Origin of the sequence: Thioclava indica (assembly GCF_000714545.1) — a bacterium.
Classification (GTDB): domain Bacteria; phylum Pseudomonadota; class Alphaproteobacteria; order Rhodobacterales; family Rhodobacteraceae; genus Thioclava; species Thioclava indica.
This window is the reverse complement of record NZ_AUNB01000014.1, coordinates 1-57,671: the sequence shown is the minus strand read 5'-3', so window position 1 is coordinate 57,671 and position 57,671 is coordinate 1. Positions and strand designations below refer to the sequence as shown.

The following is a 57,671-nucleotide window of genomic DNA, read 5'->3' as shown; positions in this document are numbered from 1 at the left end:
CGATCAGGCGCGCGAATTGATGAAAGAGCGCCGGATCGAGAAGTTGCTGGTCACCGATGGGGCGGGCAAGCTGACCGGGCTTTTGACGCTCAAAGACACCGAGAAATCGGTGCTGCATCCGCTGGCGTGCAAGGATGACAAGGGGCGTTTGCGGGTGGCTGCGGCCTCGACTGTGGGCGATGCCGGTTATGAACGCTCTTGCGCGCTGATCGAGGCGGGCTGCGATCTGATCGTGATCGACACCGCGCATGGCCATTCCGAGGGTGTGGCGCGCGCGGTTGAGCGTGTGAAATCCTTCCGCGAGGGTGTGCAGGTGGTCGCTGGAAACGTCGCCACCGCCGAGGCCACAAAGGCGTTGATCGGGGCGGGGGCGGATGCGGTCAAGGTCGGCATCGGTCCCGGCTCGATCTGCACCACGCGTATTGTGGCGGGCGTAGGCGTGCCGCAACTGACGGCGATCATGGATGCCTCAAGCGCGGCGGGCGACATTCCAATCATCGCCGATGGTGGCATCAAATTCTCGGGCGATTTCGCCAAGGCCATCGCGGCGGGCGCGTCCTGCGCTATGGTCGGCTCGGCCATTGCGGGCACCGATGAATCGCCGGGCGAGGTGATTTTGTATCAGGGCCGCTCGTATAAATCCTATCGCGGGATGGGCAGCCTTGGCGCGATGGCGCGCGGCTCGGCGGATCGCTATTTCCAGAAAGACGCCGCAAGCGACAAGCTGGTGCCCGAGGGGATTGAGGGCCAAGTTCCCTACAAAGGCCCCGCCGGCGCGGTGATCCACCAGCTCGTCGGCGGCCTACGCGCCGCGATGGGCTATACCGGCTCGGCCACCGTGGCGGACATGCGCGGCGGGTGTAACTTCGTGCGCATCACCGGATCGGGGCTTAAGGAAAGCCACGTCCACGACGTGCAAATCACCCGCGAAAGCCCGAACTACCGGGTTGGGTAATTTCGCAATCTTCGGAGTAAAACGACGCGCAGCTCTATGGGTTGCGCGTTTTTTTTGATTTCTCAGGGCGCGTCTGTCGTGCCGATGCGCCGCTCCATCAGGCGTTGGAACAGGCGCGGCGACAGGCGGTGGATATACCACGACGCCCGCGCGATGCGCCCGACGGGGATCATCGGGGTCTTACGTTTCACCCCGCGCAAGATCACGCGCGCTGCGGCCTCGGGCGTCATGTAATCGACGCCGTCCGTGGCAGAGCCGGGGCGTGCGATGCCGTCGTCTTGGCGCTCGGCCTGCCCGATATTGGTGGCCACGAAAGAGGGTGCTGCGATCTGCACGCGCACGCCATGACGCGCCTCTTCTGAGCGCAGCGAGCTGAAAAACCCTCCGAGCGCGTGTTTTGAGGCGGCATAGGCGGTGCGATGATACAGCGGCGAAAACCCTGCCACTGATGAGATCGCCAGATGCGTGCCACCGCTTGCGCGCAGCGGCAGTAGAAATTCGCGCGCCATTGCAACGGCGGCAAAATAGTTGATTTCGAAGACGCGGCGATGGGCGGGCTCGCCAAGCGCCTCGAAGGGGCCGATTTGCGTCACCCCCGCATTGTAGATTACCAAATCAATGTGCGGATGCGTGGCGATAACCTGCGCACAGGCGCGCTTGAGCTGCGCTGGATCGGTCAGGTCGCAGGCAATCGCCTGCTGGCCGGGCATATCACCCAGCCCCGAGATGTCGCGATCCAGAAGAACCACCTGCCAGTCCTCCGAACGTAGCGCCGCCGACAGTGCGCGCCCCAAGCCTCCAGCGCCGCCCGAGATGACGGCGACGGGCGCGCTCATAGCCCCGCCTCACGACACCACAGGTCGAACACCTCGGCGCTGCTGAGTTCGGGCGTGTAGCCGAAATCGCGTTTCAGCGCATCATTAGCCAGCACCGGACGATATTGCAAAAACCGTACCTGCTCAGGCCCATAGCGGCTAAGCCGTAGCGGATGGGCCAGCGCCAAAGCCGTCTTAATTAGACCCGCGGGTAGGGTGCGCACGGGTTTGCCCAAGCGCCGTGCGAGGTCGCGCACCCCAAGCGCACCATCGCCCGCCACGTTGTAAATCCCCGCCGGCCCGTCAGTGGCCGCGCGCTGCAAAATGCGTGCCAGATCATGGGTCCAGATAAAGACGAACGGGCTATCCGCGCCCCGGATCGCGAGCAGGCGGGGCTTGCGAAATAGAGCGGTGATCTGGTTGTCGGTGCCAGCCCCCAGCACCGTGCCGACCCGCAACACGACCTGTTCCAGCGCCGGGTGCGCGGCACGGGCCTGTGCCAGCATTTCCTCAACCTGACGCTTGTGATCGGCATAGGCAAACGCGACATTGCCCCGCAGCGCATCATCTTCGCGCAGCGGCACGGGGTTGTCGGCGTGATAGCCATAGGCGGCGCCCGACGAGGTCACGACAAGGCGGCGCACACCATTTGCAAGCGCGGCCTCCAACACCTTGCGCGAGCCTTCAACATCGACCGCATGAGCCAGATCGCGCCCCATGCCCGGACCGGGTGTCACGATAGAGGCGAGATGCACGATCACCTCGGGACGCTCGGCGGCGATCACGCGGGCAGGGGCGTCGGTGGTCACATCAAGAGCCACGAAACGCACCGCTTCGGGCAGATCCGCGGGCGCCTTGAGATCGGTTGCGATCACCTCATGCGCGCCGCCCGCCAGTTGTGCCATCAGCGCGCGTCCGATCATGCCACCCGCGCCGGTTATCAGGATCTTCGTCATCGTGCGGCCTCCTTGCGCACCATGAGGGTGGACAGGGTAAATCCTGCGATGATGTGCCAGATGCCCCAGAAGGCGGCGACGATGGCCATGCCGCCAAGCCCTCCGAAGAACGCAAAGATCAGCACCAAACCAAGGCCGGAATTCTGAATCCCCGTCTCGATTGTGACGGAGCGGCGATCATAGGGCGACAGCCCCGCCAGCGTCGCCATGCCATAGCCCCCCGCAAAAGCCAGTGCGTTATGAAGCACAACCAACCCAGCAATCAGCCCGACAAATTGCAGGAAATAGGACCAGTTCGCGGCGAGCGAGAGCAGAACAAACGCCAAGAATATCCCCATCGACACCCATTTCAGCGGCCCACGCAACCGTGCGGTAATATCGGGGCGCGCTTGGTTCAGCGCGATCCCCGCCAGCAGCGGCAGCAACAGCATAACGACGACGGTGATCGCCACTTGCACAGGGTCGATTGAGGTTTCATGCAGCAGCGCGCGGGTCGGGCCATAGAGGCTGCCCCAAAAGGCGATGTTCAAGGGTGTCAGCACAATCGCGGCGGCCGTCGAAAACGCCGTGAGCGACACCGACAGCGCGGTATTGCCGCCCGCGCGATGGGTGAAAAAGTTCGACACATTGCCACCGGGACAGGCCGCCACAAGGATCAACCCCAACGCAATCGAGGGGCGCGGCTGCATCACGCTGACCAGTGCAAATGTCAGCGCCGGCAACACGAAGAACTGCGAGGCAAACCCCACGATCAGCGATTTCGGGCGCGCCAGCAGCGCACGAAAATCGCGCGGTGCCAGATCTATCGCGACGGAGAACATCACGATGCCAAGGATCGCATTGAGCAAGTGCAACGAAGCGGGGCTGAAATTCAGATGGATCGCATCAAGCCCGGTCATGCCGCGCCTCCCTTGCCAAGGGCCTTGATCCAGCCGGTGACGGCGCGCCGGTATGTCGCTTTGTCGACGTAGTAGGCCATGCGGGCGAGGTTGAGATAGGCCATGCCACCGGTGGCGCGCTCAAACCCGCGCGCTTTTTCGGCGTGCAGTTTCTTTGCCGCCTCTGCGCCCTCACGCAGACCGCGAATGTAGCGCGCGACCATCTCGGCTTGCTCATGACGGCCCTGCCAGCCAAGCCCGCTGGCCTCAAGCATGCCCAGCACAAAGATATCGTCGCGCTCGGGATGCATCGCGTTGAGATACAGATGGGGTGCATCGCCCTGCCAGTTCAGCAACTTTGGGTCGATGAACGGGTAGTGCAGTTTGTAGCCGGTTGCCGCGAGGATCATGTCGTAATCGGCCTGCGTGCCGTCTTTGAAATGCACCGTATGGCCCTCAAGGCGCGCAATATCGGGGCGCACGTTCAGATCACCGTGCCCGGCGTGAAACAGCACCAACGAATTCACCACAGGATGGCTTTGATAGAGTTTATAATCGGGCTTGGGGAAGCCGTATTTCGTGGGGTCGCCGACAAACCATTTCAGGATCGTGCCATCAATCCGCCGCTTGAGCCACATCGGCAAACGGATAGCCCCGCCCATCGTATCGGCGGGTTTGCCAAAGACGTATTTGGGCACGAAATAATAGCCGCGCCGCACCGACAGATCGCAGCTGGTCCCGTGATGGATCGCATCCACCGCGATGTCGCAACCCGAATTCCCCGCGCCCACCACCAACACGCGCTTGCCCTTGAATTGCTCGGGGTCGCGATAGGCCGAGGAATGGATCAACTCGCCCGCGAAGTTGCCGGGAAACTCGGGCATGTTCGGCTCGCTCAGCGTGCCATTGGCGATCAGCAGCCCGGCGAACACCTCCTCATGCTCGCCGCTCGCATCGCGCCAGTGAATGCGCCAACCCTCGCCATCGCCGCCCAGAGGCTCGGCCCGCGTGACCTGCGCGCCGAAATGGTAAAACCGGCGCAGATCGAAATGATCGGCGAAGTCGCGGAAATAGCGCGCCATCTCGCGGTGGCTGGGGTATTCCGCCACCTCCTCGCGCATCGGGAAATCGGTAAATTCCGTCATCCGCTTGGACGAAATCAGATGCGCGCTTTGATACATCGTCGAAAGCGGCCCCTCGATATCCCAAAGCCCGCCCACATCGCTGTGCACCTCAAAGCCTTGAAACGCGACTCCCTGTTCGCGCAATACCTTGGCTGCGGCCAGACCCATGGGGCCCGCGCCGATAAGGGCGAATTTGCCCCGCGTGTCTGTCATGCTATATCTCCTCCCAGAGATCTCTTAAATTGAACGAATGTTCAAAATAAGCAAGCCCCTGCGTGATGACAGTTAAAAAAGAGAAAAAGCAAAGACTTAGGGCGCCATCCAAGCGATCCCTCGCGAGTCGTTCACGAATTCTCGATGCCGCAGAAGTGGTTTTTGCGCGCGATGGATTCGAAGGGGCGAAGGTGCGCGACATTGCCGCTGCCGCCGAGGCGCCCTTAGGTCTGGTGCATCATCACGGGGGCGGTAAAGAGGCGCTGTTTCGTGAGGTGGTCGAGCGGCGCGCCGAGGCACTGTCGCGGCTGCGACTGGCCGCACTCGAGCAGGCGAAATCAGATGGGGCGTTGACGCTAAGTGCAATCCTGCGTTGCTTTTTTCAGCCCTATCTGGAAAAGGCCGAGGGCGGGGATGCGCAATGGCTGGCCTATGCGCGCCTTGTGGCAATGGTCTCTGCCGATCCCGCATGGGCCAAGATTTCGGCCGAGCTGTTTGACCCGACCGCGCAACGTTTCATCGACGAAATCGCGGGGCTGTACCCGCAGGCGGGGCGCGCGCAGGCGGCCGAGGCCTTTGTCTATTCGGTCGCGGCACTTTTGGCGTTCCTGACAGCGCAATGGCGCGTGTCGGCTTTGTCAGAGGCGGCAGGGGCGCAAGTTACGATTGACGGGCTGGTGGCGTTTTGCGCTGCTGGGTGTCAGGCGCGGTTGGAGCAAGGATAGGGCACTGGCGCATCATGATGAGTAAGCTGAAACGCCTTGAAATTTAGGGGTTTATCGTGAATAGCACGCGATAAGGGTGCGGCCGAAACGCTCTGCGAATTGCTTGAGGAATGGAATGCAAGATTATGGAAAATAGACATAAAGTGCTTTCCTGTCAGGTGCGCAGATGACCCCGGCCGCCCGCATCGCCGCAGCGATTTCACTGTTGGATCGCATCGCATCAGGTGACCCGGCAGAGCGCGCGTTAACCAATTGGGCGCGTACAAACCGCTATGCAGGTTCTAAGGATCGCGCCGCAATCCGTGATCACGTCTTCGATGCGCTGCGCTGCCGTGGCTCGTTCGCAGCGCTTGGCGGAGGGGAGCAGGGCCGCGCGCTGATGCTGGGCATGATGCGCGCACAACTGATTGATCCTGATGCGCTTTTTACAGGTGAGGGCTATGCGCCGCAGCCCCTCACTGACACCGAGCGCGCCGCCTTTGAGGCCGCCGCACCCGAGAATATCGCAGCGCTTGACTGGCCCGCATGGCTGCGGCCGATTTTGCAGGCCGATTTGGGCGCTGATTACCCTGCGATTTCGCAAGCGATGCGTGCGCGCGCGCCGGTTTTTCTGCGCGTGAACCTAGCGCATGGCACGCGCGATCAGGCACAAACCGCCCTTGCAGGCGAAGGCATTATCGCTCAACCCCATGTCTTGGCTGAAACGGCGCTTGAGGTAACCCAAGGCGCGCGTTTGATCCAGCGCTCGCAGGCCTATTTAAATGGTTTGGTCGAGCTGCAAGATGCCTCGTCGCAGGCTGCTGCAGCGTTGTTACCTTTGGCACCCGGTGACCGCGTGCTTGATTATTGCGCGGGCGGGGGCGGCAAGGCCTTGGCAATAGCCGCCGCCTGTCCGCAAGCCCGGATTTTTGCACATGACGCCGATCCGGGCCGAATGCGCGATTTGCCCGCTCGCGCGAAGCGCGCCGGTGCGCGCATAACACAACGTCCGCCCGGTGATCCGGGGGCAGGCTATGACGTCGTTTTGGTCGATGCGCCCTGTTCGGGTTCGGGCACATGGCGGCGCACGCCAGAGGCGAAATGGCGTCTTGATCCCGCGCGCTTGTCTGAGCTTTGCGCGCTACAGGCTCAGATCTTGATGGCGGCCGCGGATTTGGTCGCGCCGGAAGGGGCGTTGGCGTATATGACATGTTCCGTGTTACAGGCGGAAAATGAAGATCAGCTTAATAAAATCGCTGATTATGGCTGGTCCGTGGAGATCGCGCGTCGATTTTCGCCGCAGTCTGGCGGGGACGGATTTTTTGCGGCTGTGCTGCGTCGGAGTCAGGGCGCTCGATAAAATTTCTCTTAGATTGACTCAATCAAAGGTTGTGTTTTTATGGCCGTTAATGCGGCTTTAATCCTTTATGCCCGCATATAGTAAGGACGATTCTGAGAGGATTTCCTGCGTGGCGAATAGTAATGTGACATTGCAGCCGATGACCCGCACGATGGCGCTCCTTGCGCCGGGCGGAATTTATCTGGCTTTTGCGGCGGTCATCGCGGCGGGGATTGGGGTGTTGGTGCCAGATCGCCTGACGATGTGGGCGATGTTTTCCACCTCTGGCACATTGTTCGTTGTCGCGGGCGCAACACGGGTTGCGTGTCTCTATCAACGCAGCCGCCAAACCCGGATGCATCGTCTGATTTCAGAGTTTATCGCCCATGATGCGTCGCCTTCGTTCACAACGGATGCAGATGGCGAAATCGGGTTTCAAAACCGTGCCGCTCTAGAGCGGTTCGGCTCACGCGGGGGGCAGGTTTTGGCGCGCTCTCTGGGGGAATTGTTTGCTAATCCCGCGACAGTTTTGCGCCGCTTACAAAGCAAGGCATCAGCCTTGGGCGCGGCGCGCGAGGATCTGGTGACGCGGCGCGGCCATGTGCGTTTGTCGGTCCATCAAATCGGGGACGATGGCTTTTTGTGGCGTCTCGAGGATATGGCAGAGCGCCCTATCGGGGGGCGTGGTGCGGAAACGATTAGCCTGCCAATGCTGACAGCTTCCGAGAATGGCACGATTCTATTCATGAACGAGACGATGCGCCGTCTCGTCGGGGAACGGATGCGCACGCTTGAGCGGATATTCACGGATTTGCCGCTGCGCTCGGGCGAAACCCACGAAATTACGACGCCTGATGGAAAAGTTCGTGCGACTGTCGCGCAGATTGATGGCGGGGGTGGTCGTTCGGAAATCTATCTTTTGCCGATAGAGACAGGCCAGACACCGACAGATGCAGGCGGCTTTGAAAATCTGCCCGTGGCGCTGATGAAGCTTGGCGCGCATGGCGAAGTCACGGCCATCAACCGGGCGGCACGCGGGTTGCTGGGAAAAACGGCGCTGGATGTTCATTTATCAGAAATTCTTGAAGGACTAGGTCGCCCTGTCGGAGATTGGGTCGCCGACGCGCTTGAGGGGCGGGCAGACCGTCGCCCCGAAGTGCTGCGTGCGCGGCGTGGCGACAAAGAAGTGTTCTTGCAAGTAACGCTCGCGCGCATTGTCGAGGGCGGACGTGCTGGTTTGATGGCGGTGCTCTCAGATGCCACCCAACTTAAAACCCTTGAGGCGCAGTTTGTTCAAAGCCAAAAGATGCAAGCTATCGGTCAGCTCGCAGGTGGCGTGGCGCATGATTTCAACAATCTTCTGACCGCCATTTCGGGACATTGCGATCTGTTGATGTTGCGCCATGACAAAGGCGATTCCGATTTTGCCGATCTGGATCAGATTAGTCAGAATGCCAATCGGGCGGCCTCTCTTGTCGGCCAATTGCTGGCGTTTTCGCGCAAGCAAACGCTGAAGCCTCAGGTCATTGATTTGCGTGATACGCTGTCGGACATGACGCATTTGCTCAATCGTTTGGTTGGAGAAAAAGTGCTTCTGACGCTGGAACATGACTCTGAATTGTGTGCAATCCGGGCCGATAAACGCCAGCTAGAACAAGTGCTTATGAATCTCGTAGTTAATGCGCGCGATGCGATGCCGGGCGGCGGAGAAATTAAAATTGAAACTGGAAACCTGCACCTTATCCAAGACGTGCCGCGCGATCGCGTGACGGTTCCCAAGGGCGATTATGTTGCCGTCAAGGTGTCGGATGAGGGGACGGGGATTGCAGCGGACAAGTTAGGAAAAATCTTCGAACCTTTCTTCACAACGAAACGCATCGGTGAAGGTACGGGTCTGGGGCTTTCGACGGCGTACGGCATTATCAAGCAGACGGGCGGATATATCTTTTGCGACACCGTGGTAGGGTCTGGGACGTGCTTTACAATCTATCTTCCGGTCCATGACCGTGTGCCGCAAAGCGACGCAGAGGTTCCCAAATCGTCTGGGGCTCGCGCGCCCTCTGACATGGCCATTCAGGGCAACGCCACGGTGCTTTTGGTGGAGGATGAGGCGCCCGTTCGCGCATTTGCATCGCGCGCGCTAAAACTGCGTGGCTATTGCGTACTTGAAGCGGAAAATGCTGAAGAAGCGCTGGAAATGCTGGGTGCGCCTGATCTCGATGTCGATATTTTTGTAACTGACGTGATTATGCCAGGGATGGATGGGCCAACATGGGTCACCGAAGCACTCAAAACGCGCCCTGGCACAAAGACAGTCTTCATGTCGGGCTATGCTGAAGACGTGTTCCAAAACGGAGATTGTCCGGTGGAAAACTCTGTCTTCCTGCCCAAACCCTTCTCGCTGAGTGAATTAACAGCCACAGTACAAAACCAATTGGGATGATCACCCCAACGATTCGTACAGCTTGAAATCACTTTTCATAGCTTGGGTTAGCGCGGCCTGCGTTGTCTCTGACAGCGTCACATCCACTGCCGGAGGAACGTTCACACGCGGCAAAGTGATCGCAAAATCAAGCTGATCTTCAAGGAAATGTACGAATCTATCAATTTGATCGTATCGAAAAATCGTATCCACTGCGCATGTTCCCGGGGCATCACACAGGAACTCTGACTGGCTAGAGAAATTTGCGTGAGCAGGGCGAGAGGGTGAGATGTAATCTTGAGCAAACTGTTCGAATGTGCGTCCAATCATCGGATGATCCGGGTCTTCATCATCGTCTCGTAGTCGAAAGCGATACCAAGATCGCAACCAGTCAATCGGCTGGCGCATTAACGCGACGGTGGTGAACGCCTCGCCGCTTTTTTGCGCCAAATATGGCGCTAAGTAACCTTGGAAGTCCTGCGCTGAGGTATGTTTGAGTTCTGCGGGGCGCAGAATTGCAACATCTGCGAGCGGCTCAAGTGCGGCTTCAATTGCCGAAGATCCCGCCTTAGGCGTCGCAAGAAAAACGAGCTTTTGCTTCCAAAATATCAGCATTTTATGCCTCGCGAACGTAAAAATCATCCCTCCATACCGATTGCAGGTTAAACGGTAAACCTTTCATTAAGTATGTCGTGACAATCTGGTGTCGTTAGAAACTTCTTGCAATGTTCTTCATTTGTACACATAAGGTGGCAAGAACATAAAGTGAACGGATCGCGTCGGGCCGCATTGCCGCCGCATCCTGTCTGTGGGATAAGGACTGGGACAATGGCAGCAGCGAAAATTCTCGAGATGGAAAAACACAACAAGGCGGATAAGCAAAAGGCGTTGGATTCGGCGCTTGCGCAGATTGAGCGGCAATTCGGTAAAGGCTCGATCATGAAGCTCGGGGGCGACACGCCCGCGCGCGAGATCGAAGCGACATCGACGGGCTCCCTTGGTCTCGACATTGCGCTTGGTATCGGTGGCTTGCCGAAGGGGCGGATTGTTGAGATTTACGGGCCTGAAAGCTCGGGCAAAACGACCCTGACGCTGCATGCGATTGCAGAAGAACAAAAAAAAGGTGGCGTTTGTGCCTTTGTGGATGCGGAACATGCGCTTGATCCGCATTACGCGCGTAAACTTGGTGTCGAGCTGGAAGATCTGTTGATCTCGCAGCCAGATACTGGCGAGCAGGCGCTTGAGATTGTCGATACGCTGGTGCGCTCAGGCGCTGTCAGCATGGTCGTTGTCGATTCGGTTGCGGCGCTGACGCCAAAGTCTGAAATTGAGGGCGATATGGGCGACCATACGGTCGGCGCGCAGGCCCGTTTGATGAGTCAAGCGATGCGCAAGTTGACTGCGTCGATTGGGCGCTCAAATTGCATGGTGGTTTTTATTAACCAGATTCGCATGAAAATCGGGGTTATGTTCGGCTCGCCTGAAACGACGTCGGGCGGCAATGCGCTGAAATTCTACGCCTCGGTGCGTCTGGATATCCGCCGCATCGGCGCGATCAAGGATCGCGATGAGGTGGTAGGCAACCAGACCCGTGTGAAAGTTGTTAAGAATAAGGTGGCGCCGCCCTTCAAGCAGGTCGAATTTGACATCATGTATGGTGAGGGCATTTCCAAGATGGGCGAGCTCGTCGATCTGGGCGTAAAGGCCGGGATTGTTGAAAAATCGGGTGCTTGGTACTCCTACGGTGATGAGCGGATCGGGCAGGGGCGTGAAAATGCCAAAACTTTCCTACGCGAGCACCCTGATCTTGCCTATGAGATCGAAGATAAGATCCGCGCCAGCCATGGTCTTGAATTTGGCGACACGGGCGAAGATGATGCGCTGACCGAGGAATAAATTCGTCGCAAAACATGATTGAGACAGGCCGGGCCATGTGCTCGGCCTTTTCACTTGCTGGACAGCACGCAGGGGCGGCGTTACACGGGAGCGAACCAGCTCGATCAGGCGAGATAGACATGCCCAGCCTTAATGAAATTCGCTCCACGTTTCTGAACTTTTTTGAGCGCAACGGTCACCGTATCGTTGACAGCTCTCCGATCGTTCCACGCAACGACCCGACCTTGATGTTTACCAACTCCGGCATGGTGCAGTTCAAAAACTGTTTCACCGGCGTGGAAAAGCGCGATTATGTGCGCGCGACTTCGGCGCAGAAATGCGTGCGCGCCGGGGGCAAGCATAACGATCTCGACAATGTCGGATACACGGCGCGCCACCATACATTCTTTGAAATGCTGGGGAATTTCTCCTTTGGTGATTATTTCAAAGAGGGTGCGATCCCTTTCGCTTGGGAGTTGCTCACTAAGGATTTCGACATTCCGAAGGATCGCCTTTTGGTAACCGTCTATCACACCGATGATGAGGCGGCGCAGATGTGGAAAAAGGTTGCGGGCCTGCCAGACGAGCGTATCATCCGCATTCCCACGAATGACAATTTTTGGCAAATGGGTCCGACCGGCCCTTGCGGACCTTGCACCGAGATTTTCTTTGATCACGGCGACAAGATCTGGGGCGGCCCTCCGGGCAGTGCCGATGAAGACGGCGACCGGTTTATCGAGATCTGGAACCTCGTTTTTATGCAGAACGAGCAGTTCGAAGACGGCTCGATGCGCGCGCTCGATATGCAGTCGATCGATACTGGCATGGGGTTGGAGCGGATTGGCGCGTTGCTGCAGGGCAAGCACGACAATTACGACACCGATCTGATGCGCCATCTGATCGAAGCCTCGGCCAATGCGACGTCGAGCGACCCTGATGGTCCGGGCAACGTGCATCATCGCGTGATTGCCGATCACCTGCGTTCGACCTCGTTCCTGATTGCCGATGGGGTGATGCCAGCCTCGGACGGGCGCGGTTATGTGCTGCGCCGCATCATGCGCCGCGCGATGCGGCATGCGCATTTGCTGGGGGCGAAAGATCCGGTGATGTATCGCCTCGTGCCCGCTTTGGTGCGCGAGATGGGCGCGGCTTATCCTGAATTGGGCCGCGCGCAGGCGTTGATCGAAGAGACGCTGCTGTCGGAAGAAACGCGGTTCAAGACGACGCTGGATCGCGGCTTGAAGCTGCTTGATGAGGCGTTGGTGGACTTGCCCGAGGGCACGAAATTGCCCGGCGAAACCGCGTTCAAACTGTATGATACTTACGGTTTCCCGCTGGATCTGACGCAGGATGCGCTGCGCGAAAAGGCGCGTGAGGTTGATACCGAGGGCTTTGATAGCGCGATGGCCGAGCAAAAGGCCAAAGCGCGCGCAAGCTGGTCTGGTTCGGGCGAGGCCCCGGATGCGGCGATCTGGTTCGATATAGCCGAGAAATCCGGCACGACCGAATTTTTGGGCTATGACACCGAAAGCGCCGAGGGTCAGATCGTAGCGCTGGTCGTGGACGGCGCGCGCGCGGATGCCGCGCAGGGCAAGGTGCAGATCGTCACCAACCAGACGCCGTTTTATGCCGAAAGCGGCGGTCAGGTTGGCGATCAAGGTGAGATCGTGACCGAGACCGGCAAAGCGCGTGTGAGCGACACGAAAAAGGTCGCGGGCGTGTTTATCCATTTTGCCGATGTTATCGAGGGTGAAATCGCAGTGGGCCAGGGTGCGCGTCTCGAGGTTGACCATGCACGCCGCAGCGCTATTCGCGCCAATCACTCGGCCACGCACCTGCTGCACGAGGCTTTGCGCCGCGCCTTGGGCGATCATGTCGCGCAGCGCGGCTCGCTCAATGCGGCGGATCGTCTACGGTTCGATTTCTCGCATAACAAAGCGATGAGTGCGGATGAAATTACAAAGATCGAGCGCGAAGTGAATGAATTCATTCGCCAAAACACGCCGGTTGAAACGCGACTTATGACGCCCGACGATGCGCGCGAGCTGGGGGCTCAGGCGCTATTTGGTGAGAAATACGGCGACGAGGTGCGCGTTGTCTCGATGGGCACGCAGCCCGGTTCGGGCAAGGGCACACGCGGTGATGTTTATTCGCTGGAACTGTGCGGGGGCACGCATGTGACGCGCACAGGCGATATCGGCAGCTTTGTTTTGACGGGTGAGACGGCGTCGTCTGCTGGCGTGCGCCGGATTGAGGCGCTGACAGGTGATGCCGCTATGTCCGAGTTGCGGCGTCGCGATCTTTTGCTATCAGATATGGAATCGCTGCTGAAAGTGAGCGAGCAAGACGCCCTTGCGCGGCTGCAAGCGATCCTGGATGAGCGCAAGGCGCTGAGTAATGAGGTTGCGCAATTGCGCCGCGAACTCGCGATGGGCGGTGGTGCCTCGGGTGGTTCGGAAACGCTAGAAATCAATGGGTTGAAGTTCATTCCTCAAGTCGTTTCCGGCGTGACTGGCAAGGATTTGCCTGGCATTGTTGACGCGCTCAAAGAGCAGATCGGCAGCGGTGTGATCCTTGTGGTTGCTGACACCGGCGGCAAGGCGGCGGTTGCGGCGGGCGTGACATCGGATCTGACCGAACGCGCCAGCGCGGTGGATATGGTCAAGGCGGCGGCGGTTGCGCTTGGCGGCAAAGGCGGCGGTGGTCGCCCCGACATGGCGCAGGCGGGCGGGGCGGATCCGTCCAAATCCGATGACGCGGTCGCGGCGGTGAAATCTTATCTGGAGGGCTTGTGATGGCTGGAGCGTATTGGATTGCACATGTGAAGGTGACGGACCCGGAGGCCTACGGCAAATACGCCCAAGGCGCGGGGCCTGCGATCGCCAAGCATGGCGGCAAGTTTCTGGCGCGCGGTACGCGCTACGTTCAGCTTGAGGGCAATGATCGTTCTCGCAATGTGTTGGCATGGTTCCCCAGCCTTGAGGCTGCGGAAACCTGTTATCACTCGGATGAATACCAAGCCGCTTTGGCCCATGCCAAAGGTGCGTCCGAGCGCGATTTGATGATCCTTGAGGCCAGTGACGAGCTTTAAGATCGTCTTGCAACGTATTGATAGGAAATAGAGAATGTGCCGTTGGGCCGCCTATGTCGGAGAGCCGATCTTCATCGAAGACATTGTCAGCCGCCCCGGCCATTCGCTGATCCATCAAAGCCAATGTGCCACGATGTGTCACACCGCGATTAACGCCGATGGGTTTGGCGTGGCGTGGTATGGCGAGCGCCCTGAACCGGGGCTGTATCGCGATGTAATGCCCGCTTGGTCGGATCCGAACTTGCGCTCGCTCACCGAGACTGTGAAATCGGGGCTGTTTCTGGCCCATGTGCGCGCTTCGACAGGGTCTGCGACCTCGCGCAACAATTGCCACCCGTTTCGCCATGGCCGTTGGTCCTTCATGCATAACGGGCAGATCGGCGGCTATGACGGGTTTCGCCGCGCCGGTGAGATGATGATCCCCGAAAGCCTGTATCCCGAACGCCGTGGTGCCACCGATAGCGAGGCGCTGTTTTTGGTCGCGATGGCCGAGGGGATGGAGGCTGATCCGAAATGTGCGCTTGAACGGGCCACCGCGCGCTTTGAAACGCTGGCGCGCGAACGCGGTGCGGCTCCGTATATGCGGCTGACGGCGGCGTTTTCTGATGGCGTGCGCCTGTATGCGGTGCGCTATGCGAGCGATGATCACGCGCCCTCGCTGTATCACCGCTGGTCGGATACGCGCCGGGGACGCGCAGTGGTGTCTGAGCCGCTGGAGGTCGATGAAAGCGATTGGCACGAGGTGCCGCCGGGCACGTTTTGCACCTTTGAGGGCAAGCGCGTGAGCATCGAGCCGTTTGCGCCTGTGCGTATGCCTCTTGCGTCGTGAACACCATGCGCAGTCGCACTCTCAAAAGGGCTGGACGGCGCGGCACGTCGGGTCTAGGGTTTGCTTCATGAGAACCGAGAGCATCATCATTTGCTGCATTATCCGCTGACATCTGTCACGCGGGCCGGTCTTCTCTTTCCAAAATTGCCATGACCTTGTAAGCCCGCCGGCAGGTTCAGCTTTGCCTATTGCGAGGACATATGACCCAGATCCGTTTGCGCAACTCCATGACCCGCAAGGTCGAGGATTTCACGCCCATCGACGCGCAAAACGTGCGGATGTATCTGTGCGGCCCGACGGTCTATGACCGCGCTCACTTAGGCAATGCGCGCCCGGTCGTGGTGTTTGACGTGCTCTATCGGCTGTTGCGACATGTGGCCAAGGAAAATGGCTGGGGCAAGATCACCTATGTGCGCAATTTCACCGACGTTGATGACAAGATCAACGCGACCGCTTTGGCGCGCCAGAAGGCGGGGGCAGAGGGCTCGTTAGAGGATCTCATCCGCGCGCGCACCGAGGAAACCATCGGCTGGTATCACGCCGATATGGACGCGCTCGGCGCGCTGCGTCCGACCTATGAGCCGCGCGCGACCGATTATATCGGCGCGATGATCGCGATGATTGAAAAGCTGGTCGGCGAGGGTCACGCCTACGCCGCCGAAGGCCATGTGCTGTTCCGCGTGCGCAGCTATCAGAAGTACGGCGCGCTCTCGGGGCGCACCGTCGATGACATGATCGCAGGCGCGCGGGTTGAAGTCGCGCCCTTCAAAGAAGACCCGATGGATTTCGTGCTCTGGAAGCCCTCGGATGCCAACGAACCCGGCTGGGACAGCCCTTGGGGGCGCGGGCGTCCGGGCTGGCATATCGAATGCTCGGCGATGAGCTACGAGCTGCTGGGCGCGTCTTTCGACATCCACGGCGGCGGCATTGATCTGCAATTCCCCCACCACGAAAACGAGATCGCGCAAAGCTGCTGCGCCCATCCCGAAGGCAGCTTCGCGAACTATTGGGTGCATAACGAGATGTTGCAGGTCGAGGGCAAGAAAATGTCCAAGTCTTTGGGCAATTTCTTTACCGTGCGCGATTTGCTGGATCAGGGTGTGCCGGGTGAGGTGATCCGGTATATCTTCTTAAGGACGCACTACTCGAAAACGATGGATTGGACCGACGAGAAGAGACGCGACGCCTACAACCGCTTGTATCGTTGGAGAGAAGAACTCACCGGAGTTAAACCAAGTAAACCCGATGAAAAAATTATTGATGCTCTCGCCAATGATTTGAATACGAGCGAGGCCGCGAGGCTCCTGGACGTAATTTTTCTTCAGTGGATGCAGAGCAAATCTGATGTTTCTAGTCCCCGCGAGACGGAAGCAAACGAAGCAAAATTTGTCGCTTCTGCGCATCTTTTGGGTTTGCTGCTTCCGACGACTGGAGAATGGTTTTCTAAACAATTTGATTTTGGCGTTCTTGAGAATCAACTTTCAGAGCTTCGCGACACCGCGATGGAGACCAAGGACTTCTCCAAGCTCGATGCTATGAAGCAGGTGCTCGTTGCGGCAGGTGTCGAGGTCCGCATGTCAAAGGCCGGGGTGGAATTGCTGCCCGGTCCGGATTTCGACCCAGCCAAGCTGGAGGGGCTGTGATGGTGCTCGGAACAGAGGTTCGCCCCCGGCCCGAGGGTGGGGGCATCTTCGCCCCCGCCCTGGGGGGCGGGTCGGGGGCGAACCGGATCGCAAGCGATCCGGTTGCGAGCGTTGCCACGGGCGTCTCACTTGGCGCACGATATTTCTGTGATGAGGGCGCAAAATCATGACCAAGCAACGCCTCTACCTTTACGACACCACTCTGCGCGATGGTCAGCAGACGGCGGGGGTACAGTTCTCGGTGCCTGAAAAGATCGAGATTGCGCAGGCGCTTGACGGTATCGGGATTGATTATATTGAGGGCGGCTGGCCCGGCGCGAACCCGACCGATAGCGATTTCTTCGACGCGCGGCCCCAAACCCGCGCCACCTTTACCGCCTTTGGCATGACCAAACGGGCAGGGCGCTCGGCGGGGAATGACGATGTGCTGGCAGGGGTGATGAATGCCAATACGCCCGCCGTGTGCCTTGTGGGCAAGACGCATGATTTCCACGTCACGGCGGCGCTGGGGATCACGCTGGACGAGAACCTCGAAAACATCCGCGCAAGCGTTGCCCATATGGTGGCTCAAGGCCGCGAGGCACTGTTTGACGCCGAGCATTTCTTTGACGGCTATAAGGCGAATCCCGATTATACGCTGCAATGCTGTCAGGCGGCGCATAAGGCGGGCGCGCGCTGGATCGTTCTGTGTGATACCAATGGCGGCACGCTGCCTGCCGAGATCGCGCAGATCGTGGGCGCGGTGATCGCGGCGGGCATTCCGGGCGATCACTTGGGTATCCATTGCCATGACGATACCGGCAATGCCGTGGCCGGGAGCCTGGCCGCGATTGAGGCCGGGGTGCGTCAGGTGCAGGGCACGCTGAACGGGCTGGGCGAGCGCTGCGGCAATGCCAATCTGATCTCGCTGATCCCAACGTTGCTGCTGAAGGACCCCTACGCCTCCACGCTGGAAACCGGCATTTCGGCCGAGGCGCTGGCCGGTCTCACCAAACTCTCGCGCAAGCTCGACGATATTTTGAACCGCGTGCCGCTGCGTAGCGCGCCTTATGTCGGGGCCTCGGCGTTTACGCATAAGGCGGGGCTGCATGCCAGCGCGATCCTGAAAGACCCCTCGACCTATGAACATATCGACCCCGCTGTGGTCGGCAATACGCGCCTCATCCCGATGTCCAATCAGGCGGGCCAGTCCAACCTGCGTGCGCGGTTGAAATCCATGGGCATTGAGGTGGCGCGCGACAACCCTGCGCTGCCCCGCATCCTCAATCTGATCAAAGAGCGCGAGGATCAGGGCTACGCCTATGACGGCGCGCAGGCCAGTTTCGAGCTGCTCGCGCGGGCCGAACTGGGCCAGCTGCCGCAGTTCTTCGAGGTCAAGCGCTATAAGGTCACGGTTGAGCGGCGCAAGAACCGCTACGACAAGATGATCTCGATTTCCGAGGCGGTGGTGGTGGTGAAAGTGGCAGGCCAAAAGATGCTGTCGGTAAGCGAGAGCATGGACGATCAGGGCCATGATCGCGGCCCCGTCAACGCGCTGTCCAAAGCACTTAGCAAAGACCTTGGCCCCTATCAAAGCTATATCGACGACATGAAACTGGTCGATTTCCGCGTCCGTATCACCCAAGGCGGCACCGAGGCCGTGACCCGCGTGATTATCGATAGCGAAGACGGGGCCGGGCGGCGCTGGTCCACCGTGGGCGTGTCGCCCAACATAGTCGATGCCAGTTTCGAGGCGCTTCTGGATGCGATGATCTGGAAGCTGCTGCGCGACGGGGCGCAACCGGCATGAGCGATCTGGCCGCCAGTTTGCAAGCCTGTGCCGAAGCCGTGCGCAAGGGCGATCCCGACCGTTTCGCCGCGACCATGGCCACACCCGCGCCGCTGCGCGACCGGCTTTGGCCGCTATATGCTGCCAATCTGGAAATCGCGCGCGCGCCATGGGCGTCGTCCGAGCCGATGGTCTCTGAAATGCGTCTGCAATGGTGGATCGATGCGCTTGAAGGGGTGAGCGAGGGAAGCGAACCGCCCCATGAAATCGGTCCCGCTTTGGTGCAGGTCGCCACGCCCGCGCGCCATCTGATTGCCGTGGCCGAGGCGCGCCGCGCCGATTGCTGGCCCGAGCCGCATGCGGACGCGCCCGCGCTTTGGGCCTATCTCGATCAGACCGCAGGCAGCGTTTATTGGGCCGCTGCCGAGGCGCTTGGTGCAGAGGCACAGGCCGAGGTGACGGTGCGCGCCTTTGGCGCGGCTGCGGGCTTGGCGGCGTTTTTGCAGGCGGTGCCCGAACTGGTTTCGCGCGCCCGCGCTCCGCTGGCAGATCTGTCGGTTAACGCGCTGAAACCACTCGCCCGAGAGGGGCTTGAACGCCTTGATTTCGCACGTAAATCGCGTGCGCTCCAGGGGGATTCGCGCGCCGCACTTTTGCCCGGTTGGCAAGCGCGCGCATTGCTCAAACGGGTCACAGTCGCGCCGGAAACTGTGGCGAAAGGCGGGCTGGAACTGTCAGAATTTTCGCGCAGGGCGGGGCTGTTGCGCGCCGCGTTGCGCGGCGTCTGAGGCGCGATCTGGGTGTTCGTTAGAATTTTAATGATCACCCGTCGTTAAACCCGATCAGAATTTAGCAAATCTTTAGGTCTTGGCGCGATGGTCGCATCAAAGCTGTCCCGAAACGGGCCGGCCAAGATCGCTGACCCCCGTCCGGCCGGAGTATTTGCATGCGCTTTTTGAACAATCTGAAGCTGTCGATCAAGCTTCCTTTGATGCTCGTCGCGATTGCGATGGTGGCGCTGACGATCATGGGTGTTACCGCCTATCGAGAGGCGTATGGATTGCTGCAAAGCGAAGGGTCGGCGCGCTTGGAACGCACCTTGAACGCGCGCGTCGCCAGGATTGAGGGCTGGCAAGACCGGGTGCAAAGCGACCTGCGCTCTCTGGCGGGCAACGCAGTCACCGCGCGCGCGCTGTATGACTTTGATCGCGGTTGGAAACAACTTGGCGACAGCGCGGCCGAGACCGTGGCGCGCGCCTATCGCGACGAGAACCCCAATAGCCCCGAGGCGCGCGCAAAGCTTGATTACGCGAGCGATGCGACTGATTATTCGATCCAACACCGCCGCTATCATGCTGGGTTTCGCACCGAGGCTGCGCAGAAAGGCTACAGCGATCTGTATCTGATCGACCGTAAGGGGGACGTGGTTTATTCGATCAACAAGGATGACGTCTTTGCGTCCGATCTTTCGCAAGGCTTGGGTCCGTTGGCGGTGCTTGCGCAAAAGGGCGCTCAGGCGACGGGCGCGCAGATTTTCACCAGCGAAATTCAGATCGGCGATGGCAATGCCGAGATTCACGCAACGATGCCCGTTGTCAGCGCCAATGGGATGCGTCTTGGGATGGTTGCCGTTCGTATTCCCGCAGCCGATCTTGGGGAAATCATCGGGGGCGATCGCGGATTGGGGGACACTGGACAAGGCTTTATTGTCGATCAGTCCGGGGGCTTACTCAATGCGTTGCGACACCCGGTTGGGGGACTCGGGCTCGGTTCTGTTATAGACACGGATGCCGTCAAAGATGCGCTTGCGGGTGGCAGTGGTTTGATTGAACAGACCGGGCTTGCGGGCCAATCCGTGACGGCCGCCTATATGCCCTTTTCGCTTTTCGGGCGCGCTTACGGTGCGGTGGTTGAACAAGACCAAACCGAATTGTTTGCGCCAGCTACGACGCTCGCGCGCTCAATGCTGTTACATGCGAGTTGGCTGGTTCTGGCGCTCGGGGGCCTCTCGGCCATAATGGCGCGCTCGGTATCTACGCCGTTGCGCCAACTCGGCGCGACGATCCGCGCAATCGCAACGGGAGAGCGGGAACAGCAGGTGCACGGCACGGCACGACGCGATGAGGTGGGCATCATCGCCTATGCGCTTGACGATTTGCGTGCCGACTTGCTTAAAGCCGACGCTGTGCAGCAAGAGGCGCATATCCAAGGCACCGTGTTTCAAAACGCCTCGGCTGCATTGATGATGATCGACCCCGATTTTCGCATCATCCATGTCAATAAAGCGGTGATCAGACTTGTCGCCAGCCAGATTGATGAGTTTCGCAAGGTGACGCCAGATCTTGATGCGGATGCGTTGGTGGGTCGCTCGATGGATGATTTTCATGTGATGCCGGAAAAAGCGCGTGCCATGCTCAACGATCGCGCGCATATGCCGTTCCATGTCGACATCAAGGTTGGCGACGGGCGTTTTGGCGTGGATGTCAGCGAAATCACGGATGAAGCCGACACCATCATCGGGTTCGTGGTGGAATGGCGCGAGGTGACGCAACTGCGTGCGCAGCGGGCGCTGATTGACTCGATTGATGCCCATCAATTGGTTTGCGACATTAATCCAGACTTCTCGATTACACGCTTGAACGACAAAATCTGCGCCATGCTTGGCCCACAGAGTGCCACACTCCTTGGCAAGGATATGCGCAGCATTCTGTCCGCCCCTGATGGCCATGATATTTGGAGCGCGCCGTCCTCGCTAAAGGCTGTGCAGGGCCGGTTTCAGCTTAAAGGTCCAGATGGGCGAAGCCACCTGATCGAGGGGACGATCAACCCGGTTGCCGATCGCAGTGCGCGGATGATGAAAATCGTTCTCATTGCGGTGGATATTACCGCGTCCAATGCCGCGCTTGAGGAGGCGCAAGCGCATAACTCTGCCATGACGGCTGCGCAGAATACCGTCGTAGAGGCGCTGCGCCTTGGGCTGGGCGCGCTTTCGCGCGGAGATCTGAGCACTGAAATTTCTGACGCATTCGATGCGCAATACGAACCCCTTAGAGCCGATTTTAATGCTGCCATCGGCAATCTTTGCGCCGCTATGCAGATTGTAAATGAAAACGCCACAACGATTGATAGCGAGGCACGAGAGATTTCCAATGCGTCCGAAGATCTGTCCAAACGCACGGAACAGCAGGCCGCAACGCTAGAGCAAACCGCTGCCGCGTTGGGGGAGCTGAGCGCTTCGGTGAGTGCGTCGGCTCAGGGCGTTGCCGAAGCAGATCGCGTGGTCTCAGATGCGCGCAAAAGCGCCGAAGATTCCGGTGAAATCGTAAAGCAAGCCGTGTCCGCGATGAGTGAAATCGAGACCAGTTCGCAGCAGATTTCCAAGATCATTGGCGTGATTGACGAAATCGCATTCCAAACCAATCTGCTCGCTTTGAACGCAGGTGTCGAAGCCGCGCGCGCGGGAGAGGCGGGTCGCGGTTTCGCGGTGGTTGCATCTGAGGTGCGCGCTTTGGCGCAACGCTCCTCCGATGCGGCGCGTGAGATCGACACACTTATCACAGCCTCTTCCGATCACGTAACGCGCGGCGTGGATCTTGTCGGGGAAACCGGACATGCGCTTGAGGGAATTCTGGGCTCGGTGCTTGACGTGGCTGGACGGGTTTCGCAAATCGCGCAAAACGCGCGCGAGCAGGCGCTCAGCTTAACAGAAATCAATACAGCGATGGCTCAGCTTGACCAAGTGACCCAGCAGAATGCGGCGATGTTTGAGCAAACCACCGCTGCAAGCCATTCTCTCAATCGCGGCGCGCGCGAACTGAACGAAACGATGCAGCATTTTAAGGTGCCCGTGACATCGGTTGTGCCGACACAGAAACCAAAACCGCAGGCGCCAGTCGTGCATAGCACTTCGCCCATAGCCCCGCCACGCCCGGCGGACCCTTTGCCAGACGCACCGTCCAAACCGATCGTGTCGCACGCACCATCGGTTCAGCAGGGAAATGTCGCGCTCAAGTATGAGGCAAGTGAGGATGACTGGGAGGATTTCTGACATGTCCCGGCCCAAGCGCCTCGTAATTGATCGCTTTAAGGAGACAGCATGCCGGTCAAAAAAGTTCTAATTGTAGATGATTCCGCAACGATCCGTCATCTGATCCGGTCAAGCATTGCCAACGACTCTCGGTTGCAGGTGATTGGCGAGGCCGCCGATCCTTACGAGGCACGCGAAAAGATAAAGCTGCTCAATCCCGATGTTTTGACGCTGGATGTGGAAATGCCGCGTATGAACGGGCTGGAGTTTCTAGAGAAGCTGATGCGATTGCGGCCGATGCCTGTCATTATGGTGTCGACGGAAACACATAAAGGCTCGGCCGCAGCTTTAGAGGCGCTGTCTCTGGGAGCTGTGGAATGTATCGGGAAACCGCGCGTAGAGGCGACGGCAGACGCTTTCTGGAATTTGGCGGACCTGCTGGTCGCTGCTGCAAATGCGCGGTTGCACACCGCAGGCCCCCGCCCAAAACTCACACCCGCCACAGGGTTTGATTGGAATGGAAACGTCATTCTTGTGGGCTCCTCGACCGGTGGCGTTGATGCGCTGGAAACCCTTCTGTCGGAGTTTCCGGAAAACTGTCCGCCAACGGTGATCACGCAACATATGCCCGAGACGTTTTTGGCCAGCTTCGCGGCACGGTTGCAACGCCAAATCGTGCCACAATTTGCGCTCGCTAGCCCCCAAGCACCGCTTGAGCAGGGCCGCGTATACCTTGCGCCCGGTGGTGCGCACCATCTTGCGCTGACGCGCGGGGAGCCTGCTCTGTGTAAGCTTGTCGCGGGTGACAAACGCAGCGGACATCGACCGTCAGTGGATGTCTTGTTCGAGTCTGCCCAGTTTCTTGGTGAACGCGCCGTCAGTGTTCTTCTTACGGGGATGGGGCGCGATGGCGCGGACGGGATGATGACGCTTAGGCGCGCGGGCGCGCGTTGTTTGGCGCAAGATGAGGCCAGCTCGGTGGTCTTTGGGATGCCAAAGGTTGCGTTGCAAACGGGCGCAGCTGAGCGCGCAGTCCCCCTAGAGGCGATGGCGGGTGAGGTTTTGGCACTATGCTCGTCCCAACGGCGTGCGACACAGGGCTTTGTGACGCGCGGGAGGGCAGTATGAGCAATCCGATGCGCCCACAGCATATTTCACAAGGCGAATATGCCGCATCTGGTGAAGGGGGGCGCTCTATCACCACGATATTGGGGTCGTGCGTTGCGTCTTGCGTGTATGACGAGGGCGCGAAAGTGGGCGGCATGAACCACTTTTTGCTACCCGAAAGCAACAATGTCAGCGTGCAAGCGGCAAGCTTTGGCGTCAACGCCATGGAGCTTTTGATAAATGATTTAATAAAGTTAGGTGCGCGGCGCGGGCAACTGAAATGTAAGGTATTTGGCGGGGCGCGCATGATTGAGGGGCTTTCGGATGTTGGACAGAAAAACGCGCATTTCATCCTTGAGTTTCTGCGCCGCGAAGGGATCGAATGTGCCGGACAAAGCCTGGGCGGCACGCAGGCTCGTCGGGTCGAATTCTGGCCTGATAGTGGGCGTGCGCGTCAAAAACTACTCGGGGAGGCGCAGATATTTGAACCTGTCAAAGCACCGGAGGTTTATAGCGATGTTGAACTGTTCTGACACTCTGCGCAGAGTGAGCACCAGTTAGGACCCGAGTATCTGGGGTGTTAGACAGTTAAGGCATCCCATGCGGTTCACCTCATGGCTCGGCGTGACAATGCTGTTTTAAGGCCATGGCGCCCTGTAATGGCGTGCATCATTGGGCGCGGGAGGTGGCGGCCTTGGGGGCATGACGCCGGCGTGCTTCTACTGAGACGTATCAATTGCAAGGCAAATACCGAAAGTTTGACGCCGTTGACGCTGAGGCGATGTGCGAAGAGATGATGCGCCTAACGAAATATGGCCCGACGGGCAACGCTCCCCTTAGGTGTCCCGCAGTGGCTTTTCCGCAGCCTGCGCGCGCGAGCGAGAGGGCGGCTTGGTGCGGTAAAACGGTTGGGGGCTGTTGGGCAAGACCGATTGCAAGCCAGTCGCAGACCTCAAGCCGCCTCTTGCGCGCCGCGTGATTTGCGCCGGATCGTCTGCACAAGCGCCATCACGATCAAAAGCCCGGTCGCGATCACGAAGGCCGCCGCAATCGGGCGTTGCAAGAACACCATCGCATCGCCGCGCGAGATCAAAAGGGCGCGGCGCAGGTTGGTTTCGATCAGCGGCCCCAGCACGAATCCCAGCAGCAGAAGCGCGGGGTTAAAGCGCGCCAGTGACAGCGCGTAGCCAATCGCGCCGATCAGGGCGACCGCGAAGATATCAAAGCTCGACCCGCGCACGGAATAAACGCCTAGGCAGACGAAAATCAGGATCGCCGGATACAGCCAGCGAAACGGGATGCGCAGCATCGACACCCAGATACCGATCAAAGGCAGGTTCAGGATCAGCAACAACAGATTACCGATGCCGAAACTCGCGATCAGCCCCCAGAACATATCGGGGCGCGCCTCTAGCATCAGCGGTCCGGGCTGCACGCCGTGAATGACCAGCGCGCCCAGCATCAAGGCCATGATCGGATCGCCGGGGATCCCAAGCGCAAGCGTGGGCACAAAGGCGCTGATCGCGGCGGCATTATTGGCGGCCTCGGGGCCCGCGACGCCTTCGATTGCGCCATTGCCGAACCGCTCGGGGTGGCGCGAAATGCGGCGCTCGGCGGCGTAGGCGAGAAACGAGGAAATCGTCGAGCCGGTCCCCGGAAGCGCGCCAAAGAAGCTGCCCAAACTGGCGCCGCGCAGCGCAGGGAAGGGGATGCGGCGCAGCTCCGCGCGGCTTGGTAGCAGATCGCGCAAGGCCACGCGGGGCGGCACGCCGGTGCGCTCGGCGACGTGGATATTGGCGATCACCTCGGCCACGCCAAACAACCCCATCGCCAGCGCCACAAGGTTGACGCCGTCCATCAGCTCGGTCTGCCCAAAGGTGAAGCGCTGCACGCCGGAATTCACATCCGTGCCGACACAGCCAAGGATCAGCCCCAGCACCACCATCGCCAGCCCCTTGGCGGGGTGTTTCGCGCCGATGGTCGAGGCCGCGACAAGGCCCAAAATCATCATCGCGGCATAATCCGCGGCCCCGAATGCGGTTGCTGCACTGGCCAAGACACCCGACAGCAAGATCAACACAAAGATACCAATGAACGAGCCGAAAAAGCTGGAGATCATCGAGGTAAACAGCGCCACGCCCGCACGGCCTTGCTGCGCCAGCGGATAGCCGTCCAGCGTGGTGACAGCCGATTGCGGTGTGCCGGGCAGGCGCAATAAAATAGAGGCCACCGCGCCGCCATATTGCGAGCCGTAATAGACGCCTGCCAGCATCACGAGCGCCGCCTCGGGGGACAGGTAATAGGTGATGGGCAGCAAAAGCGAGATCGTCGCCATCGCGCCAATGCCGGGCAAAACGCCGACGAATGTGCCCAAAACCACGCCAAACACGCAATAAATCAGCACATCAGGTTGCACCGCAACGCTTAGCCCGTGCAGAAAGCCTTCCCAGCCGCTCATACCCAACCGCTCATCATTGTCCCGGCCATAGCGGGACGGTCATTTTCAGTCCGAAATGAAACACGACGACCGACAGCGCGGTGACGATCAACGCCAGCGCCAGCCGCCAGCCAATCCGGCGGTCGGGGGCTGCGATTGAGGCGATCAGAACGCTTGCCAATGTCACCGGCACCAGTCCCGCGCGTTCAAGCCCCATGGCAAAGACGAGGATCGCCGATAGCACCGCAAGTGCCTCTTTCCACGCGATGCGGATCGGCGCCCCTTTGCGCGCGATGGCGGGCAGGGCGATCATCAGCCCCAACACCGCCAGCACGCCGCCCAGCAGCGCGGGGAAAAACCCCGGTCCCATGCGGCGCAGCAAGCCGATATCGTATTGCGTGCTTGCGTAAACGAGCACAAACACGCCGATCACCGACAAAAGAAGCCCGCCCGCCAGATCAGGAATGTCGCGTTTCATGGCTTAGTTTTTCGCGTCGATCCGGTCGAGCACAGCGCCCCAAATCTTGGTGTCATCGGCAATGCGTTGTTGCAGTTCTTCAGGCGTGCCGCCCGCTGCCTGCCAGCCCATATCCAGCAACCGCTTTTGCACCGCTTCATCGGCAAGGATCGCGTTGATATCACTGTTAAGCGTGGCAATAACGCCCGCATCGGTGCCAGCGGGTGCGATAAATGCGTTCCACAACTCGGCGCGGAAATCGGCAGGCAACCCGGCCTGTCCGGCCATCACCGGCACACCGGGGGCCTGTGCAAACGGCTTTTGCGAGGTGATGCCAAGGATCTTTAGCTTACCCGCTTTGACATATTGCATCGCCGCTGAAGGGGCCATGAAACCGCTATCAATCTCATGCCCGATGATCGCGGTCGTGACCTCGGCATAAGAGGTGAAGGGGATATGCAGCATCTCGACGCCCGCGCGGTCGGAGAACAGTTCCGCCGTCAGATGCGCGCCAGAGCCTTTGCCAACCGAGCCATAGCTTAACGCCTCGGGCTCTTTGCCAGCGGCGGCGATAAAGCCCGCCAGATCGTCGGCGGGGAAGTCGGCGGCAACCACAAGCACCAGCGGCGAGGTCGCGATCAGCACGACGGGCGCGATATCCTTGGCAACGTCATAGCCAAGGTTCGGCGTCAGGCGCGGCGCGGTCGTCAGCGGCCCGTTGATCGTGGTGGCAAAGGTGTTGTCGCGGTCTTTTGCGTTCAGCATCTGCTGGATGCCAATCACACCACCCGCGCCGGGTTTGTTCTCGATCACGATGGGCTGGCCAAGTTTCGCAGCAAGCGGTTCGGTCACGATCCGCGCCAGAAGATCGGGCGAGGAGCCTGCGGGAAAGCCCACGAACACATGCTGCGGCTGGCTCGGCCAAGCGGCATCTTGTGCCAAAGCAGGCTTGCAAAGCGAAACAGCGGCAGCGCCCAAAAGGGCCGCGCGGCGCGAGATGATCATGGTGAAGTCCCCCGGTATTATCTGGCATCAAAGCAATGTAACCGGGCGCAAGATCGCGGAAATGACGCGCCTTTGCAAGGTGTTGATATGCCACGGCGCGGCGTGCATTTGTCCTTTGGGTCGCGGGGCTTTGCCGACTTTCGCGGCCCGCCTGACGGGCAGGGACGTCGCGCAGGGTTTTTCAGCCACGCTCTCGACATGGCGCAAAATCCTGCGCAAGAGTGCCGTAAATTCCAAGGCGGCGGTGGAAAACGTCCCAGCCGAGTTAAGCGAGAAACGGAGAAGACATATGAGCGTTTGGCCAGCACCGTTTTCGCTTGAGGGAAAATGCGTCTCGCTCGAACCGCTGTCGCAAAAGCACCATGATGATCTGGTCGAGGCGTGCACTGATGGCGACTTGCACAAGATTTGGTACACCACCATTCCCGACGCTGCCGGTATGGCGGCTGAGATTGAGCGCAGACTTGCGCTGCCCACGATGCTGCCCTTCGCGATCCTCGAAAACGCATCGGGCAAAGCGGTGGGCATGACGACTTACATGAACATTGATAGCACCAGTCGGCGCCTTGAGATCGGCTCGACCTGGTATCGCAAATCCGTGCAACGGACGCCGCTCAATACCGAGTGCAAGCTGCTGTTGTTGCAATATGCCTTTGAGGAGTTGGATTGCATCTGCGTGGAGTTGCGCACCCATGTTCTCAACGTGCAAAGTCGGCGCGCCATCGAACGCGTGGGTGCGAAACTCGACGGGATCTTGCGCTCAGCGGCGGTGATGCCCAACGGCACAATCCGTGACACTGCGGCCTATTCCATCATTGCCAGCGAGTGGGGCAGCGTAAAGGCCAACCTGCTTTGGCGGCTGGAAACCCATCCGCGTTAAGCAGGTCGACCCACAGCCATCGCGTGATTACACGAGATAGCGTTTGAACCAGTCGATCGTGCGCGACCAAGCGAGTTCCGCCGCTGCCTCATCGTAGCGTGGCGTGGAATCGTTGTGAAAACCGTGGTTTACGCCCTCATAAATGTAGGCCTCGTAGGTCTTGTCATTGGCATCCAGCGCCTCTTGGTACGCAGGCCAACCCGCATTCACCCGCTCATCCAGACCCGCATAATGCAAAAGTAACGGGGCTTGGATGCGTGGCACATCCTTGGCCTCGGGCTGGCGGCCGTAAAATGGCACCGCCGCGCCCAGTTCGGGATAGGCCACCGCTGCGGCATTGGCGACGCCGCCACCATAACAAAACCCGGTAATGCCAACTTTTCCCGTCACATCGGGATGCGCGATCATGAACTCGACCGCAGCGAAGAAATCATTCATCAGCTTGGTGGGATCGACCTGCTGCTGTAGCGCGCGGCCCTCTTCGTCATTGCCCGGATAACCGCCCATCGGCGTCAGCCCGTCCGGCGCGATGGCGATAAACCCAGCTTTGGCGACGCGGCGCGCGACATCGCGAATATAGGGGTTAAGGCCGCGGTTTTCGTGCACCACAACCACGCCGGGTGCCAGCGGCGAAGCCGTCGGGCGCACCATATAAGCGCGAATTTCGCCGTGACCATTGGGCGAGTTATAGGTGATCCACTCGGCCTTGATGTCGGGATCGGTAAAGCTGACCTGCTCGGCCATTGCGTAATTCGGCCCCATCATCGACAAGATCGTCGCAGCCGTCAGCCCGCCAATCGCGAACTTGCCCGCACGATCAAGGAACTGGCGTTTGGTGATGATGCCATGGGCGTAAAAATCATAAAGCTCCAGTAGTTCTGGGGCGAAATCCTTGGCGGTCAAGCGGTTTTGGGCGTCGTCTTTCATGAAAGCCTCCACTGATTACGGAATGCGATTTGAACGGATTGATTGCGAGTCACAGACGGAAGTGTGAGGCCAAGCGGTGTCTCTTGCATAGGTAAAATGTACGCGCTGGCTTTGTGCGCCGCGATTAATGCGCTGTGGTGCCGAGCGATGAAGGCCTTTGCCGCGCATCTAAAGCCGCGTTTTTAGGGCGTTTGATGGCGAGCCCGTCACTTGCACACGCACCTCAGCGCGACGGCAACATCCCGCCGTGACGTTTTTGACCTGACGGCCCGAAGCGAGCGGTTAGGGACTGAGACGTGGAATAGGGCTATTCAGACCTTGATGCTCAAAGGCCATCCGGACCGCGCGCGCGGACCCCCTCTGGCGCGGGCGCTAACCCCAGACCCGATCCAGCGCTGCAAACCAGTTGCGATGGGCGAGTTTTTCGATGAGCGGCGCGTCATAGCCATGCGCGCGCATCGCGTCGATCAGGCGAGGCAGGCCCGCGACATCGCCCAGATCAGGCGGAATTTGCGCGCCGTCGAAATCTGATCCCAGACCGACACGATCCTCGCCCAAAGCCTCGATCAGGTGATCGAGATGGCGCAGCATCGGATCAAACCCGTCGAAAGGCTCGGCCACCCCGTCTTCACGCAGGAATCCGACGGCATAATTCAGCCCGACCATGCCGTCGCTCTCGCGGATCATCGCAAGCTGACGGTCGGTCAAATTGCGCGAAGAAGGACAGATCGCATGGACGTTGGAATGGGTCGCGATCAGGGGGGCATCCGACAGCGCCGCGACATCATTAAAGCCTTTTTCATTGAGATGGCTTAGATCAATCATGACCTTCAAGGCATTGCATTCTTTGACCAATCTCTTGCCTGCCTCGGTCAATCCGTCCCCTGTGTCGGGAGAACTGGGGAAGGCAAACGGCACGCCATGACCGAACGCCGTGGGGCGCGACCAGACCGGGCCGAGGCTGCGCAATCCGGCGGCGTGCCAGACATGCAGAGCGTCGAGGTCGGGACCGATTGCCTCGGCCCCTTCCATATGCAGGATCGCGGCGATCTTGCCCGCCGCCATGGCCGCCTTGATGTCGGCGGTCGAGCGGCAGATCGCAAGATGCCCCTCGCGCTCCATCCAGTGCAGATGGCCCACCATCGCCATCGCCACCGGCAGCGCCTGTTCGAAAGGGATCTCGGGGGGCAGCGGCAGGTTATAGGGCGGATTGCGCATCAGGCGTTCGAAATCGGGATCGTTATGCGCCTTGGGCGAAGGAATATAGACGGCAAAGAACCCGCCTGCGAAACCGCCCGCCTTCATGCGCGGAAGATCAAGCTGCCCTTGCTCGGTATTGGTCAACCAAGTCGTCGCGCGCGCCTCAGGATCGCGCAAAAGGCGCAACAGAAAATCGTTATGGCCGTCAAAAACCGGGACCAGATCGCTCATGCGGGGACGTCCTCTTTTGTGTAGCCTGCGGAAGCCCGCAGAAGTTTCGCGGTATAATCGGTCTTGGCACGCCGCGCGCGCAGATCTTCGCGCGTCAGCTCTTCGACGGCCAGCCCGTGTTCCATCACCAACAGCCGCTCGCACATATGCGAAATCACGGCCAGATCATGCGAGACCATCACATAGGTCAGCCCGCGCTCGGCCCGTAGCCGCTCTAGCAGGTTAAGCACCTCGGCCTGAATCGAGGCGTCGAGCGCCGAGGTCGGCTCATCCAGCAACATCACTTGCGGCTCAAGGATCAGCGCGCGCGCAACGGCGACGCGCTGGCGCTGACCGCCCGATAGCTGATGGGGATAGCGAAAGCGAAACCCGACGCCAAGGCCCACATCTTCCAGCGCCTGCGCGATGCGTTCGTCGCGCCGATCAAAGCCTTGGATCGCAAGCGGCTCGGACAGAACGGAGTCAATCGTGTGGCGCGGATGCAGCGAGGCATAGGGATCTTGAAACACCATCTGCACCTGACGGTAGAAATCGGGGCGGCGCGGGGTGGCGATCTCGGTCCCGTTCAGGTGCAGCGCGCCGCCCGAGGTTGGGGCCAGCCCGCAAATCGCGCGCAGCACGGTGGATTTGCCCGAGCCGGACTCGCCCACGATGCCATAGCTTTCGCCCGGCTTGACGTCAAAACTGACGCCCCGCACGGCATGGATCTGATCCAGCCCACTGACGAAGGTGACCTCCAGGTTATTCACGCTCAGCATATGTTTGCTCATTCTGCCCAAGCTCCGTCTCGATCCAGCACCGGAAGCGGGTGGCGGTCCTCGTCGATGTCGGGAAGGCAATTGATCAGCCCTTGGGTGTAGGGGTGCTTGGCCTGCTCCAGTTCCGAGGCCTTGAGTTCCTCGACGACGCGTCCGGCATACATCACCAGCACGCGGTCGCAGAACGAACTGACAAGGCGCAGGTCATGCGAGATGAAGATCAGCCCCATGCCGCGCTCGGCCACGAGACGGTCGAGAATGCGCAGCACCTCAATCTGGATCGTGACATCCAGCGCCGAGGTCGGCTCATCCGCGATCAGCAGATCGGGTTGCGATACCAGCATCATCGCGATCATCACGCGCTGGCCCATGCCGCCCGACAGCTCGTGCGGATAGGCGCGAAAGACGCGCTCGGGGTCGCGGATCTGCACCGCTTCAAGCATTTCCAGCGCGGCTTGCTTGGCGGCAGCACGGCCCGCGCCATGGGTTCGCAAAACCTCCATCAGTTGCTTGCCCACCGCCATCACCGGATTCAGCGAAAACTTCGGGTCCTGCATCACCATCGACATCCGCTTGCCACGCAGTTTGCGCCATTGTTTCGGCGTGAGGTTGCGCAGATCGGTGCCCTCGAAGCTAAGTTGGTCGGCGCGCGCAGAGCCCGGTGGCGGCGTCAGCCCCAAGATCGCGCGCCCGGTCTGGGATTTTCCAGAGCCACTTTCTCCAACGATTCCAAGACGTTCGCGGCCAAGGTTAAAGCTGACTCCACGCACCACATCAACCGGACCATTGCGGGTCGGAAAGGTAACGTAAAGGTTTTGGACGTCTAGCAGGCTCATTTTTGCCCTTTCGGATCAAGAACATCGCGCAGCCCGTCGCCCAGCAGGTTAAAGCCCAGAGAGACGACGAAAATCGCGATCCCCGGCATCGTGGCGACCCACCAATAATCGATCAGGAAATTGCGCCCGCCTGCGATCATCGCGCCCCATTCGGGTTGCGGCGGTTGCGCGCCCAAGCCCAGAAAACCCAAGCCCGCCGCCGTCAGGATGATGCCCGCCATATCCAGCGTCACACGCACGATGATCGAAGACATGCACAGCGGCACGATATGTTTCCAGATGATGCGCGCCGAAGATGCGCCTTGCAGCTTGGTCGCGGCGATGAAATCGGAGTTGCGGATGGTCAGCGTCTCGGCACGAGCGAGGCGCGCATAGGGCGGCCAAGCGGTGATCGCAATGGCGATGATCGCGTTTTCGATCCCCGGTCCCAAGGCAGCCACGAAGGCCAGCGCAAGGATCAGCTTGGGGAAGGCCAGCACGATGTCGGTGAAGCGCATCAACACGGTATCGACCCAGCCGCCGAAATAGCCTGCCGTTGTGCCAATCAGCAGCCCCAGCGGCGTCGCCAATATCGCCACAAGCGCCACGACCGCCAAAGTAATGCGCGAGCCATAGATCAGCCGCGAGAGGATATCGCGCCCCTGATCGTCGGTGCCCAGCCAGTAGCCCTCGGTCAGGGGGGGCAGCAGGCGCGTGGTGTTGAGATCCCCCGTCAGCGGGTCATGCGGTGCCAGCCAAGGCGCAAACAGCGCCAGCAGCACCAGCACCACCACGATCAACAGGCCAAACATCGCTAGCCCGTTGGTGCGAAAGCCAAGCCATGTGCGATAGGCTTGCCCCAGCTTGGCTTGGCGGCGTGACAGCGGGGCGTCGCTTAGCAACCATTCGCGTGTCATGCTCATTTCCGGTTCCTCGTGCGCGCATCCAGCAGGGTGTAAAGCAGGTCCGACAGCATGTTCAGCCCGACAAAGATCGCCCCGATCACCAGCGTCCCCCCCAGCACCGCGTTCATATCGGCATTTTGCAGCGAATTGGTCAGATATTGCCCAAGGCCAGGCCAGGCAAAGACCGTCTCGGTCAGCACAGAGCCCTCAAGCAGGCTCGCATAGCTCAGCGCCACCACAGTCACCAGCGGCACCGCAGCATTGCGCAGCGCCTGTCCCCAGATGATGCGCCATTCCGGCACGCCTTTGACGCGCGCGGTGGTGATATATTCCTGCCCCAGCTCGTTGAGCATGAAAGAGCGCGTCATCCGGCTGATATAGGCCAGCGACAGATAGCCCAGCAGCGAGGCGGGCAGGATGATATGGGAGAACACATTGGCAAACGCGCCCCATGCGCCCTGCATTGCCGTGTCGATCAGAAACAGCCCTGTCACCGGCGTGAAATCATACTCGTAAGACAGATCGATCCGACCGGGCCCCGAGATCAGGCCCATTTTGAAATAGAACAGCAGTAGCCCCATCAGACCCAGCCAGAAGACCGGCGCGGAATAGCCCACCAGCCCCACAACGCGCACAATCTGATCGACCAGCTTGCCCTGACGCACCGCGGCCCAGACGCCCAGCGGAATACCGATTGCCGTGCCCAGAATGATCGAGACCGTCGCCAGTTCCAGCGTCGCAGGAAAGACCCGCGCGATATCTTCGGCAATCGGGCGGGTCGTCAGGTTCGAGGTGCCCAGATCGCCGTGAAACACATTCACCAGCCAGATCCAGAATTGTTCGATCAGCGGCTTATCAAGGCCAAGCGCGTGATAGGCCGCATCATATTGCGCCTGCGTTGCGCGGTCTCCTACGACCGACAGCACCGGATCGACCGGCACGACACGCCCGATCAGAAATGTCACGATCAGCAGCCCCAGAAAGGTGACCGCGACTGTGCCCAATGTCGAGAGGATCTTCATGATCCAGCGGGCGCTACGGCGCCCGCTGAGAAGGGTTGTCGTCATATTATTTGGTCACATGCGCGAAGTTGTTGTCGTTAAACGACGGGCCAATGACGATGCCTTTGACATCCTTGCGCGCGCCCAGCACCTCGATTTCCTGCGCGTAGATCACGAAGGGACCGTTATCGAGCACTTTCTTCTGTTCATCGACATACATGTCGGCGCGCTTCTTGGCGTCACGCTCTAGCATGGCGGCATCGGTTGCCTTGGTCAGCTCGGGGATGTCCCAAGCGTTGCGCCATGCTAGCGGTTTCGACGTGGCATCGTCGGAATTGTCGGGGTTGAACGCAAAGGTCGACGCGTTGGTATGGGGATCCTGGAAATCCGGCCCCCAGCGCCCGATATAGATGTCGTGTTTGCGCGCGCGATATTTCGTGAGCGTCTGCTTGCCATCGCCCGGGATCAGTTCCAGATCAATGCCCGCCTTGGCCATGCTCTGTTGCATCGCCTGCGCCATCGCGGTGATTTCGGGGGTGTTACGGGTGTCCATCGTCACCTTGAACCCGTCGGGAACGCCGGCTTCTTTCAGCAGTTCCTTGGCCTTGTCGATGTTCAGACTATAGGGGTTTTCGTTATAGGCGCCCAAGAACCCTTCGGGCAGGAAGGCCTGGTGCACCTTGACCTTGCCAGACATGATCGTGTTGGCGATCGTGTCGTAATCGAGGAGATATTTCATCGCCTCGCGCACTTTCGGCTTGGACAGATATTCGTTTTTCTGGTTCAGACCGAGATAGTAAAGCGTGCCTTTGATGCCGCTTTCCAGCTCGATATTGTCGTCGCCCTTCAGGGCCGCAATATCATCCGCCGTCAGGTTGCGCGCGATGTCGATGTCGCCCTTTTCCAGCAGCAGGCGCTGGGTCGAGGTCTCGGGGATGTGGCGGTAGATCACCCGTTTCATCGTCGGGGCCTCGCCGGAATAGTTCTCGTCCCGCTCAAGGATCACGGCCTCGTTCGGGCGCCAGTCCTTGATCGTGAAGGGGCCAGAGCCCGCGTAATGCGTCTTGAGCCAGTCATAGCCGTAATCGCCATCCTTGGCGTGCTCCATCACCAGTTTCTCATCCACGACCGAGGCCACGGTTGCGGTCAGACAATACAGCGCCAGCGTCGTCGCATAGGGCTTGTCCATGGTGAAATCGAACGTGTATTCGCCGGTTTGCTTGATATTCTGCTCGACATTATCGGGCGTGAAGCCAAGCTGGCCGATGATGAAAGCGGGCGATTTATCCAGTTTGACCGCGCGCACCAGCGAGAACACCGCATCCGCTGCCGTGATCGGGTTGCCCGAGGCAAATTTGCGCCCCTCTTTCATCTTGAAATGGATCGTCTTGCCATCCTCAGAGACGGTCCAGCTATCAGCGGCGCGCCCGTAGATGTCGGACACGTCTTTCGGATTGTAGCCGATCAGCGTCTCATAGGTGTTGCCCGCGATTTCAGAGGCGGTGAATTCGAAGATTTCCGCAGGGTCAAGCGTGATGATATCGTCAATCGACCACGCCTGAATCAGCGTATCGGGCGGGGTTTCGGCATAGGTGAGCGTGGGGGCAGCACCAAGCAGCAAACTACTTACCGCGACGCTGGCCAGAAAACGGCTATGGAACATTTCGATCTCTCTCTGTTGTCATCGGTTGGTTTTAATGAGGCTCTACGCGACTCTGCCGGTCGCAGTCCGCGTTGGCCCCGGCTCCGACGTAAATTAAACCAAACGGATAAAATTTTTCGTGTCAACAATGTTTGCAAAACGTGAACGGGGCGCACAGCGCGCGCATCGCGATGCCACGTTGTGCACGCAGGTCATGCCCCGCAAAATTGACGGGTGAGCCGTGCAAGAGAGCGCATCGATATTTAACGAATTGCCACAATCATGTGCGTCGCGCCTGTTTTTCGGGCGGTGCGTGGAAATCGCTAAGCGCCCCTAATGTCGTGGTATCGGTTTCATTTCTGCCAGATCGGAGGGGTATGCTTTTGCGACTGATAGCCACTACGATAGTCCGGAACTTCCAATCGGGACGCAAACCATGGACTATCATGTCACCGCTCGCCGTATCGACAGCCATGGCTCTGAGGCCATGACGAAGGCGTGACGGGCATCGGTGAAATTGACGTTGGTAAGCAGTACAGTTTTTGGAACGATGTAAGACAATTATTAGCTGGCCAGCATACCTCCAACCTTGCAAACCCGTCATTCATGCCGGTTGCAGCATCGCGCAATAGGGGCTGAGACCTCTCGCGCGTCGCGCTTGAACACACGATCAGTGCCAAGGAGTGTTGATTGCAACCAGAAGTGATACGGGTAGCGGTATAACTTTCATAAAGTATCGTAATCGCAAGAAAGCTGGTCACAATTGTCAAAGCGATCGTCAAATCTGGAACCCCTTGACAGAGTTAGCCCGGTGGTTGGACAAAGTTTCAAGCGTGCTCTGCAAGTATCGTCTTGGGTCTTCTCGTGAGCATCAAGGTCGGTCAAAGTCTTATCGGGATATTCATTTGCCCATTGGGGGCCTTATCACCACGCGGCGGCCAGAAGGGCTCGCCCAGAAAGATCTGGTTACAGGATGAAGTTAGCTCTTTTCGCGCCGATGCTGCTGGTTTGTTTTTCGACCGCGCAGGCACAAGATGTGAATGCCCAATCGCAAGCTTCCGGTGAAACGTATTACGACAACCGCTCAACTGCGCGCGATGTGATCACCTCTTACTACAATGCGATCAACCTGTCACAATATGCACGCGCCTTCAGTTACAAGCTGCGGGGCACGCCCGAGGGCTCGGCAGAGGCGCTCAATGCGCAATATGCACTGTTTAGAGACGGCTTTGCCCATACTGCGCATGTGCGATTGCGGCTGGGCCAGCCCGTTCTGGATGCTGGTATGAGCAAGATTTACAGCGCCGTCCCGGTGGTGATCGAGGCGCTGTCAGATGCGGGCAAGCATCAGGTCTATTCGGGCTGTTATACGCTCGTGCAAGTCTCGGCTTCGGTTCAGGATTACGTCCCATTTGATCCGATCCGGATTGTTGATGCCAAACTTGTTAAGATCAGCAATAACTTTAAGATGGCTCCGATGCCAGATTGTCGGCTTTGAACATCCCAACCGCCCGCGCCCCAGCACCCGATAGGAGACTTCTCTATGACTGCTCTGCTTAGTATTCTCGCTGTAATCGTTATCGCGGTGCTTTATGTCATCTTTCTCTACAATGCACTCGTGCGCGCTCGGCAGATGACGCGTGAAGGCTGGTCGGGGATTGATGTGCAACTCAAGCGGCGCGCCGATCTGATCCCCAACCTGATCGAGACGGTCAAGGGCTATGCCGCGCATGAGCGTCAGACCTTCGATGCGGTCGTAGCTGCGCGCAACGCCGCAGTGAGTGTCGCGCCCGAGGATGTCGAGGGGCGCGCCAAAGCCGAAGGAGTGCTGAACCAAGCGATTGGCCGCTTGTTTGCCCTGGCCGAGGCTTATCCCGATCTGAAGGCCAGCGAGAATTTCCGCGATTTGCAAGGCTCTCTCTCTACGCTCGAGCAGGAAATTCAGATGGCGCGACGCTATTACAATGGTGCTGCGCGCGACCTGAACGTCAAGGTCGAGAGCTTTCCCTCCAACCTCGTTGCGGGACGGTTCGGCTTTGCCCAGCAACCCTATTTCGAGATTGAGGACGCTGCAGATCGCGCGGTGCCTTCGGCCAAGTTCTGAGGCGGGGCATGCTGCGTCGCGCGCTTGGCCTTTCGCTTTTCCTTCTGTTCGCCCTTGCGCCGGCGGTGCAAGCCCAAGAGGTCATTCGGTCGTTCCAGTCTGATATCCGGATTGCGGCGGATGGCACGTTGGATGTGCGCGAAACGATCACCGTCACGGCCGAGGGCGATGCGATCAAGCACGGGATCTATCGCGATTTCCCGCGCTATTTCGTCAAAGCCGACGGCACGTTGGGCAAGGTGTCTTTCGATGTGCAGGCGGTCACGCGTGACGGCGCCCCCGAGCCATTCACGACCCAAGCGGTCGAGGGCGGCACACGCATTCAGATCGGCAACGCGGATGAGACCGTGCCGCCGGGGGTGCATACCTATCGCATCGATTACCAAACGGACCGCCAGATCAGTTTTCGCACGGATCATGATGCGCTGGTCTGGAATGTGACCGGAACGGGCTGGCGTTTTCCGATTGAAAGCGCCCGAGCCGTGGTGACCCTGCCTAACGGGGCTCGGGTGCTATCGGCCGATACCTATACGGGGGCGAAAGGCGAGACCGGGCAGGATGCCACGGCGAAGATCTCGGGCAACCATGTCGAGTTCCAGAGCACGCGCATGCTTTACGTCGGAGAGGGTTTGACCATTGAGGCAAGCTTTCCCAAAGGCGTGGTGGCGGCCCCGACGTCTGCCCAGATCCGCGCATGGTGGTGGCGCGACAATCTGGGGGCGGTGATCGCCTACAGCGGTTTGGCGGCGGTATTCGCCTTTTTCTTCGCGCAGTGGTTCGCACGGGGACGCGATCCGAAATCGGGGATCGTCGTAGCGCGCTGGGATCTGCCCAAGGGCGTTTCCCCGGCCTTGGCAGATTATATCGACGAAAGCGGGCTGACGGGAGGTGCGTGGAGCGCGCTTTCAGCCTCGGCCATTGATCTGGCGGTGAAAGGATATGTGACGCTTGATAACCTGGATCAAGCGGTCACGATTACGCGTACATCCAAACCGGTGCCTGACGATCTGCCCGCCGGGCAGGCCGTGCTGATTAAGACCGTCGAGCAGCACGGCGGAGCCTTCACGATCGAGCGCGCTACTGGAAAGGCTGTGCAGGCGATGTCCACGGCGTTCCGCGCCGCGATAAAAGCCGAGAACCGGGATGTGTTCTTTCACAATAACCGGGGCGTGTTCTTCATCGGCCTACTCGCTTCGGTGGGTATTGCTTTGATTTGGTGTTTCACCAGCGGGCTTTCCTCTGACAGCATCAGCGCGATTGCACTTACTGGCGCCGTTCCGCTGCTTCTTGGCATTCTCATCTGGAAAGCGCTCAGGGCGCGGCGGCGGCGTATAATGGTGGCGGCGCGGCTTTTGCTCACAGTCGCGGTCATTCTGCTTGGCATGATTGGCTTGCTTGCCTTCTTGGTAGTCATCGACAGCTTTGGCGATGTCATGGGGGCAGGGGCCGCGTTGACGATGGTCTGGGGCCTCGTGGTGATGAACCAGCTTTTCTTTATCCTTCTCTCGGCACCAACGAAACGAGGGCGTGACATCCGCGATCACATCGCTGGTTTGCGTCTTTACCTGACCTTGGCCGAAAAGGACCGCATGAACCTTAGGGGCGCGCCGAAGATGTCGCCCGCACATTTCGAAACGCTGCTGCCCTACGCTGTCGTTCTGGGCGTCGAAAAACGTTGGAGCAAAAGCTTCGAGATTTGGCTCAGCGCCTCTGTCGCGGGGGCGGCAGCGGCATATGCTCCTGTCTGGTATAGCGGCACGCGCATGGGCAACGTCGCAGGTGACATCGCCTCCTTCGCGTCTTCCATGGGCTCCTCTATGGCTGCAAGCGTTCCCAAGTCTAACGCGTCTGGATCGGGGTCTTCGGGCTCCGGTGGCGGAGGAGGGGGCGGCGGCGGCTGGTAAGAGCCGCGTTGAATGGCGCTGGTTCAAGAAGGCCGTTTGCAGGCTGCTCAGGTTTTAGGCAGGTGCTCGTGTTCGTTGGGCGGTTCAAAAATGCCGCTCTATAAGCGTTTTGCCGTCTCGCGCGGTGGTTCGTTAAATTACAGATAGTTAGGTGATTTTTTACGCAATATTAGCTTTTCCCGAAGCCAAGCCTCGGAAAAAGCTTCTGCGGGCTAAGCCGGTTGCCAGAGCATGGTGCGATCAATGCGAACTGGAGAACAGGCATGGGCGATTTCGACTATATCATCATTGGCGCGGGCAGCGCTGGCTGCGTTTTGGCAAATCGACTGTCCGCCGATCCCGCCAATCGGGTTTGTGTTATCGAGGGGGGCGGTTCCGAGCGCGCGCCCAATGTGCATGTGCCTGCCGGAATTCTCTCGCTTTATGGCAACGCGAAATACGATTACGCCTATATTGGCACGCCGCAACCAGAGCTGAACAATCGCCGCATTCCGGTCAATCGCGGCAAGGCGCTGGGCGGGTCGTCGACGATCAACTCGATGGTGTTCATTCGCGGGGCCAGTTCGGATTACGATGAATGGCGCGATCTGGGGTGCACGGGCTGGGCGTGGGATGACGTGCTGCCCGTCTTCAAGGATCTCGAATCCAATCAACTGAATCAATCGCCCGACTGGCACGGATTTAAGGGCGAGGTTTTCGTCGATACCCCGCGCGACCCTAACCCATTGGATGCGAGTTTCATTGCGGCGGGGCGCGCGGTTGGGCTGCACGAAAATCGCGATTTCAATGGCGGCACGCAAGAAGGGCTTGGCATCTACAATGTCACGCAAAAGAACGGTTTGCGCTGGTCCTCCTACCGAGCGTTCCTGCATCCGGTGCGGGATCGGGAAAACCTGACTATCCTTAGCGGAACGGAAACAACGCGGGTTATCCTAGAGGGCAAGCGCGCGGTCGGGGTCGAGGTGCGCGATGACCAAGGGCTGCGCGTTTTGCGTGCGCGGCGCGAAGTTATCTTGTCGGCGGGTGCGATTGGTTCGCCCAGTTTGCTGATGCGCTCGGGCATCGGCCCTGCGGCGATGCTGAAATCCGCAGGAGTTGAGGTGGCGCATGATCTTGCTGGCGTTGGGCAGAACCTGCGCGATCATATCGATGGCATGATCACCGTGCGCTCGAAATCGACAAAGACCTTGGGGCTGTCGCTGGCCAACCTGCCTGCGATGATCGCAGCACCCTTCAAATTCCTGTTTGCGCGCAAGGGGATGCTCAGCACCAATTATGTCGAGGCCGGGGGATTTGCGCGCACGAAATATGCCGGAACCGATCCTGACATCCAGTTTCATTTCGTGCCGGGCTATCGTTCGCATCGGGGGCGGCTGGTGGAATATGGCCATGGCTATGCGGTGCATACCTGTGTGCTGCGGCCTAAATCCGTGGGTGAGATCCGGTTGGGGCGTGATGGGCAGGCCGAGATTGACCATCGCTTTTTCACCGACCCGCAAGATGCCAAAACACTGGTTGAGGGGATCAAGGTCGCGCGTTCAATTTTTGCCGATCCGGCCTTTGACGATGTGCGCGGGCGCGAAATGCTGCCCGGGGCACAGGTGCAAAGCGACGAGGAGATACTCGCATATCTGCGCGCAGAGGCGCTGACAGTCTATCACCCCGTTGGCACCTGCAAAATGGGCACCGATCCGCTGGCGGTCGTGGACCCGTCCAGTTTGAAGGTCAACGGGATCGAAAATCTGCGCGTGGCTGATGCCTCAATCATGCCCACGCTGATTGGCGGCAACACCAATGTGCCGTCGATGATGATCGGCGAGCGTTGTGCGCGAATGGTGCTGACGGGTTAGGGGGGGGCTAATCAATGCTGATGAAGGTTATGCTTTTACCTACGCCATTCCTGCGCCAATCTCTTGTCAGCAAGGCTGCAACTTCACTGGAGATCATGGGATGATCCGCACAGGTGACGACTATCGGGACTCGATCCGTGACGGGCGTGATGTATTCGTCAATGGCGAGACTGTGCGCGATGTCACCACCCATCCGATGTTTCGCCCGCTTGTGGATATCCGTGCCAAGATCTACGACATGGCCCATGCGCCCGAGACCGCGCCGATCATGACGATCAAGCGTGACGATGATGTTCAGGCGATTGGCAATGCCTTGCCCTTCACGCAGGCGGATTGGTGGGCCAAGCGGCGCGCCACAGATCTGGTGCTTGATACAGTCGGTGGGATCGTGACGCGCGTCGGCGATGAGACGGCGGGCGAGATGTGGTCGCTTTACGACGCCAAAGACGCGCTGCACGCTCTCGATCCGCAATTCAGCGGCAATATCGAAACCCATATCGCGGCGCTGACGCAGACCGACCCGTTTCACGTCTCTGCCAATACCGACCCGAAACTGGGCCAAGATAGCGACATGCGCCTGCATGTCGTGCGCGAGACCGACGCTGGTATCATCGTTCGCGGGGCAAAGTACGAAACCGCCGCCGCCTATGCCAATCAGGCATTCACAAAGCCCACGATCTCGGATTGGGGTGACGGGGACGGGAGCGCCTATGCGCTGGGCTTTATTTGCGATCTCTCGGCGCGGGGGCTGAAATTCATCTGCCGCACTGGCTTTGCCGGGCGCGCTTCGGCTGAGGATTACCCGCTGTCGAACCGCTTTGACGAGATCGATACGCTCGTCATTTTTGATGATGTGCTGATCCCTTGGGAAAACGTGCTGTTTTATCGCAGCGTCAAGGCGGCAATGATCGTGCGCGCGACGCTGCATCGCTATTCCGCCTTTGCCTTTATGCAGCGCAGCCTGAAATTCGCGGACATGATGATTGGCGCGGCGCTGTTGAACCTGCGCCAGAGTGGCTTGGACAGATTGCAGCCTGTGCAGGAAAAACTTGCCCAGCTTGCCTGCTATCGCGAGGGCATCAACGCCCATCTAAGCGCCGCACTTGCGATGGCCGAGCGCTCGCCCGGTGGGCTGATGATGCCCAACCAATCGCTGCTTTATACGGGGCGCGTGCTGGCGGGCAGCCAGTTGGCGCAGATGATGCATCTCGCGCGCGAACTGTGCGGCGGGCAGGTTAGCCTGACACCCGATATTGCCAGTTTCAAGGCGTCGGAAACCGCGCCTTGGCTAGACAAGGTCTATACGCTTGACGACGAATGGATCGCCGAGGATCGCCGCAAATTGCTGGCTTTCGCGCGTGATTTGCTCAACTCGGATTATGCTGGCCACCGCCTCAGCTTCCAGCTGTTCGCGCAATCTCCCCCTTACGCGCATCTCGCCTCGGTCTATCGCAATTTCGATTGGGACGGGCCGATTGCCTTCGTCAAAGAGGCAGCCGGGCTGAGCGAGCGGGTGATGGGGGACAAGACGCTGACCTGCGCCGACAGCCCGACCAGCCGCTGGTTTTCCAGTGCGCCCCAAGCCGTCGAAACCACGCCATGACCTTCCCCCAAACGAATTCAAGAATTCCGAAAAAGGACCCCCAAAATGACAGTTGAGAAAGTCGAGACGCTCGTCGTTGGCGCAGGCCAAGCGGGCTTGGCCATGAGCGCGCATCTGCGCAAAGCGGGCGTATCCCACCTCGTGCTTGAGCGCGACCGGATCGCGGAACGCTGGCGTTCAGTGCGCTGGGACTCGCTGGCGGCGAACGGGCCAGCCTGGCATGACCGCTTTCCGGATTTGGAATTCGAGGGGGATCCGGATGCCTTCGTCGCCAAAGACGAAGTCGCCGATTATTTCGAGACCTTCGCCAAGCAAATCGATGCGCCTGTGCGCTGCGGTGTCGAGGTCAGTGAAGTGGTGCGCAACACAGGACGGCCGGGCTTTCACGTCACGACCTCGCAGGGCGAGATCGAAGCGGACTATGTCGTGGCCGCCACCGGAGCATTTCAACTGCCGGTGATCCCGCCGGTTGTGCCTGAAACGGAAGGGTTGACGCAGATCCATTCCAGCGCCTATCGCAATCCGGCGCAATTGCCCGAAGGGGCCGTGCTGGTTGTCGGGGCGGGTTCGTCGGGCGTGCAGATTGCCGATGAGCTATTGGCGTCGGGGCGCAAGGTCTATCTTTCGGTCGGCCCGCATGATCGCCCGCCGCGTCGCTATCGCGGGCGCGATTTCGTCTGGTGGCTGGGCGTTCTCAACAAATGGGATGCCGAGGCCACGCCCGGCGTCGAGCACACCACGATCGCGGTGAGCGGTGCAAATGGCGGTGAAACGGTCGATTTCCGCAAACTGGCCGCGCGCGGCATGGTGCTGCTGGGGCGCACCGAGAGCTGTCAGGACGGGGTGCTCAGCTTTGCCTCTGATCTGGTCGGCAATATCGCGAAGGGCGATGAGAACTACCTCTCCCTGCTGCGCGAAGCCGATCAATATGTCGAGCGTAACGGCATTGATCTGCCCGAGGAACCCGAGGCCCATGAAATCGGCCCCGATCCAGAGTGCATGCGTGAGCCGATTGCGTCGCTCGATCTCGCACAGGCGGGGATTACCACGATCATCTGGGCGACCGGTTTCGGGGTGGATTATAGCTGGCTCAAGGTCGATGCGTTGGACGCGGCAGGGCGTCCGGCCCATCAGCGCGGTGTGTCAACCGAACCCGGTGTTTATTTCCTCGGGTTGCCGTGGCAGACGCGGCGTGGCTCTTCCTTCATTTGGGGGGTGTGGCATGATGCAAAATATGTCGCCGACCACATCTGCAAACAACGCGCCTATCTGGAATATCGCGCCGCCGATGCGCCGGTCTCCGAAAACGCGTAATCTTTCTTTCAAACACTCCACGGAGCGCCCAATGGCCCATACCCGCATTCGCAAATTCAATACCAAGGACACCTATCCCGAGCAGAACCTCGACAATGACCTGTGCCAAGCTGTCGTTGCGCGGGGCGCGACGATCTTCTTGCGCGGCCAATGTCCGCAAGAGCTTGATACCGCTGCAGATATCGGCAGTTCTGATCCGGTCGAGCAGACCCATAAGGTGATGCAAAACATCCGCCAGTTAATCGAAGAGGCGGGCGGGGACATGTCGCATCTGTGCAAGGTGACGGTGTATCTGACCGATGTGCGCCATCGCGAGGCGGTCTATCGTACGATGGGTGAATATATCAAAGGCGTGCATCCTGTCTCGACAGGGGTCGTAGTGACCTGTCTGGCGCGCCCCTCGTGGCTGGTCGAGATCGACGCCACGGCCGTCATTCCCGATTGAGGTGGTTCAGCTGGGCGCTGCGCCCCGCCGGTAGTGAGACAAGCACAAAGGACAACAGAACATGACATTTTCCATCGTGGCGCGTTGCGCCCAAACCGGACAATTCGGGATGGCGATTTCGTCTTCGTCACCCGCTGTTGCTGCGCGCTGCGCGTTTGCGCGTGCCGGAGTTGGTGCGGCGGCGACGCAGAACGTGACCAATCCCGCGCTTGGGCCGCTGATGCTTGATGAAATGGCGGCAGGGGCAGATGCGCAGCAAGCGGTGGATGCTGCAATCGCGGCGGATGGGTTTGCCGATTACCGCCAATTGCTGGCCATTGACGGCGCAGGACATTGCGCGGTGCATTCGGGCACGCAGGCGCTGGGCCTTTGGACATCAGCGCTGGGGCGCGATTGCGCGGCGGGGGGCAATCTGCTGGCTGATGAGGGCGTGCCTGCGGCAATGGTTGCGGGGTTTGAACAGGCCGAAGGCGCACTTGGCGATCGTTTGATCGCCGCGATGCGGGCCGCAATCGAGGCGGGCGGCGAGGCTGGTCCCGTCCACTCCGCAGGGCTCTTGATTGTTGATCGCGAAAGCTGGCCCTATGCCGAGTTGCGCATCGATTGGATCGAAACAGACTGCCCCATTGCGGCAATGGCGCGCGCTTGGGAGGTCTATAAACCGCAGGCCGACGACTACGTGACACGTGCGCGCAACCCAAGTGCCGCCCCCTCTTATGGCGTACCCGGAGACGAATGAGGATTATGATGCAAAGCCACGATTACTATCTTCGCGCGGCCTCGGCCATGTCGTTTCGCAACCAATGCTGGATCGACGGCAAATTCATCCCGTCTTTATCGGGCGCAAGGTTTGACTGCGTAAACCCCGCGACGGCCAGCGTATTGACCGATGTCGCCAAGGGCGGCGCGGCGGATATCGACCGCGCCGTCAGTGTCGCGCGTGCGGCGTTCGAAGACGGGCGCTGGTCGAAACAGACGCCGGGAGCGCGCAAGGAAGTGCTGCTACGCCTTGCCGCGCTGTTGCGCGAAAACCTTGAGGAATTCGCGCTGCTCGACACGCTGGATATGGGAAAGCCGATTTCGGAAACGGTGAACGTGGATGTTCCCGGGTCTGCGCATTTTTTCCAATGGCACGCCGAGGCCATCGACAAGCTTTATGACGAGGTTGCCCCGACTGGCGGGCGCGATATTGCGATGATCCGGCGGGTGCCCTTGGGCGTTGTGGGCGCGGTCGTGCCGTGGAACTTCCCGCTTGATATGGCTACATGGAAACTTGCGCCTGCTTTGGCTGCGGGCAATTCCGTCGTGCTCAAACCCGCAGAACAATCGCCGCTTTCCGCGCTGCGGCTGGCCGAGCTGGCCGCCGAGGCCGGGCTGCCCGATGGCGTGCTGAACGTCGTGACCGGCTTTGGCGAAGATGCGGGGCAAGCGCTTGGCCGTCACCCGGATATCGATTGCCTCGTGTTCACCGGCTCAACGGCGGTGGGTAAGATGTTCCTGCGCTATTCGGGCGAAAGCAACATGAAGCAGGTCTGGCCGGAAACGGGGGGCAAAAGTCCTAACCTCGTTTTTGGGGATGCCGATCTTGAGGCGGCGGCTGAAAAGGCGGCCTTCGGCATATTCTTTAATCAGGGCGAGGTTTGTTCGGCCAATTCGCGACTTCTGCTGCATGAAAGCATCGCGCAAGAGATGATCGAACGCTTGAAGACCCATGCCGAGGCGATTGTGCCGGGCGATCCGCTCAATCCGGCGACCAAGATGGGCGCGATGGTGGATGTCGAGCACGCCGCGCGCGTTGAGGGGTTCCTGAAATCGGGGCGCCAGTCGTCGCGACTGGTGGCTGGGGGCGAGCGAATGACGATCAACGGATCGGACGCGTTCATTCAGCCCACGATTTTCGCCGATGTTCCCCGCGATGCACGCATCGTGCGCGAGGAGATCTTTGGTCCGGTGCTGAGCGTGCAGACCTTTGGCAGCGATGAGGAGGCGATCGCGCTGGCCAATGATTCCGTTTACGGCTTGGCCGCCTCGGTCTGGACCAAGGATCTGAGCCGCGCGATGAGTGTCTCGGATGCGCTGGTGGCTGGGACGGTGTCGATCAATACGGTTGATGCGCTCAGCGCGATGACCCCGTTTGGCGGCGTCAAGCAATCGGGCTTTGGCCGTGATCTGTCGATCCACAGTTTTGACAAGTACACGGCGCTCAAAACCGTCTGGATCAGCTATTGACGGGGCAGGGGATGCAGGGCAGCTTACAATAAGGGAGAGGCTAACCTCAGATCGAATTGGATGAGTTATGGCCTTGCGCATCACTCTTCGCCAACTTGAATATTTCGTTGCTGTCGGCGAGTGCGGCTCGATCGCGCTTGCCGCCGAAAAGGTAAATGTGTCTTCGCCGTCAATTTCTTCGGCGATCTCGCAGCTTGAAGCGGAATTCGGGTTACAGTTATTTATCCGCCGCCATGCCCACGGGCTGTCGCTGACGCAGGGCGGGGCGCGGTTCATGGATACCGCGCGCGAGGTGCTTGAACGTGCAGGCGCGCTGAATGATTTGGCGAATGACATTACCGGAAAGGTGCGTGGTCCGCTTAATGTCGGGTGTCTGATCACCTTCGCGCAGATCGTTTTGCCCCAGCTCCGACGCAGTTTCATCGATACCTATCCCGAGATTCAGTTCCACCAGTTCGAGCGTGATCAGCAGGAATTGTTTGACGCGCTGCGCTCGGCCCGGCTTGATATCGCGCTGACCTATGATCTGAACGTGCCCGCCGATCTGGAATTTGTGCCGCTGATCGATTTGCCGCCCTTTGCGCTTTTGCACGAAACCCATGAACTGGCCCATCTGGAAAGCGTTTCGCCTGCCGAACTGTCGGATTATCCGATGGTTCTGCTCGATTTGCCCATGAGCGCAGAGTATTTCCTGTCTTTCTTTACCAAACTCGGGATCTCTCCGATGATCGAAGAGCGCACGCGCGATATCGCGGTGATGCGTTCCTTGGTCGCCAACGGGTTTGGGTATGGTTTAGCCAATATCCGCCCCGTGACCGAGCTTGCGCCCGACGGGCGAAAGCTATGTCTGGTGCCGTTGACGGGGCCGGTGCGCAACTTGAAACTTGGACTTCTGATGAGCGAGGGGGCGCGCAACTCGCGATCCATCCGCGCCTTTATCGAACATGCGACTGCAAGGATCACGCCCGATAACGCGCCGGGGCTGCAGGTGCGCCCCAAGGGGCTGCGCCACGCCTTTTAGCGTTTCGCAAAACGCACATTACCTTAGCCCTTCGCCAAATAAATAAGCGATTAGGCGTTGGCTAACTCAAGCTTCCGCAAGGTGTAATTTACTTGATCCGCTTTGCGTTGGATCGTCGCTCCAGAACTGAGCCAATGACAGGGCTGGTAAGGAGACGACGGTGCGCAATCCCAATTACGACATTCTGTTCGAGCCGGCCAAGATCGGCCCGCTTACCGCAAAGAACCGCTTTTATCAGGTGCCCCATTGCAATGGCGGGGGCTATCGCGACCCGACTGCGGCGGCCACGATGCGCGGGATCAAGGCCGAGGGCGGCTGGGGGGTGATTTTCACCGAACAGACCGAGATGCACCACACGTCAGAGATCACGCCCTTCATCGAGCTGCGACTTTGGGATGATGCCGATATTCCCGCGCTGCGTCGGATGTCAGAGGCGATGAAGACGCGCGGTGCGCTGGCGGGGATTCAGCTTGCCTATTCGGGGATCAATGGCCCTAACCTCTATTCCAAGGAGGTGCCGCTCGCGCCCTCTGCCTTGCCAATCCGCACCTTCACCAACGATCCGGTGCAGGCGCGCGCGCTGGACAAGACTGATATCAAGGACCTGCGCCGTTGGTTCGTGAATGCGGCGAAACGCTCAAAGCTGGCGGGGTTCGATCTGATCTGCCTTTATGGCGCGCATGGCTTTGGGATCTTTCAACATTTCCTAAGCCGCGCGACCAATCAAAGAACCGATGAATACGGCGGCAGTCTGGAAAATCGCGCCCGCTTCGTGAATGAGGTGATCGCGGATATGCGCGATGCGGTCGGCGACACGATGGCGCTGACGCTACGGGTTAGTCTGGATGAGCATATCGGCAAGCTGGGGTTCTCAAATTCCGAGCTGCGCGAATTTATCGAGATGAACGCCGATCTGCCCGATCTCTGGGATCTTGCGCATGGCACCTGGGAAGATTGCTCGGGGCCGTCGCGCTTCAAGGATGAGGCCGCGCAGGAAACGCTGGTAACGGGGATCCGCGAGCTAAGCGCGAAACCCGTGGTCGGTGTGGGGCGGTTTACCTCGCCCGATGTGATGGCACGGCTGGTGCGCCAGGGGGTGCTTGATTTCATCGGTTGCGCACGCCCGTCCATCGCCGATCCCTTCCTGCCCAAGAAGATCGAGGAAGGCCGGATCGAGGACATTCGCGAATGTATCGGCTGCAATATCTGCATCACCGGCGACATGACGATGTCAATCTCGCGCTGCACGCAGAACCCGACCTTCATGGAGGAATGGCGCAAGGGCTGGCATCCCGAAACGATGAACGCCAAAGGCGATAGCTCGAATGTGCTGATCGTCGGGGCAGGGCCTGCGGGTCTGGAAGCGGCGCGCGCGTTATCGGTGCGCGGCTATGACGTGGCGCTGGCGGAGGCGGGAACCACATTGGGCGGGCGCGTTGCAAAAGAACGCCTGTTGCCAGGGCTGTCGGCTTGGGGGCGCGTTGCGGATTATCGCGAGTATCAGTTGTCGCAGCGCCCCAATGTCGAAACCTATTTTGACAGCAAGCTAAGCGCCGAAGAGATCTTGGAATTCGGCTTTGAGCATGTGGCGATCGCGACGGGGGCGCATTGGCGGGCCGATGGCGTGTCGCGCCAGCATGTCGTGCCGATGCCCGCCGATCCCGCGATGCCGGTCTATACGCCTGATGACATCATGGCTGGCAAGCTGCCCACGGGCGAGGTCGTGCTGTTTGACGATGATCATTATTACATGGGCGGGGTGATCGCCGAGCTTCTGGCCAAGGCGGGGTGCAAGGTGACCTTGATTACCCCCTCTGCCTATGTGTCGGACTGGACGCGCAACACGCTGGAACAGGGCGCGATCCATGCGCGTCTGATCGAGGCGGGCGTGAAGATCGTGCTCAATACCGGGATCGCGGCGCTTGCAGCGGACGGGGTCGAAACCGAATGCGTCTACACCGGTGCAAAAGGACATGTTCCTTGCGCGGCGGTCGCGATGGTGGCCTCGCGCATCGGCGATGACGCGCTGTATCAGGATCTGATGGCGCGTCAGGATAACTGGGCGGATGCGGGGATCAAATCGGTCAAGGTAATCGGCGATGCCTGCGCGCCGGGGCCGATTGCCTGGGCCACCTATGCCGGCCACCGCTATGCCCGCGAACTCGACATGCCCGATATCGGCGATGCGTTGCCCTTCCGCCGCGAGGTGACCGAACTTGCGTAACATCTTGAATCCGTCCGCGGCAGGGGCCTGCCGCCCGTGCCTTCTAATTAAGGAGAGCAAAGAATGAGACGCGGAGAAGCGGTCGAAGTTTTCAATGTCAGCAAGATGTTTGGCACCTATCAAGCCCTTGATCAGGTCAGCTTCACGATCAAGGAGAACGAGTTTTTCACCCTGCTCGGCCCCTCGGGATGTGGCAAGACCACGTTGCTGCGCATGATCGCGGGGTTCGAACGTCCCAGTGAAGGCTCGATCAGCCTGTTCGGTGCGGAAATCGCCTCGCTGCCCCCCCACAAGCGCCACGTGAACACGGTGTTTCAGTCCTACGCGCTGTTTCCACATATGTCGCTGGAGCAGAACATTGCGTTCGGCCTTGAAAACCTCGGCTGGGCCAAGGCGAAGCGGCAGGCGCGCGTCGCCGAGATGCTTGAGTTGGTGCATATGTCCGATTTCGCCAAGCGGCGCCCCGATCAGCTTTCGGGGGGGCAGCGTCAACGCATTGCACTGGCCCGTGCGCTCGCGCCCGAGCCGCAGGTGTTGTTGCTGGATGAACCGCTTTCGGCGCTTGATCTGAAGCTGCGTCAGGCGATGCGTGACGAGCTGCGCGCATTGCAGCGCAAGACCGGCATCACCTTTGTCTTTGTTACGCATGATCAGGACGAGGCGCTGGATATGTCGGACCGGATTTGCGTGCTCGGGCAGGGCCAGATTCAGCAGATCGGCACGCCCTCCGATATTTACGAAGAGCCGCAAAACCGCTTTGTCGCGGATTTCATCGGGGCCACGAATTTCCTTGAGGCCGAGGTGGTCTCGTTGAACGGTGATCAGGCGCAAATCCGTACAGCTTTGGGGCTGGAATTCACCGCCGCGCAAAAAGGCGTGCAAGGGCCCGGTGCGGCCACGATGTCGCTGCGCCCCGAGAAAATCGGGCTTGAGGAACAAGCGTCAGGTAATGTGTTCACCGGAACGATCCGGTCGCGCAATTATATGGGCGGGTTCACCCATTACGCGGTTGAGACCGCCGGGATTACGCTGCAGGTGTCGCGGCGCAACGCGCTTTCGCATGCAGAAAGCTATGACATCGGGCGTGAAGTCAAACTCGGGTTCCGCGATGAATCCGTTCGGGTGTTGGGCCAATGAGGCGCGGGTTCCGGTTCTGGGGGCTGGTGCCTGCCTGGGTCTTGATGCTGGGCACTCTGTTAATCCCGCTGATGATCGTGGCAATCGTTTCGGTTGCCCAGCGCGGGGCGTATGGCGGGTTCGAATGGGCTTTCACGCTTGAACCCTACCGGCAGATCCTGTTCTCGGTGGGTTGGACAGATGAGCTGGAGTTCGACCCGAAATATCTTTTCGTCATCGGCCGGACCCTTGTGTTGGCAGGCGCGACCACACTGATTTGCATGATGCTTGCGCTGCCGGTGGCCTATGTGATCGCGACCCGCACGCCGCGCATGAAAACGGTGTTGATCTATCTGGTGACGCTGCCGTTCTGGGTGTCGATGATTGTGCGCGTCTATGCGTGGCTGATCATTCTTGGCAATGACGGGTTTGTGGGGCGCATCTGGCACGCGCTGGGCGGGCAGGGGACATTGCTGTTCACGCCCGGTGCGATGCTGGTGGGCATGGTTTACAGCTATATCCCCTTGATGGTGCTGCCGGTGTTTGCCGCGATTGAAAAGCTGGATCCCGCACTGCTAGAGGCAGGCGGCGATCTGTATGCCAGCCGCTGGACCACCGCACGCCGCGTGATCTTGCCCCTGACATGGCCGGGGCTGGCGGCGGGTTCGATCCTTGTGTTCGTGCCAGCCCTCGGGACCGTTCTTGAACCGATGCTTTTGGGGGGCGGCAAGCAGATGATGATGGGCACGCTGATCCAGACCCAGTTTGGCAGTGCGCGCAACTGGCCGTTCGGGGCCGCGATTGCGCTGGTTTTGATGGTGATGGTGGTGATCGTGCTGGTTCTCAATGCCCGCCGCGCGATGCGCAAGGAGGCAAGATCATGAGTGCCAATCACGATGTGCGCCACTACCCCGGCGCGGGGCTGATGACGACGGTGTTCTTTCTTTGGCTTTATGCGCCTATCGTCGTGGTGATCTGGTTCTCGTTTAACGAAAACCGCCTTGTCTCGGTCTGGAGCGGATTTTCTACCAAGTGGTATACGGCTGCGCTGGCCAATGATGCGCTGATGGATGCGCTGCGCGTTTCACTGACGGTGGCGGGAATTGCGACGGTGATTTCGACCACTGTCGCCCTTTGCGCGGCAATGGTGCTTAGTCGCAATTCCGATCTGCGATTTGCCAAGCTGTCAGAGACGGTGGTGAACCTGCCCCTGCTGCTGCCCGAGATCGTCGTCGCGGTGGCCACGCTTATCTTGTTCTCGCAACTGGAGTTCACCAACGGGTTGTTGCGGCTGATCGTGGCGCATAGTGCCTTTTGCACGCCCTTCGCCTTTTTGCCCATTCGCGCGCGGCTGCAAGGCATGAGTGCCGATTATGAAGAGGCCGCGCAGGATTTATATGCAACGCCATTCACCGCCTTTCGTCGCGTCACGCTGCCGCTGATCATGCCCGGCGTCTTTGCCGGGGCGATGCTGGCCTTTGTGATCTCGATGGATGATTTCATCACGTCAAACATGCTCGCAACCGGCGGCACTACGACACTGCCGGTCTACATATTCAGCCTGATCAAACGGGGCACGACCCCCGAGCTGAACGCAATCTCGACATTGCTGATCGTGGCTTCCCTCGTCATCGCGACGCTCGCCTTGGCCTTGTCGGCCCGCGCGATGCGCCGTGCATGAACTGCATAACAACAAGAAACCTACAAAAAACCAACGAACCCAACAGGAGATCAAAAAGATGAAAACCAAACTTACGCTCGGGGTCGCAATCAGCACCTTGCTTGCCATGCCCGCTTTCGCCGAAGGCACGCTCAACCTTTACACTTGGTCGGATTCGATTGCGCCCGAACTGATCAAGAAATTCGAGGAAAGCACCGGCACGACGGTGAATATCGATGGCTTCAACTCCAATGAAGATGCGCTGACCAAGCTTCAGGCAGGCTCGTCTGGCTATGACGTGGTGACGCCCTCGCAGCATTTCGTGAAGATCATGATCGATCAGGGGCTGTTGGAAAATATCGACGCCAAGGATATGGCCGCTTTCGCGCAGGTTGATGATAAATGGAAAAACCAGTGGTGGGATCCCGATAGCAACTATTCGATCCCGCTGGCCTATGGCACGGCTGGCTATACCGTCAATCGCGACGAATACAGCGGTCCGGTCGATAGCTGGAAAGCCTATTTTGAGCCTGACGAAAGCATGAAAGGCAAGATCGCTTCGCTGGCTAGCCCCGATGAGGTCATAGGCGCTGCCGAGCTGTATCTTGGCGTGCCGTTCTGCACCGAGGACAAGGCCGAGATGAAAAAGGTCTATGACTTGCTCATGGCGCAAAAGCCCTATGTGGCCGCCTATAGCTCGGACAATATCGAAAACCGGGTCGGTTCGGGTGAGGTCGCGATGCATTTCTGGTGGGACGGCAATTCGCTCAAGACGCGTCTCGATGGGGCAAATATCGAATATGCGATGCCCAAAGAAGGGCTCGTCGGCTGGCTTGACAGTTTCGTGGTGCCTAAAGGTGCCAGCAATGTTGCCGCTGCCAAAGAGTTCATCAACTTCATGTCGCAAGAAGAGAACGCCACGATCCAGTATAACTATTACGCGCACTCCTCGCCGGTGAAAATCGACGTGAGCAAGGCGAAATACACCCCCGAGAACGCACCCGAACTGTTCCCGACCGTGCCGATGGAATTCTCGCGGGCCTGCTCACCTGCTGCACAGGATCTGATCACCAAGGTCTGGACGGACCTGCTGCAATAAGTTCTACGCCCCGCCCGCATTCTTGCCGGGCGGGGTTTTTCTCAAGGAAGGGGGCTGGCATGGCCGAGCGGATCGAGATCGTTAACGCGCGCATGGCGGATAGCGGTGCGCCACTGTCAGTCCGCCTTGACGGAGAGCAGATCGAATGGGTCGGGCCGCCCGAGGATATGCCCAACGACGCCAGTATCACGCGCCGGATCGACGCGCAGGGGCAAGTCCTACTGCCGGGGTTTTGCGACAGTCACCTGCATCTGTTTTGGGGCGGGGTGACGCTGGATCAGCTCGATATGCTTCAGATTACGGATCGCGAGGCCGCCACATCGGCGCTGCGCGCCTTTGCCAGCCAACATCCCGACGAGCAGCTCCTGTGCGCCTTTTCGGCGAATTATACGTTTTTGGGCGCGGGTACGCGGCCCGACCGCCATGCGCTTGACGCGATAGTGCCCGATCGCGCGCTTCTGATCATGGCGGTGGATGGGCATACCGCGTGGGCCAATAGCGCGGCGCTTGAATTGGCGGGGCTGACGGACGCGGTGCCGCACCTGCGCGGGGCCGAGGTCGTTTGCGACACAAGTGGCGCCCCGACCGGAGAGCTGCGCGAGGGCGGCGCGATGGATCTGGTCCAGCGTTTTGCTGCCAATGGTGGGCGCGAGGGGATTTGCATGGCCGGTGACGAACCCGCCGCCAGCGCGTCTGATCGCGCGCGCGACAAAGCCACTTTGCGCCGCGCCCTTGCGACCTGCGCAAGCTACGGGATCACGACTGCCGTGAATATGGACGGCAACCTCTATCAGGCATCGCTGCTGGGCGAGATGGCGCAAGCCGGAGAGTTGCCGATCCGCGTCAGCCTGCCCATGCGCATCGCCCCCCATCACGACGCCGCGCGGATCGCTGCGCTGATTGAGGCCGCGCAACAACCGCCAATCGGTAAGCTCAGCTTCGGGCGCATCAAGATGTTTATGGATGGCGTCTTTGACAGCTGGACCGCTTATCGTACCGATGATTACCCCGGCCGTGAGGGGGATCGCGGAGAGCCCTTGTTTACGCCTGCGCAGTTCAACGCGATCTGCTGTCAGGCCGATGCGGCGGGTCTACAAATTCAGGTTCATTGCGTGGGGGACGCGGCGGTGCGCGCCACGCTGGACGGCTATCAAGCGGCGCAACAGGCCAATGGCGCGCGCGATGCCCGCCACCGGATCGAGCATATCGACCTGCTGCATCCCGATGATCTGAAACGGTTTTCCCAGCTTGGCGTCGTGGCCTCTATGCAGCCGGTGCATCCGCCCGGATCCAGCGGCTTGCCGCTTGAACCCACAGTGTCGATTATCGGGCGCAACCGCTGGGGCGATACCTTCCCGTGGGCGGCTTTACATCATGCGGGCGTGCCGCTGGCTTTCGGCACAGATTGGCCGACGGCGCCACTTTCACCGTTCAACGCCATCCATGCTGCGCTTTCGCGCCAGCCTTGGGCGCCCGATTGTCCCGATCAACGCCTTCCGCTGAGCGAGGTGTTGCACGCTTATACAGCGGGCGGTGCCTATGCTGTTTTTGCTGAAGGCGCGCGCGGCCATCTTGCGCCCGCGCAACAAGCCGATCTTGTGCTACTTTCGCACGACCCGCATGATCTGGCGCTTGACGCGACCACCTGTCACGCCACGCTGACAATCTGCGCGGGCGACATTATCCACGAGGTATCCCGGTGAAACTGAATCGTATCGAGGATTTGCTGGCCCAGCTTGTAGCCTTCGCGACGGTTTCGTCGCAGTCCAACCTTGCGATGATAGATTGGGTGGAGGATTTTCTCATCCAGGCGGGGTTCGACGTGCACCGCGTGTCCGCCAAGGGGGAGCCAAAGGCGGGCTTGCTGGCGAAATTCGGGGCAGGCGAGGGGGGCACGTTGCTGTCCGCCCATAGCGATGTGGTGCCGGTCGCGGGACAGGCTTGGAGCAGCGACCCCTTCACCCTGACCCGACGCGACGATCGGCTGGTGGGACGTGGCGCAACGGATATGAAAGGGTTTCTCGCCTGCGTCCTTGCCTTGGCCGAGACCCTGCCGGCCCGCCCGCCTACGGCCCCCGTCATGATCGCACTCAGTTGGGACGAGGAACTGGGCTGTCGTGGCATCGCACAGATGATCGACCAGGTCCTTCCCACCCTTGGCCGCCCCGATCTGTGCATCGTGGGCGAGCCGACCCTGATGCGCCTTGGCACCGGGCATAAGGGCAAGACGAGCTACCGCGCGATTTGCCATGGCGAGCCCGGCCATTCCGCGATGGCGCCACGGTTTCGCAATGCACTGCATCTTGGCGCGGATCTGATCAATGCGCTGCGCGAGGAACAGGACTGGCTGCAAGCTGAAGGCGCGCGCGAGCCGGGCCATGAAATCGCGTATTCCACGGTCCACGCTGGAAAAATGACGGGCGGGGTTGCGCTTAATATCGTGCCCGAACGCGCCGAGATTGATTTCGAGATCCGCGCCATTGCCGCCGATGATCCAGAGGAAATCTTGTCCCGGATCATAAGACGTCTCCCCGACGGGATCGAGATCACGACGACGGGCAGCTATCCGGGACTGAGTGCAGAGGCCGACCACCCCGCTTTCGCAAACCTGCGTGGATTGCTGCCTGACCCCGAGCCGGTCAAAGTCTCGTATGGGACCGAGGCGGGGTTTTTTGCAGCCCTTGGCATTCCCACAGTCGTTTGTGGCCCCGGAACGATGCGCGATGGGCACCAGCCCGATGAGAGCATCGCGTGCAGCGAACTGGCGCTTTGCGCGCAAGTTCTGCAACAGTTACTTCGGCCCTCTGGTGAAAAAGGGTAAAAAGCGGCATCTGCTTTCGCATGCTCTAGACCTTCATCCGCGATGGGGCGATCATCATGCGAGGAGCCGGCGCCCCTATACCGATCCGCAGCAACGGGCGGGCTTGGAACGAAGACTGCGCTGCGGCAATAGTACGAAACGAGATCCTGCGCGCGACGCCACGCCTTGAAAGACGCTCTGGAAACGATGGGCGGACTATCACGGTTAAGTCGGGTCGAGGCGAATCCTCTCATGGTTTGCCTGCAAACCACGAGTATCCGTATTGATCAAGCGGGAT

The 57,671-nt window shown here is 59.7% G+C and carries 48 protein-coding genes and 1 tRNA gene (1 of these 49 running past the window's edge); 32 read left to right on the top strand and 17 right to left on the bottom strand.

Annotated elements, in window-relative coordinates; genetic code table 11:
- Positions 1–955, top strand: partial view of an IMP dehydrogenase gene (gene guaB, locus DT23_RS05120; protein ID WP_038128940.1) — the 3' portion only. Its footprint begins 494 nt before the window's first position; only the last 955 of its 1,449 coding nucleotides appear in the window; its start codon lies beyond the left edge, outside the window; the stop codon is at positions 953–955.
- A gap of 62 nt (positions 956–1,017) precedes the next feature.
- On the opposite strand, the gene DT23_RS05115 is transcribed toward guaB, so the two are convergent.
- The 4 genes from DT23_RS05115 to DT23_RS05100 are packed head-to-tail and all read right to left on the bottom strand — an operon-like array spanning position 1,018 to position 4,941.
- Positions 1,018–1,791: an SDR family NAD(P)-dependent oxidoreductase gene (locus DT23_RS05115; protein WP_038128939.1), complete on the bottom strand. Its 774-nt coding sequence runs from the start codon at positions 1,789–1,791 to the stop codon at positions 1,018–1,020.
- Positions 1,788–2,726 carry an SDR family oxidoreductase gene (locus DT23_RS05110; RefSeq protein ID WP_038128937.1) on the bottom strand — a complete coding sequence of 313 codons (939 nt, stop codon included), beginning with the start codon at positions 2,724–2,726 and terminating at the stop codon, positions 1,788–1,790. Before DT23_RS05110 ends, DT23_RS05115 begins: the two co-directional genes overlap by 4 nt.
- Complete coding sequence (locus DT23_RS05105; RefSeq protein ID WP_038128936.1) at positions 2,723–3,625, bottom strand: bile acid:sodium symporter family protein; 903 nt, start codon at positions 3,623–3,625, stop codon at positions 2,723–2,725. The genes DT23_RS05110 and DT23_RS05105 overlap by 4 nt, the downstream gene beginning before the upstream one ends.
- Positions 3,622–4,941 carry a flavin-containing monooxygenase gene (locus DT23_RS05100; RefSeq protein WP_038128933.1) on the bottom strand — a complete coding sequence of 440 codons (1,320 nt, stop codon included), beginning with the start codon at positions 4,939–4,941 and terminating at the stop codon, positions 3,622–3,624. The genes DT23_RS05105 and DT23_RS05100 overlap by 4 nt, the downstream gene beginning before the upstream one ends.
- Positions 4,942–5,006: 65 nt before the next feature.
- Here DT23_RS05100 and DT23_RS05095 point away from each other — a divergent pair, with 65 nt between their 5' ends.
- The 3 genes from DT23_RS05095 to DT23_RS05085 all read left to right on the top strand — a co-directional run bounded on the left by DT23_RS05095 (position 5,007) and on the right by DT23_RS05085 (position 9,427).
- Entirely contained in the window at positions 5,007–5,666 is a 660-nt protein-coding gene (locus DT23_RS05095; protein ID WP_038128932.1) for a TetR/AcrR family transcriptional regulator, read from the top strand.
- A gap of 166 nt (positions 5,667–5,832) precedes the next feature.
- A complete protein-coding gene (locus DT23_RS05090; protein ID WP_038128930.1) occupies positions 5,833–7,005 on the top strand; it encodes an RsmB/NOP family class I SAM-dependent RNA methyltransferase in 1,173 nt (390 codons plus the stop codon).
- A gap of 241 nt (positions 7,006–7,246) precedes the next feature.
- A complete protein-coding gene (locus DT23_RS05085; protein ID WP_476718434.1) occupies positions 7,247–9,427 on the top strand; it encodes an ATP-binding protein in 2,181 nt (726 codons plus the stop codon).
- Here the strand turns inward: DT23_RS05085 and DT23_RS05080 are convergent, their stop codons facing one another.
- Positions 9,428–10,048, bottom strand: a complete 621-nt coding sequence (locus DT23_RS05080) for a sulfotransferase family 2 domain-containing protein (RefSeq protein ID WP_240473546.1) — start codon at positions 10,046–10,048, stop codon at positions 9,428–9,430.
- 186 nt (positions 10,049–10,234) lie between these two features.
- On the opposite strand from DT23_RS05080, the gene recA reads away from it, so the two are divergent.
- The 10 genes from recA to DT23_RS05030 all read left to right on the top strand — a co-directional run bounded on the left by recA (position 10,235) and on the right by DT23_RS05030 (position 24,279).
- Positions 10,235–11,302: a recombinase RecA gene (recA, locus tag DT23_RS05075; RefSeq protein WP_038128928.1), complete on the top strand. Its 1,068-nt coding sequence runs from the start codon at positions 10,235–10,237 to the stop codon at positions 11,300–11,302.
- Positions 11,303–11,316: 14 nt separating this feature from the next.
- Positions 11,317–14,076 (top strand): alanine--tRNA ligase, encoded by a 2,760-nt coding sequence (gene alaS / locus DT23_RS05070; RefSeq protein WP_420804678.1) that lies wholly within the window; start codon positions 11,317–11,319, stop codon positions 14,074–14,076.
- The gene (locus DT23_RS05065; RefSeq protein ID WP_038128926.1) at positions 14,076–14,372 is read left to right on the top strand and encodes a DUF1330 domain-containing protein; all 297 of its coding nucleotides are present in this window, start codon (positions 14,076–14,078) and stop codon (positions 14,370–14,372) included. Before alaS ends, DT23_RS05065 begins: the two co-directional genes overlap by 1 nt.
- Positions 14,373–14,406: 34 nt before the next feature.
- Positions 14,407–15,201 (top strand): class II glutamine amidotransferase, encoded by a 795-nt coding sequence (locus tag DT23_RS05060; protein ID WP_038128924.1) that lies wholly within the window; start codon positions 14,407–14,409, stop codon positions 15,199–15,201.
- 200 nt (positions 15,202–15,401) lie between these two features.
- Complete coding sequence (gene cysS / locus DT23_RS05055) at positions 15,402–16,844, top strand: cysteine--tRNA ligase (RefSeq protein WP_038128923.1); 1,443 nt, start codon at positions 15,402–15,404, stop codon at positions 16,842–16,844.
- Positions 16,845–17,010: 166 nt separating this feature from the next.
- Positions 17,011–18,633, top strand: coding sequence for a citramalate synthase (gene cimA / locus DT23_RS05050; protein ID WP_038128921.1), 1,623 nt, complete (start codon positions 17,011–17,013; stop codon positions 18,631–18,633).
- On the top strand, positions 18,630–19,400 hold the full coding sequence (locus DT23_RS05045) for a squalene/phytoene synthase family protein (RefSeq protein WP_038128919.1): 771 nt from the start codon (positions 18,630–18,632) through the stop codon (positions 19,398–19,400). Before cimA ends, DT23_RS05045 begins: the two co-directional genes overlap by 4 nt.
- Before the next feature lie 158 nt (positions 19,401–19,558).
- Positions 19,559–22,660 (top strand): methyl-accepting chemotaxis protein, encoded by a 3,102-nt coding sequence (locus DT23_RS18430; RefSeq protein ID WP_051697054.1) that lies wholly within the window; start codon positions 19,559–19,561, stop codon positions 22,658–22,660.
- A 48-nt stretch (positions 22,661–22,708) separates the two neighbouring features.
- Positions 22,709–23,767: a protein-glutamate methylesterase/protein-glutamine glutaminase gene (locus DT23_RS05035; RefSeq protein ID WP_051697053.1), complete on the top strand. Its 1,059-nt coding sequence runs from the start codon at positions 22,709–22,711 to the stop codon at positions 23,765–23,767.
- A 134-nt stretch (positions 23,768–23,901) separates the two neighbouring features.
- A complete protein-coding gene (locus DT23_RS05030) occupies positions 23,902–24,279 on the top strand; it encodes a chemotaxis protein CheD (protein ID WP_240473549.1) in 378 nt (125 codons plus the stop codon).
- Between the two features lie 419 nt (positions 24,280–24,698).
- Here DT23_RS05030 and DT23_RS05025 read toward each other — a convergent pair whose 3' ends face one another.
- From DT23_RS05025 to DT23_RS05015, 3 genes are read right to left on the bottom strand one after another with little or no spacing between them, the layout of a single operon-like run.
- The gene (locus tag DT23_RS05025; protein ID WP_038128918.1) at positions 24,699–26,204 is read right to left on the bottom strand and encodes a tripartite tricarboxylate transporter permease; all 1,506 of its coding nucleotides are present in this window, start codon (positions 26,202–26,204) and stop codon (positions 24,699–24,701) included.
- A 13-nt stretch (positions 26,205–26,217) separates the two neighbouring features.
- Complete coding sequence (locus DT23_RS05020) at positions 26,218–26,661, bottom strand: tripartite tricarboxylate transporter TctB family protein (RefSeq protein WP_038128917.1); 444 nt, start codon at positions 26,659–26,661, stop codon at positions 26,218–26,220.
- A 3-nt stretch (positions 26,662–26,664) separates the two neighbouring features.
- Entirely contained in the window at positions 26,665–27,645 is a 981-nt protein-coding gene (locus tag DT23_RS05015) for a Bug family tripartite tricarboxylate transporter substrate binding protein (protein WP_038128916.1), read from the bottom strand.
- On the opposite strand from DT23_RS05015, the gene DT23_RS05010 reads away from it, so the two are divergent.
- The gene (locus DT23_RS05010) at positions 27,644–28,525 is read left to right on the top strand and encodes a GNAT family N-acetyltransferase (RefSeq protein WP_338064215.1); all 882 of its coding nucleotides are present in this window, start codon (positions 27,644–27,646) and stop codon (positions 28,523–28,525) included. The two genes, DT23_RS05015 and DT23_RS05010, sit on opposite strands and share 2 nt — an antisense overlap.
- A 27-nt stretch (positions 28,526–28,552) precedes the next feature.
- Here DT23_RS05010 and yghX read toward each other — a convergent pair whose 3' ends face one another.
- The 7 genes from yghX to DT23_RS04975 all read right to left on the bottom strand — a co-directional run bounded on the left by yghX (position 28,553) and on the right by DT23_RS04975 (position 36,025).
- Entirely contained in the window at positions 28,553–29,452 is a 900-nt protein-coding gene (gene yghX, locus DT23_RS05005) for a YghX family hydrolase (protein ID WP_038128915.1), read from the bottom strand.
- Between the two features lie 372 nt (positions 29,453–29,824).
- Positions 29,825–30,883, bottom strand: coding sequence for a dipeptidase (locus DT23_RS05000; protein ID WP_081846923.1), 1,059 nt, complete (start codon positions 30,881–30,883; stop codon positions 29,825–29,827).
- Positions 30,880–31,641: an ABC transporter ATP-binding protein gene (locus DT23_RS04995; RefSeq protein WP_038128975.1), complete on the bottom strand. Its 762-nt coding sequence runs from the start codon at positions 31,639–31,641 to the stop codon at positions 30,880–30,882. The genes DT23_RS05000 and DT23_RS04995 overlap by 4 nt, the downstream gene beginning before the upstream one ends.
- An 8-nt stretch (positions 31,642–31,649) precedes the next feature.
- Positions 31,650–32,477, bottom strand: coding sequence for an ABC transporter ATP-binding protein (locus tag DT23_RS04990; RefSeq protein ID WP_038128913.1), 828 nt, complete (start codon positions 32,475–32,477; stop codon positions 31,650–31,652).
- Positions 32,474–33,373: an ABC transporter permease gene (locus DT23_RS04985; RefSeq protein ID WP_038128911.1), complete on the bottom strand. Its 900-nt coding sequence runs from the start codon at positions 33,371–33,373 to the stop codon at positions 32,474–32,476. The genes DT23_RS04990 and DT23_RS04985 overlap by 4 nt, the downstream gene beginning before the upstream one ends.
- 2 nt (positions 33,374–33,375) lie before the next feature.
- The gene (locus DT23_RS04980) at positions 33,376–34,383 is read right to left on the bottom strand and encodes an ABC transporter permease (protein ID WP_240473548.1); all 1,008 of its coding nucleotides are present in this window, start codon (positions 34,381–34,383) and stop codon (positions 33,376–33,378) included.
- Between the two features lie 46 nt (positions 34,384–34,429).
- Entirely contained in the window at positions 34,430–36,025 is a 1,596-nt protein-coding gene (locus DT23_RS04975; RefSeq protein WP_051697052.1) for an ABC transporter substrate-binding protein, read from the bottom strand.
- Positions 36,026–36,977: 952 nt separating this feature from the next.
- Here DT23_RS04975 and DT23_RS18425 point away from each other — a divergent pair.
- From DT23_RS18425 to DT23_RS04900, 15 genes are all read left to right on the top strand, one after another.
- A complete protein-coding gene (locus DT23_RS18425; protein ID WP_051697051.1) occupies positions 36,978–37,502 on the top strand; it encodes a hypothetical protein in 525 nt (174 codons plus the stop codon).
- Between the two features lie 45 nt (positions 37,503–37,547).
- On the top strand, positions 37,548–38,108 hold the full coding sequence (locus tag DT23_RS04965) for a LemA family protein (RefSeq protein ID WP_038128908.1): 561 nt from the start codon (positions 37,548–37,550) through the stop codon (positions 38,106–38,108).
- Positions 38,109–38,116: 8 nt separating this feature from the next.
- The gene (locus tag DT23_RS04960) at positions 38,117–40,012 is read left to right on the top strand and encodes a DUF2207 domain-containing protein (RefSeq protein ID WP_038128906.1); all 1,896 of its coding nucleotides are present in this window, start codon (positions 38,117–38,119) and stop codon (positions 40,010–40,012) included.
- Positions 40,013–40,275: 263 nt separating this feature from the next.
- The gene (locus tag DT23_RS04955; protein WP_038128904.1) at positions 40,276–41,862 is read left to right on the top strand and encodes a GMC family oxidoreductase; all 1,587 of its coding nucleotides are present in this window, start codon (positions 40,276–40,278) and stop codon (positions 41,860–41,862) included.
- Positions 41,863–41,962: 100 nt separating this feature from the next.
- Positions 41,963–43,465, top strand: coding sequence for a 4-hydroxyphenylacetate 3-hydroxylase family protein (locus DT23_RS04950; RefSeq protein WP_038128901.1), 1,503 nt, complete (start codon positions 41,963–41,965; stop codon positions 43,463–43,465).
- Positions 43,466–43,510: 45 nt separating this feature from the next.
- Positions 43,511–44,779: a flavin-containing monooxygenase gene (locus tag DT23_RS04945; RefSeq protein WP_038128899.1), complete on the top strand. Its 1,269-nt coding sequence runs from the start codon at positions 43,511–43,513 to the stop codon at positions 44,777–44,779.
- A 31-nt stretch (positions 44,780–44,810) separates the two neighbouring features.
- Positions 44,811–45,224 carry a RidA family protein gene (locus DT23_RS04940; protein ID WP_038128896.1) on the top strand — a complete coding sequence of 138 codons (414 nt, stop codon included), beginning with the start codon at positions 44,811–44,813 and terminating at the stop codon, positions 45,222–45,224.
- Between the two features lie 61 nt (positions 45,225–45,285).
- The gene (locus DT23_RS04935; RefSeq protein WP_038128894.1) at positions 45,286–45,963 is read left to right on the top strand and encodes a DUF1028 domain-containing protein; all 678 of its coding nucleotides are present in this window, start codon (positions 45,286–45,288) and stop codon (positions 45,961–45,963) included.
- 5 nt (positions 45,964–45,968) lie between these two features.
- A complete protein-coding gene (locus DT23_RS04930) occupies positions 45,969–47,453 on the top strand; it encodes an aldehyde dehydrogenase (protein WP_205618217.1) in 1,485 nt (494 codons plus the stop codon).
- A gap of 67 nt (positions 47,454–47,520) precedes the next feature.
- Positions 47,521–48,474 (top strand): LysR family transcriptional regulator, encoded by a 954-nt coding sequence (locus tag DT23_RS04925; RefSeq protein WP_038128891.1) that lies wholly within the window; start codon positions 47,521–47,523, stop codon positions 48,472–48,474.
- Between the two features lie 160 nt (positions 48,475–48,634).
- Positions 48,635–50,698 (top strand): oxidoreductase, encoded by a 2,064-nt coding sequence (locus tag DT23_RS04920; protein WP_038128889.1) that lies wholly within the window; start codon positions 48,635–48,637, stop codon positions 50,696–50,698.
- A gap of 63 nt (positions 50,699–50,761) precedes the next feature.
- Positions 50,762–51,835: an ABC transporter ATP-binding protein gene (locus DT23_RS04915; protein WP_038128888.1), complete on the top strand. Its 1,074-nt coding sequence runs from the start codon at positions 50,762–50,764 to the stop codon at positions 51,833–51,835.
- Positions 51,832–52,698: an ABC transporter permease gene (locus DT23_RS04910; RefSeq protein ID WP_038128885.1), complete on the top strand. Its 867-nt coding sequence runs from the start codon at positions 51,832–51,834 to the stop codon at positions 52,696–52,698. Before DT23_RS04915 ends, DT23_RS04910 begins: the two co-directional genes overlap by 4 nt.
- Positions 52,695–53,495 (top strand): ABC transporter permease, encoded by an 801-nt coding sequence (locus tag DT23_RS04905; RefSeq protein WP_038128884.1) that lies wholly within the window; start codon positions 52,695–52,697, stop codon positions 53,493–53,495. The genes DT23_RS04910 and DT23_RS04905 overlap by 4 nt, the downstream gene beginning before the upstream one ends.
- A gap of 58 nt (positions 53,496–53,553) precedes the next feature.
- Positions 53,554–54,573 (top strand): extracellular solute-binding protein, encoded by a 1,020-nt coding sequence (locus tag DT23_RS04900; protein ID WP_038128970.1) that lies wholly within the window; start codon positions 53,554–53,556, stop codon positions 54,571–54,573.
- A 218-nt stretch (positions 54,574–54,791) separates the two neighbouring features.
- Here DT23_RS04900 and DT23_RS19375 read toward each other — a convergent pair whose 3' ends face one another.
- Together DT23_RS19375 and DT23_RS19370 are read right to left on the bottom strand one after the other, a co-directional pair.
- On the bottom strand, positions 54,792–55,055 hold the full coding sequence (locus tag DT23_RS19375; RefSeq protein WP_156023862.1) for a hypothetical protein: 264 nt from the start codon (positions 55,053–55,055) through the stop codon (positions 54,792–54,794).
- Between the two features lie 158 nt (positions 55,056–55,213).
- A tRNA-OTHER gene (locus tag DT23_RS19370) sits at positions 55,214–55,305 on the bottom strand.
- Here DT23_RS19370 and DT23_RS19365 point away from each other — a divergent pair.
- Both DT23_RS19365 and argE read left to right on the top strand, forming a co-directional pair.
- Positions 55,293–56,276 carry an amidohydrolase gene (locus DT23_RS19365; protein WP_156023861.1) on the top strand — a complete coding sequence of 328 codons (984 nt, stop codon included), beginning with the start codon at positions 55,293–55,295 and terminating at the stop codon, positions 56,274–56,276. The genes DT23_RS19370 and DT23_RS19365 overlap by 13 nt on opposite strands.
- Positions 56,273–57,394: an acetylornithine deacetylase gene (argE, locus tag DT23_RS04890; RefSeq protein ID WP_240473544.1), complete on the top strand. Its 1,122-nt coding sequence runs from the start codon at positions 56,273–56,275 to the stop codon at positions 57,392–57,394. Before DT23_RS19365 ends, argE begins: the two co-directional genes overlap by 4 nt.
- Positions 57,395–57,671: the final 277 nt, after the last annotated feature.

What these genes read in the sequence shown, in the direction of transcription:
- DT23_RS04995 (WP_038128975.1), bottom strand. Translation starts at nt 31,641, where the DNA reads ATGCTGAGCGTGAATAACCTGGAGGTCACCTTCGTCAGTGGGCTGGAT.
- DT23_RS04915 (WP_038128888.1), top strand. Translation starts at nt 50,762, where the DNA reads ATGAGACGCGGAGAAGCGGTCGAAGTTTTCAATGTCAGCAAGATGTTT.
- DT23_RS04930 (WP_205618217.1), top strand. Translation starts at nt 45,969, where the DNA reads ATGATGCAAAGCCACGATTACTATCTTCGCGCGGCCTCGGCCATGTCG.
- DT23_RS05030 (WP_240473549.1), top strand. Translation starts at nt 23,902, where the DNA reads ATGAACCACTTTTTGCTACCCGAAAGCAACAATGTCAGCGTGCAAGCG.
- cimA (WP_038128921.1), top strand. Translation starts at nt 17,011, where the DNA reads ATGACCAAGCAACGCCTCTACCTTTACGACACCACTCTGCGCGATGGT.
- DT23_RS05035 (WP_051697053.1), top strand. Translation starts at nt 22,709, where the DNA reads ATGCCGGTCAAAAAAGTTCTAATTGTAGATGATTCCGCAACGATCCGT.
- DT23_RS05045 (WP_038128919.1), top strand. Translation starts at nt 18,630, where the DNA reads ATGAGCGATCTGGCCGCCAGTTTGCAAGCCTGTGCCGAAGCCGTGCGC.
- DT23_RS04990 (WP_038128913.1), bottom strand. Translation starts at nt 32,477, where the DNA reads ATGAGCCTGCTAGACGTCCAAAACCTTTACGTTACCTTTCCGACCCGC.
- DT23_RS04910 (WP_038128885.1), top strand. Translation starts at nt 51,832, where the DNA reads ATGAGGCGCGGGTTCCGGTTCTGGGGGCTGGTGCCTGCCTGGGTCTTG.
- DT23_RS05020 (WP_038128917.1), bottom strand. Translation starts at nt 26,661, where the DNA reads ATGAAACGCGACATTCCTGATCTGGCGGGCGGGCTTCTTTTGTCGGTG.
- DT23_RS04950 (WP_038128901.1), top strand. Translation starts at nt 41,963, where the DNA reads ATGATCCGCACAGGTGACGACTATCGGGACTCGATCCGTGACGGGCGT.
- cysS (WP_038128923.1), top strand. Translation starts at nt 15,402, where the DNA reads ATGACCCAGATCCGTTTGCGCAACTCCATGACCCGCAAGGTCGAGGAT.
- DT23_RS05115 (WP_038128939.1), bottom strand. Translation starts at nt 1,791, where the DNA reads ATGAGCGCGCCCGTCGCCGTCATCTCGGGCGGCGCTGGAGGCTTGGGG.
- DT23_RS05110 (WP_038128937.1), bottom strand. Translation starts at nt 2,726, where the DNA reads ATGACGAAGATCCTGATAACCGGCGCGGGTGGCATGATCGGACGCGCG.
- recA (WP_038128928.1), top strand. Translation starts at nt 10,235, where the DNA reads ATGGCAGCAGCGAAAATTCTCGAGATGGAAAAACACAACAAGGCGGAT.
- DT23_RS05095 (WP_038128932.1), top strand. Translation starts at nt 5,007, where the DNA reads ATGACAGTTAAAAAAGAGAAAAAGCAAAGACTTAGGGCGCCATCCAAG.
- DT23_RS18430 (WP_051697054.1), top strand. Translation starts at nt 19,559, where the DNA reads ATGCGCTTTTTGAACAATCTGAAGCTGTCGATCAAGCTTCCTTTGATG.
- DT23_RS05090 (WP_038128930.1), top strand. Translation starts at nt 5,833, where the DNA reads ATGACCCCGGCCGCCCGCATCGCCGCAGCGATTTCACTGTTGGATCGC.
- DT23_RS04960 (WP_038128906.1), top strand. Translation starts at nt 38,117, where the DNA reads ATGCTGCGTCGCGCGCTTGGCCTTTCGCTTTTCCTTCTGTTCGCCCTT.
- DT23_RS04935 (WP_038128894.1), top strand. Translation starts at nt 45,286, where the DNA reads ATGACATTTTCCATCGTGGCGCGTTGCGCCCAAACCGGACAATTCGGG.
- DT23_RS04900 (WP_038128970.1), top strand. Translation starts at nt 53,554, where the DNA reads ATGAAAACCAAACTTACGCTCGGGGTCGCAATCAGCACCTTGCTTGCC.
- DT23_RS04980 (WP_240473548.1), bottom strand. Translation starts at nt 34,383, where the DNA reads ATGAAGATCCTCTCGACATTGGGCACAGTCGCGGTCACCTTTCTGGGG.
- DT23_RS19375 (WP_156023862.1), bottom strand. Translation starts at nt 55,055, where the DNA reads ATGCCCATCCACCGCCATGATCAGAAGCGCGCGATCGGGCACTATCGC.
- DT23_RS05025 (WP_038128918.1), bottom strand. Translation starts at nt 26,204, where the DNA reads ATGAGCGGCTGGGAAGGCTTTCTGCACGGGCTAAGCGTTGCGGTGCAA.
- DT23_RS05100 (WP_038128933.1), bottom strand. Translation starts at nt 4,941, where the DNA reads ATGACAGACACGCGGGGCAAATTCGCCCTTATCGGCGCGGGCCCCATG.
- alaS (WP_420804678.1), top strand. Translation starts at nt 11,317, where the DNA reads ATGATTGAGACAGGCCGGGCCATGTGCTCGGCCTTTTCACTTGCTGGA.
- DT23_RS04940 (WP_038128896.1), top strand. Translation starts at nt 44,811, where the DNA reads ATGGCCCATACCCGCATTCGCAAATTCAATACCAAGGACACCTATCCC.
- DT23_RS05010 (WP_338064215.1), top strand. Translation starts at nt 27,644, where the DNA reads ATGGTGAAGTCCCCCGGTATTATCTGGCATCAAAGCAATGTAACCGGG.
- DT23_RS18425 (WP_051697051.1), top strand. Translation starts at nt 36,978, where the DNA reads ATGAAGTTAGCTCTTTTCGCGCCGATGCTGCTGGTTTGTTTTTCGACC.
- DT23_RS04965 (WP_038128908.1), top strand. Translation starts at nt 37,548, where the DNA reads ATGACTGCTCTGCTTAGTATTCTCGCTGTAATCGTTATCGCGGTGCTT.
- DT23_RS05085 (WP_476718434.1), top strand. Translation starts at nt 7,247, where the DNA reads ATGTGGGCGATGTTTTCCACCTCTGGCACATTGTTCGTTGTCGCGGGC.
- DT23_RS04985 (WP_038128911.1), bottom strand. Translation starts at nt 33,373, where the DNA reads ATGACACGCGAATGGTTGCTAAGCGACGCCCCGCTGTCACGCCGCCAA.
- DT23_RS05000 (WP_081846923.1), bottom strand. Translation starts at nt 30,883, where the DNA reads ATGAGCGATCTGGTCCCGGTTTTTGACGGCCATAACGATTTTCTGTTG.
- DT23_RS04955 (WP_038128904.1), top strand. Translation starts at nt 40,276, where the DNA reads ATGGGCGATTTCGACTATATCATCATTGGCGCGGGCAGCGCTGGCTGC.
- yghX (WP_038128915.1), bottom strand. Translation starts at nt 29,452, where the DNA reads ATGAAAGACGACGCCCAAAACCGCTTGACCGCCAAGGATTTCGCCCCA.
- DT23_RS04905 (WP_038128884.1), top strand. Translation starts at nt 52,695, where the DNA reads ATGAGTGCCAATCACGATGTGCGCCACTACCCCGGCGCGGGGCTGATG.
- DT23_RS05065 (WP_038128926.1), top strand. Translation starts at nt 14,076, where the DNA reads ATGGCTGGAGCGTATTGGATTGCACATGTGAAGGTGACGGACCCGGAG.
- DT23_RS05105 (WP_038128936.1), bottom strand. Translation starts at nt 3,625, where the DNA reads ATGACCGGGCTTGATGCGATCCATCTGAATTTCAGCCCCGCTTCGTTG.
- DT23_RS04975 (WP_051697052.1), bottom strand. Translation starts at nt 36,025, where the DNA reads ATGTTCCATAGCCGTTTTCTGGCCAGCGTCGCGGTAAGTAGTTTGCTG.
- DT23_RS05060 (WP_038128924.1), top strand. Translation starts at nt 14,407, where the DNA reads ATGTGCCGTTGGGCCGCCTATGTCGGAGAGCCGATCTTCATCGAAGAC.
- DT23_RS05080 (WP_240473546.1), bottom strand. Translation starts at nt 10,048, where the DNA reads ATGATTTTTACGTTCGCGAGGCATAAAATGCTGATATTTTGGAAGCAA.
- DT23_RS04945 (WP_038128899.1), top strand. Translation starts at nt 43,511, where the DNA reads ATGACAGTTGAGAAAGTCGAGACGCTCGTCGTTGGCGCAGGCCAAGCG.
- DT23_RS04925 (WP_038128891.1), top strand. Translation starts at nt 47,521, where the DNA reads ATGGCCTTGCGCATCACTCTTCGCCAACTTGAATATTTCGTTGCTGTC.
- DT23_RS05015 (WP_038128916.1), bottom strand. Translation starts at nt 27,645, where the DNA reads ATGATCATCTCGCGCCGCGCGGCCCTTTTGGGCGCTGCCGCTGTTTCG.